Origin of the sequence: Sphingomonas aracearum, assembly GCF_003345355.1 — a bacterium.
GTDB lineage: Bacteria > Pseudomonadota > Alphaproteobacteria > Sphingomonadales > Sphingomonadaceae > Sphingomonas > Sphingomonas aracearum.
Genome location: NZ_QQNB01000002.1, coordinates 666,481 through 723,730, shown reverse-complemented (window position 1 = coordinate 723,730; position 57,250 = coordinate 666,481). Strand labels below are relative to the sequence as shown.

Sequence of the window (57,250 nt, the reverse complement as noted above, 5' to 3'; positions counted from 1 at the left end):
GCGGCACTTGCCGAAAGAACGAGCCATGCAGGAGCCATGCGGCCGCCTAGCCCGCCGTCACGCACGGATCAACGCCGCAGCGCGCGCCACCCTCGCCGAAGCAAGGCCGCGCCGGCCTCCAGCCCGCCGATCGGTTGCCCGCCCGGAGTCCGGTCCAGCCGGTACACCATCCAGCCGCCCAGGAGAGTCATCGCCAGAAAGGGCGTCCACAAGGCCACTGCCGCATCGATCCGGCCTTTCGCCGCCATCGCCGCGGCATAATCGTTCACCTTGAACCAGAAGACGACCACCGGAACCGCCAGGAAGAGGCCGAGCGCCGAGGTGGAGCGCTTGGGCGGCACGCCCAGCCCGAGCGCAAGCAGCGGCAGCACCAACATGGCCGCCACCTCCGCCAGGCGGAAATGGAGCTCTGCGCGGACAGGCGCGCGGACGCTCGCCGGTGCTCCGTCGCGCAGCTTTCCGAACAGTTCGCTGAGCGTCAGTTCCTGATAGCGGCCGGTGCCACGGGAGCGAAAGGCGGCAGTTGTGGGCAGAGGCACCCGCAAGTCGTGACTGTCGAAGGACAACGTACGTGGCGCCCCGCCGCCGGGCGCTTCCGAGACGAGAGTCCCCTGGCGCAATCGCAGAACAAGCGAGTTGCCGTCGGGCGATGCAAACACGACTGCGCTTCGCGCCGCCACCGTGATGCGCGGCTTCCCGGGCCGCTCCGCTCGCAGGAATATGCCGATCAGCCCGTGCCGGTCCGGTGCGATGGCATCCGCGGACATCATCGCACCCTGCGCGACGGCGACGAACTCACGGGCATGCACCGCCGCCCCGAACGCGCCGGCGCGCAGCTCGAATTCCAGGTGCTGGTTGGCGAAACGGGCGTGCGGCTGCACCCATCCGACGATCGCAAGATTGGCAAGCGCCAGACCGGCTGCGAAGACGAACGGCATGCGCAGCAGGCGGAAATAGCTGACGCCCGAGGCGCGAAGTACGTCAAGCTCGGCCTGCAGGGCCAGCCGGCGGATGGTGAGCAGGACGGTCAACAGCAGGCCGATGGTGAGGCCGTACGACAGATAGCCCGGAATGGTGTTTGCCAGCATGGTCCAGACGAGCCTCACCGGACCATGAAGATCGACAACCAGGTTGAGCAGCCGGCGCAGCCGATCGAGCAGCAACAGCATGGCCGCAAGGACGAGGCAGAGCGCCAGCGGCCGCCACATCAACCGGGCCATGTAGCGGTCGATCAGCGGCAGAACCATGACGCCCCCTCTCGGAACCGGGGTGCGTCGTTCACTTCGCGCGAACCCGTGTCACCGCGCCGCTCGTCCGCACGGCCGCATGCCGGCGATGGAGAGCGGAGGAACGGCGCGCTGTACCTGCGTTCCGGGCGCGGAGACGCTATCCTCGGCAGGAAAATGGGCCATGGCTGCCTGATCGAGGAAGGTGCGCCAGCTGGTACTCACTCCAGCACATATGCCGCGTCGATGGCGGCGAGACAATCGGCGTGCCTTCCTGTTCGAGCCGACCGGCACTCCGACACCCCAGCCCGGAGTCGCCGCATGGAGTGAGGGCGGTCAGGCCGCGCTGGCGACGCCCGCAAGTCTTCTACCCTCGCGCGCAGGCACGCGTTTGCGATGAAGTGGAGCAATCCCGTCGCCTGTCTCAAGCCGGCGCTGCGATCGCCTTACCGAACGGGGCGCTTCTCGAGCTTTCGCGCCAGGGTGCGCCGGTGCATGCCGAGGCGTCGGGCGGCTTCGGAAATGTTGAAGTCGGTCGCGATCAGGGTTTCGTTGATCCGTTCCCATTCCAGCGTCTTGATCGTGCTGGGGCGCGAGCCGATCGGCGCGTCCGGATCGCCCTCCGCCTTGTGGAACGCCTCCTCGATGTCATCGGCGTTCGAGGGCTTGGCGAGGTAATGGCAGGCGCCGAGCTTGATCGCCTCCACCGCGGTGTTGATGCTGGCAAAGCCGGTCAGCACCACGATCAGCATGTCCGGGTCATGCGCGTGCAGCTGCGCCACGCAGGGCAGGCCGGAGAACGCGCCGAGCTTCAGGTCGACAACGGCATAGCCGAAGCTGTGCTCTGCCAGAAGGGCGTCGAGTTCGTCCGGGCCATGTGCCACGATCACCTGATACCCGCGCCGCTCGAAAGAGCGCTTCAGGGTGGCGGCGAAGGTCTGGTCGTCCTCCAGGATCAGCAGGCAGCGCGGTTCATCCATGTCGTTCTTGCCCCTCCGTGCCCGCCATGAGCGGCAGCAGCAGCGTCACCGCCGCGCCGCCCTCCGGCCGATTCCGCGCCTCCAGCCTCCCGCCAAGCCGCCGCGCGACGTTGCTGGCGAGGAACAGCCCCAGGCCGCGGCCGGCGCCCTTGCTCGACTGGTACAGCTTGCCGAGCTGGTCGAGGCTTTCCCGGGAGAAGCCCGGGCCATCATCCGTGACGTCGATTCGCAGCATGGCCCCGCTGTGCCGCGTCTCCAGGCCGATCCCGGAGGGCGAAACCTCCGCCGCATTGTCGAGCAGGTTCCAGAGCGCCTGGCGCAGCGCCGGTTCGGCGACGATACGACCCGACACCTTGTTCTGGAAGGCAAGGGGGACCTGCGGCTGGGCGACGCGCCAGGCGTCCGCGACCTCGCGGAAAAAGTCGGTCGCCGGAACGTTGGTCATGGCCTCGCCGCGCGGCTCTCCCGCCGAATAGAGGATGTCGGACACGATCGCCTTGCAGCGCCCGACCTCCGCTTCCATGACGGCGATCTCGCCGGCCAGCTCGGAGTCGGCGGCGAAGCGGGCGTCTCGGCGCCAGTCGGCAAGGATCACCGACAGCGAGCCCAGCGGAGTGCCGAGCTCGTGCGCGGCCCCGCTGGCGAACAGGCCCATGCGCACGATCCCGTCCTCTTCCGCGGCTCGGCGCGTCAGCTCGGCCAGGTGGCGGTCGCGGGCGCGCAGGTTCCGGCTGATGCGGGTGCTGAACAGCACCAGCAGCGTGCCGACCATCACGAAGCTGATCCAGTGGCCGAGGCGAAACAGCGCGTCGGGGTTGCCGACGCTCGGCGGAAGGCGCAACGGCACGGAACAGGTGCTGAGCCATCCATAGCAGAGGCTGGCGGCCAGCATCAGCATGGCGGCCCGGCACGGCGGCAGCAGGATGGCGCCGAGCACCACCTGGAGCAGGTAAAGGGCGATGAACGGGTTGGTCGCGCCCCCGCTGAGGTAGAGCTGCCCGGTCAGGGCCGCCATGTCGATCAGCAGCGCCACCAGTTCGGTGTTGCGTACCCGGTCCTGCGGCAGCGCGAGCATGAAGCCGAGGTTCGCCGCCGCGAGCAGCGCAGCGATGCCCAGCATGGCGGGAAGCGGCAAGGGAACGGAAAGGCCGTAATGCACCGCCAGGATGGCCGCGATCTGACCGGCAACCGCGATCCAGCGCAGCTGGATGAGCTGGCGCATGTTGTCGGCGGCGGCCGCGGCCTCCTCCGACAAGCCGGCCGGGTCAGGCGGCCGCGTGAGAGCGAGAAGGGGCTTGTCCATCACCGCGCCCGCTTTGGTGCGATCAGCTGCCACGCGCCGAACGCCGACAGCGCCGCGAGCGCGAACCAGGTCAGGGCGTACACGAGATGGCTGTTGGGGAAGGCGATCACCGTCAGCCCTCCCACCGGCCACCCGCCGGGATTGGGCGTGGCATCGGCGTCGATGAAGAACGGCGCAACGGGGCCGAGCCGGCGCGCGCGCGCGATCGCGCCGACGTCGCGGGAGTACCAGCGATCGGCCGCCGGTTGGTTGGCGCGCAGCAGCGCGCCGCCCGGCTCGCTGATGCGCAGCAGGCCGGTGACGGTGACCCGGCCCCCGACCTGGCCGGCAGCGCGGCTCTGCGGCGCGCGCCGCTCCTCCGGCACGAAGCCGCGATTGATCAGCACGGTGCCGGTGTCGGTGCGAAGCGGCGTGAGGACCCAATAGCCCGCGCCCCGCTCGGTCAGCGCCTGCACCAGCGCCTCGCGATCATGCCGGAAGGTGCCCGACACGCGCAGGCGCCGATAGGCATCGTCGTGCGCGTTCACCGTCGCCCAGCGCGAGGGGGGCGGCAGGGCCACCGGCGGGGCATGGACCCGCGCGGCGGTGGCGGCGATCAGCTCCAGCTTCCAGGCGCGCCGCTGAACCTGCCACATGCCCAAACCGACGAACGCCAGCGTGGCGAGCGTGCACAGGGCAATGAAGAAGAACCGCTTGCCGCGCCCGGCGCTCACATTCCGTTGCCCATCTCCGCGGCAGCCATCGGCATCATGTTGGAATTGAGGTGATACATGATCCACAGCGACCCGCTGATCACGATCAGCACCAGCACCGCCGTGAACGCATAGGCCATCAGGGTCCAGCCTCCTTCGCTGCGGGTGTTGACGTGCAGGAAGCTCACGGTGTGGACCAGGATCTGCACAAAGGCGAGCACGATGATCAGCGCCGCCGTGGTCTGCACGTCGGACAGCACGCCGCTCATCACCAGCCAGAACGGGATCGCGGTCAGGAGGACCGACAGCGCGAACCCCATCAGGTAACCGCGGCGCGAGCCATGGCCATGGGTGTCGCCGTGCGCGTGCAGAGCCGCGTCGTGCGTGCCTTCGGAAGCGCTCATCGCAGAACTCCGAGCAGATAGACAAAGGTGAAGACGCCGATCCAGACGACGTCCAGGAAATGCCAGAACATGCTCAGGCATTGCAGCCGGCGCTTGTTCTCCACGTGCAGCCCGCGCTGCACAAGCTGCACCAGCATGACGCCGATCCAGATCACGCCGATCGTGACGTGAAGGCCATGGGTGGCGACCAGCGTGAAGAAAGCGGACAGGAACCCGCTGCGCTGCGGCGTGGCGCCTTCCGCGATCAGGTTGCCGAACTCGTACATCTCGACACCGACGAACGCCAGGCCGAGCAGCGCGGTGACGATCAGCCACAGCCGGGTCGCGCCGAGCCGGTCTTCCTCCATCGCGAGCATGGAGAAGCCGTAGGTGATGGAGGACACCAGCAGGATCGCCGTGTTCACCGCCACCAGCGGCAGCTCGAAGATCTCGCGTGGGGTGGGGCCGCCGGCATAGCTGGTGGCCATCACCCCGTAGACGGCGAACAGGCTCGCGAAGATGAGCGCGTCGCTCATCAGGTAGATCCAGAAGCCGAGCAGCGTGCCGCCGCCCGCCGAATGGTCATGCTCGTCCGCTTCGACGAGGTAGAAGGTTGGGTTGTCGGCGGGGTCGCCGTTCAGGGCATGGCTGGCCATCAGGCTGCTCCGGCGAGCAGGGCGTGCTCGCGCTCACACCGCGCCACCTCGTCCGAGGGGATGAAGTAATCGCGGTTGTAGTTGAAGGTATGGCCGATCGCGACGGCGACCAGCGCGACGAAGCTGAGCGCGGCGAGCCACCAGATGTACCACACCATGGCGAAGCCCAGGACGGCGGCGATGCCGGACAGGATCACGCCCGCCCCGGTGTTGCGCGGCATGTGGATGGGGCGGAAGCCGCCATCCGGACGCGCATGGCCCCGGCTCTTCATGTCGTACCAGGCGTCCAGATCGTGAACGACCGGCGTGAACGCGAAATTGTAGGCCGGCGGGGGCGAGGAGGTCGACCATTCCAGCGTGCGGCCGTTCCAGGGATCGCCGGTGGTGTCGCGCAGCTTCTCCCGGTTGATGATGCTAACCGCGATCTGGATGACGAAGGCCAGGATGCCGAACAGGATGATGACGGCCCCGATCGCGGCGATGACGAACCAGATCTGCAGGCTGGGATCGTCGAAGTGCCGCACGCGGCGCGTCGTGCCCATCAGGCCGACGATGTAGATCGGCGTCCAGGCGACCCAGTAGCCGATCACCCAGCCCCAGAAGTGGAGCTTGCCCCAGAACGGGTCCAGCTTGAACCCGAAAGCCTTGGGCCACCAGTAATCGATGCCGGCGAACAGCCCGAACACCACGCCGCCGATGATGACGTTGTGGAAATGGGCAACGAGGAACAGCGAGTTGTGGAGCACGAAGTCGGCCGGCGGGACGGCCAGGAGCACGCCCGTCATGCCGCCCACCACGAAGGTGAGCATGAAGGCCACCACCCAACGCATCGGCAGCTCGAAACGGATTTCGCCCCGGTACATCGTGAACAGCCAGTTGAAGATCTTCGCACCCGTCGGGATCGAGATCACCATGGTGGCGATGCCGAAGAAGCTGTTGACGCTGGCGCCCGATCCCATGGTGAAGAAGTGGTGCAGCCAGACGAGATAGGAGAGGATGGTGATGACCACGGTGGCGTAGACCATCGACGAATAGCCGAACAGCCGCTTGCCGCAGAAGGTGGACGTCACCTCCGAATAGATGCCGAACACGGGCAGGACGAGGACGTACACCTCCGGGTGGCCCCAGATCCACACCAGGTTCCAGTACATCATCGGGTTGCCACCAAGGTCGTTGGTGAAGAAGTCGGTGCCGATATAGCGGTCGAGCATCAGCAGCGCGAACGCGCCGGTGAGGACCGGGAAGATCGCGATCGCCAGCACGTTGCTGCACAGGGCGGTCCAGCAGAACACCGGCATCTTCATCATGGTCATGCCGGGCGCGCGCATCTTGATGATGGTCGTGACCATGTTGATCGCCGACAGCGTGGTGCCCACACCCGCGATCTGCAGCGCCCAGAGATAATAATCCGGGCCGGTATCGGGGCTGTTCTGAAGGTTGGTGACCGGCACGTAGTTCAGCCAGCCGCCGCGCGAGAACTCGCCCACGAACAGCGACACCATGACCAGCCCCGCGCCCGCCGCCGTCAGCCAGAAGCTGAGATTGTTCAGAAACGGAAAGGCCACGTCGCGCGCGCCGATCTGCAGCGGCATGACATAGTTGATGAGGCCGACCACGAGCGGGATCGCGACAAAGAAGATCATGATCGTCCCGTGCGCGGAAAAGACCTGATCGTAATGGTGGGCGGGCAAATACCCCTCGTTGGCGCCGAACGCCATCGCCTGCTGCGCCCGCATCATCAGCGCGTCGGCAAAGCCCCGCAGGAGCATGACGATGCCGAGCATGATGTACATGATGCCGATCTTCTTGTGGTCCACGCTCGTGAACCACTCGCTCCACAGCCAGCCCCACAGCCGGTACCTGGTCACCGCCGCGACGATGCCCGCACCGAGCAGCACGACGACGATGAAGGTTCCGAGCAGGATCGGCTCGTGAACGGGAAAGGACTCGAAGGTGAGACGTCCGAAGATCGTCTTGAGGATTGGTGAGTCGAACATGCTGGCTCCGGGGCCGCTCAGGCGGCGGCCGTGCCGGAGACGCCCGGCACTGGGGGAAGGGTGGTCTGCGACATGTCGCGGTTCTTCGGCGAGGCGGGCTGGGTCGAGCCGGGCGGCTCGGACCCGCGCGGCTTGGTGACGTTGGGGGCGGAGCCCTTTTCGTCATTGTCCTTCATCAGCGCGCCCTCCGGCTTGTTTCCGTGCGGCGGAACCGACTGCCGGCCGGCCGGCATGCCGGCGCCCACACGATTGTCGAACGGCGCGCCGCCGGCATGGCTGTCGTGGCGCATGATCTCGCTCATGCACGGCTTGCCGGGCTCCACGCAGCGCTCGACCACGCGCCGGAACAGGCTGGGCTCGACCGCGCCGAAGTGGATCACGGGCACGCGCTCGCTCGGCTTCTCCAGCGCGATGAACCCGGCGGTGTCGAGGGTGCGCCCGCTCGCCCGCGCGGCGGCGACCCAGCTGTCGAACCCGGCCCTGTCCAGCCCCTGGAGGCGGAAGTGCATGTCGGAAAAGCCCGCACCGCTGTAATTGGCGGAAAAGCCGTCAAAGGTGCCGGGCCGGTTCAGCACCGCGTGCAGCGTGCTCTGCATGCCGGGCATGGTGTAGATCATGCCGGCCAGGGTCGGCGCATAGAAGGTGTTCATCATGTTGGTGGAGGTGAGATCGAACCGCACCGGCTGGTTCACCGGCAGCGCAACTTCGTTCACGGTCGCCACGCCGAGCTCGGGATAGATGAACAGCCATTTCCAGTCGAGCGAGACGACCTGGATGCGCAGCGGCTTCACCTTGGGATCCGCCGGCTGGCTCGCCGAAATCCGGTTCAGCGGCCGGAACGGATCCAGCAGATGGGTGCTCCACCAGGTCAGCGCACCCAGCGAGATGATGATCAGCAACGGCGCGGACCAGATCACCAGCTCCAGCGCGGTGGAATGGTCGAAATCGGGATCGTAGGTCGCTTCCTTGTTGCCGCGGCGATATCGCCACGCGAACACGACGGTCAGCGCCATCACCGGCACGATGATGAGCAGCATCAGCGCCGTGGAGATATAGATGACGTCACGCTGCTGGAGCGCCACGTCGCCGGCCGGGTTCAGAACCGCCCGCTGGCAGCCGGCGAGCAGCAAAGGCAGGCCTGCCAGTGCTGCCCGGCCCAGCCGTTGCGGGCGTGCGAGGAATAGGTGTTCGCGCATGGTGGCCCGATAGCCTCGAGGTCGTGGCGAGGCCCATTGGACATTTTGTCCTATCCCCGTTCTCGCGCGTTCTGGTGCATGGAGACGCCATGTTCTCCTGCCGTCTTTCCGGAGCGATTGCGCCATGACTGCCCCGATCGCCGCGTCCACCTCCACGCCGCTTGAGCGCGATGCGCGCCTGGTGAACGCCCGCGAGCATCGCATCGCGCCCGGCGAGATCGCCATTGGCGTGATCGTCGGGCGAACGTCGGAATTCTTCGACTTCTTCGTCTATGCGATCGCGTCGGTGCTGGTGTTTCCGACGCTGATCTTTCCCTACGTGGATCGCTTGACGGGGACGCTTTACTCGTTCGCGCTGTTCGCGCTGGCCTTTATCGCCCGTCCGCTCGGCACGCTGATCTTCATGGCGGTCGATCGGCAGCATGGGCGCGGCGTGAAGCTGACCATTGCGCTGTTCCTGCTCGGCGGATCGACCATGGCGATGGCTTTCCTGCCGGGATACGCCCAGGTCGGCGGGGTGGCGGCATGGCTGCTGGCCGCGTTCCGCATCGGTCAGGGCCTGGCGCTGGGCGGGGCATGGGACGGCCTGCCGTCGCTCCTGTCGCTCAACGCGCCGGCCGATCGGCGCGGCTGGTATGCCATGATCCCGCAGCTCGGCGCGCCGCTCGGCCTTCTGGTCGCGTGTGGGCTGTTCGCGTTCTTCCTGTCCAGCCTGTCGCCGGAGGACTTCCTCAGCTGGGGCTGGCGCTATCCGTTCTTTGTCGCGTTCGCGATCAACGTCGTTGCGCTGTTCGCGCGCCTTCGGCTCGTGGCGACGCCCGAGTTCCAGCGCTTGTTCGAGAATCGCGAGCTGCAGCCCGCGCCGGTGGGCGAGACGCTCCGCGCCGAAGGCCGCACGGTGGTGCTCGGTGCGCTGGCACCCCTGGCCAGCTTCGCGCTGTTCCACCTCGTGACCGTGTTTCCGCTTTCCTGGGTGACGCTGTTCACCGGCGAAAGCGCGTTGCGGTTCCTGGCAATCGAGATGGTCGGGGCGCTGGTGGGCCTGCTCTCGATCCTCGCCTCCGGCCTGATCGCCGACCGGGTGGGGCGGCGCGCCGTGCTGGGCGTGTCGGCGATCCTGATCGGCGCGTATAGCGGCTTTGCACCCCAGCTGCTCAACGGCGGCGGCTTTGGCGAAATCGTGTACATGCTCGGCGGCTTCGTGCTTCTGGGCCTTGCCTTTGGGCAATCTTCGGGCGCGGTGACCTCCAGCTTTTCGAGCGATCGCCGCTATACCGGCGCCGCGCTTACCGCCAATCTCGCGTGGCTGGTCGGCGCCGGCTTCGCGCCCCTGGTGGCGCTCACGCTGGCCAGCAGCTTCGGGCTCTGGTCGGTGGGCGCCTATCTCCTCTCGGGCGCGGTGGCGACCCTGACGGCGCTGGGCATCAACAAGGAATGGGCGCGCCGCGAGGCAAGCGCCCGCTAGGCGCGGCTGATTTTCGCTCCCAACGGGCTTCGCAGGTGAAAGGACGGCCGTCGCGGCAAGCGGCGGCCGCACAGCACAGGCACCGCTTCCGGCGCAGATCGCGCGTGCGGCAGCGGGACGGTGCGTTTGCACGATCTGCCCCACCGACTTCGTTCTGTCGCGGTTACGCCACCGAACGGAAACAGACCCCGCCTACGCGAGCGCCAACGCGCAGGGGCGTAGAAGCGGGGGCATCATGAAGGCATGTTGGTTGGCCGGCGCGGCGGTGCTGGCGATGGTGCCGGGCGTGTCGGCGGCACAGCAGGCGGAACAGACGGTGACGGACGGATCGGCGGCGCCGGACCAGGGCGACGACATCGTCGTGACCGGTCAGCGCGCCGCACAGGCCCGCGCGATCGACGCCAAGCGCAACGCGATCGGCGTGCTCGACGTCGCCTCCGCCGACGAGATCGGCCGCCTGCCGGACCGCAACGTCGCCGAAGTGATCGAGCGCCTGCCGGGTGTCGGCGTCACCTACGATCAGGGGGAGGGGCGCTATGTGGCGATCCGCGGCGTGCCCTCGACGCTGAACAACTACACGCTGTCCGGGCTGGAGATCGGCAATCCGGACGGCACCACGCGGGCGCTGCCGCTCGACATCGTGTCCGGCCAGCTGCTCAACCGCGTCGAGATCGCCAAGGTCAAGACCGCGGACATGGACGGGCAGGGCATCGGCGGCACCGTGAACCTGGTGCCGCAGACCGCCTTCGACTTCCGCGACCGCTTTGCCCTCTCCGCTTCGGCCAAGGCGGGCTATCAGGAGCTCAACAAGAAGGTGCCGTACCAGGCGGACGGTAGCATCGCCGGTCGCTTCGGCCCGGACGAGCAGTTCGGCGCGGTGCTGGGCGTCAGCTATTCCTATCGGGATTTCGCCAGTGAAGGCTTCTATCCCGACAACTGGCGTCCCGACGCCCGCTTCGCGCGGGGCGGTGTGCCCGACAACATCAAGTACACCGAATATTCGCTCGCCCGCACGCGCATCGGCGCCACCGGCTCGCTGGACTGGCGCCCGAGCGACCGGCAGACGCTGTACGTGCGCGGTTTCTATTCCAAGTTCATCGAGGACGAGGTTCGTCCGCGCTACCGTCTCGATTTCTCCACCCCGGCGCTGGCCGGCACGCCGGCCTTCACCGTCAACCCCGACGGGCTGACCGGCACGCTGACGGGCGCGGGCGCGGAGCGTCGCGAGGACCTGCGGCTGGACTACAAGGCGAAATGGCTCGTCACCGGGCTGGCCGGCGGCCACGCAGATCGACGATTTCAAGCTGGCCTATGAAGGCGGGTACAGCCGCAACCAGACGCTGGACCAGTATCCGCTCTGGCAGTTCCGCTGCAATCCGGGGACGGTGAACTTCGACTTCGGCGACAAGATCTACAACGCCGCGCCGGTGACCGAATGCACCGCCAGCCAGCTTCAGTTCCGCCAGTTCCAGGACTTCCACCAGCTCAACAATGAGGAGATCTGGCAGGGCAAGCTGGACGGCACCTATGACCTGGGCGGCGAGAGCTTCGTGAAGATCGGCGGCAAGTATCGCCACACGGACCGCAGCTTCGACCAGGACCAGCCGACCTGGACCCGGGCCACCCCCAATGCGAACCGCTGGACGCTGGGACAGTTCAATCTCGGCGGCCCGACCGTCTGCGTCTACCCCGACAGCAAGAACACGGATCGCTGCTTCAGCAACGGGCCGACCTTCGACATCCCGGCGCTGCGCGATTTCACGAATGCCAACATCAACGGCGCGCTGATCCCGCTGGATGCGGCAGCGACGCTTACCAACAACACCACGGCGGATTTCAGCCTGACCGAGAAGGTCGCGGCCGGATATGTTATGGCCAACCTGCGCTTCGGCGCGGTGACAGTGACGCCGGGGCTCCGCTATGAGCATACCAGCCTCGACGTGAACGGCTTTCGCCTGCAGAACGGCACGACGATCGTGCCGGCCGGCAGCAGCAGCGACTATGACGACTGGCTGCCTTCGGTGATCGTCCGGGTCGCGCCGTCGAGCGACACGATCTTCCGCCTGGCCTATTCGCGCAGCCTCGGCCGGCCGGACTACAGCGCGCTGTCGCCAGGCGGCTCCTACAACACCGCGGAGGGCACGGCCTCGTTCGGCAATCCCGACCTGAAGCCCTATCGCGCGGACAATCTCGACGCGACGGCCGAATGGTATTTCGCGCCGGGCGGCCTGTTCAGCGTCGGCGCCTTCGCCAAGTTCATCCAGAACCCGATCTTCACGCAGACGACCACCCTGGCCAACCAGGTGATCGGCGGTGTGACGATCCCGACCTTGCGCACCGCCCAGCCGTTCAACGCCGAGAAGGGCGACATCATCGGCATCGAGGCGCAGTACCAGCAGCAGTTCACCTTCCTGCCGGGCGCGCTGTCGGGCCTGGGCGTACAGCTGACGGGCACGCTGACGGACTCGACGCTGCGGCTGCCCACCGGGCGCACCTCCACCTTTCCGCAGCAATCGTCGTTCCTGTACGGGGCGGAGCTGTTCTACCAGCGCGGGATCGTGGAAGCGTCCGTGGCCTTCCACAATACCGGCAAATCGCTGCTGGCGATCGGCGATCCCGACTATAACGACCAGTATAACGACGATCTGCGCCGGCTCGATGCCAAGATCAGCGTCGCCCTGTTCGACAATGTGCGCGTGTTCGCCGAAGGGCAGAACCTGACCGACGAGCCGACCCGCCAGTATCAGGGCGGCAACCCGGACTGGCTGATCCAGAACGAGCGCTATGGCCGCACCTTCTACGGCGGCGTGTCGGTGCAGTTCTGATGCTGTTGCTGGCGATCGCGGCGCAGCTGGCCGCAGCAGAGGTGCGCCGCCTTCCCGCGCCGGAGGCGCACCAGGGCGTCGCGGCGGACGGCACCTCGGTCTACGCCATCGCGAACAGCGCGATCGCGCGGATCGACAAGGCGAGCGGACGGCGGCTGGCGCAATGGCAGGGCGATCCGGCACGCTTCAAGCATCTGAACAGCTGCATCGTGCGGGAGGCGGCGCTGGTCTGTGTCGTGTCCAACTATCCGGACACGCCGATGCGCAGCCGTGTGCTGTGGTTCGACAGGCAAAGCCTGAAGCTGCGCCGCGAACACGATCTCGGCCATGCCGCCGGGTCGCTGACCTGGCTCGACTGGCGCGATGGCAGCTGGTGGGCGGGCTTTGCCAATTACGATGGCAAGGGCGGCGAGGCGGGACGCGATCATCGCTGGACCGCGCTGGTCCGCTACTCGCCGGCGTTCGAGGAACAGGGGCGCTGGCGTTTTCCGGAGGCGGTGCTGGACCGGTTCGCGCCGCGCAGTTCCTCGGGCGGCAGCTGGGGCAGCGATGGCCTGCTGTACGTCACCGGGCATGACCGGCCGGAACTGTACGCGCTGCGCGTGCCTGCAAAAGGCGATACGCTGGAGCTGGTGACGACAATCGCGACGCCCACCGGCGGACAGGCGATCGGCTGGGACGCCGCCGAGCCGCGTCTCCTCTGGTCGATCGACCGGGCGCGATCCGAGCTGGTCGCCAGCCGGGTACCGGAGCTGAAGCCATGATCGATCGGCGCGCCGTTGTGGGCGGGCTGGTCGGCGCGCCCGCCCTGCTGATCCACGGGCGATCGGGAGCATTGTCGCCCGATCGCCTGTTCACCCTCGGCGTGGCGTCCGGCGAGCCGACGCCGGACGGCATGGTGCTGTGGACCCGTCTCGCCCCGCGGCCGCTGCAAGGCGACGGCGGCATGGGCCCGGCGGCCGTGCCGGTGCGGTGGGAGATTTACGCCGACGAGGCGCTGCGCCATCCGGTGCGCGCCGGCACTGCCCGCGCGGAGCCGGCGCTCGGCCATTCGGCGCATGTCGAGGTCCGCGGGCTGGAGCCCGGCCGGCCCTACTGGTACCGTTTTCTGGCCGGCGGCGAGGCAAGCGCGGCCGGGCGCACCCGCACCGCGCCCGCGCCGGGCACCATGCCCGATCGCCTGCGCTTCTGCTTCGGCTCCTGCCAGAAATTCGAGAACGGCTTCTACGCGGCCTGGGCCAACGCGGTCGCCGACGATCCGGACCTGATCTTCTTCCTGGGCGACTATATCTACGAGGCGAAGCCGTCGGTCGGCACGCCGCGGGTGCATCTCAATCCCGAGCCGGTCGACGTCGCCGGCTACCGTGTCCGCTACGCCACCTATCGGCTCGACCCCCAGTTGCAGGCGGCGCACGCCGTTGCGCCCTGGCTGGTGACGTGGGACGACCATGAGGTCGCCAACGACTATGCCGGGCTGCTCGACCAGCGGAACGACGATCCTGCCTTGTTCGAGAAGCGCCGCGCGGCCGCCTATCAGGTCTATTACGAGTTCATGCCCTTGCGCCGCGCCGCCCGCCCGCGTGGCGCGGCGATGCAGCTGTACCGCACGCTCGACTGGGGCGGCCTGGCGCAGTTCCAGATCATCGACGACCGGCAATATCGCTCCGCGCGCGCCTGCTACCCGCCCGCCTTGCTGCGCGAGCATCGCGAGGGGCCGAGCGTCGTGGCGGACTGCCCGGACCTGCACGATCCCCGGCGCACGATCCTGGGCTGGGAGCAGGAGCGATGGCTCGGCGACACGCTGGCGCGCAGCCGCGCGCGGTGGAACGTGCTGGCGCAGCAGACGCAGATGACCGCCTATCCGCGCCGCGATCCCGAGCATCCGGACGATCCGCGGCGCTTCCACACCGTCGATACGTGGGAAGGCTATCCCGCCAGCCGCGACCGCATCGTCGCGCGCTGGCAGGAAGCCAAGGTCTCCAACCCGCTGGTGATCGGCGGCGACATCCACGCCTTTGTCGCCAGCGAAATTCGCGCCGGGGAGACGCCGGTCGCGCCCTGCCTGGTCGGCGGCTCGATCACCACCTGGGCCGGCGACAAGCTGCTGCGCGCCAACACGGCCGAGAACGCCGCCTACAGGTTCGCGAACAGCGACGTGCGTGGCTATGGCCGGGTGGATCTGCGGGCGGGACGAGCGGACGCCGTGTTTCGCGCCGTGCGCGAACCGAACGATCCGCGGAGCGCGGCCTACGACCTCGCGCGCTTCGCGGTGGAAGCGGGCAGCCCCGTGCTGCTGGCCGATCGCGGCTGAACTCCGGAGCGCGACACCAGCGGCGTTTCGAGCAGGGAGGGCCTGGCTGTCGCCAACAGGCAAACGGGAGGCCGGACGCGTGTCCCGACCTCCCGTCGACCGTAGCGAACGCCCGTGTCAGGCCGCGTCGACCAGGACGAGCTCGCTGTCGTCGATGGCGGTCACGCGGATCACGTCCTCGTCGCTGATCGCGGCGCCATCCCGGGCGTTGACGCGCACGCCATCGATCTCGACCGCGCCGGTCGCCGGCACGAGATAGGCGCGGCGGTCCCTGCCGATCGCATATTCGGCCGTTTCGCCGGCCTTCAACGTGGCGCCGACCACGCGCGCGTCGGTGCGGATGGGCAGCGCGTCCCCTGCCTTTTCGCCATTGTCATCGGCGAACCCGGAGGCAAGCGTCACGAACTGCCCGGCACGATCGCCCCTGGGGAAGGGGCGGGCGCCCCAGCTCGGCTGCTCGCCGGTGCGGGTCGGCTGGATCCAGATCTGGAAGATTTTCGTGGTGACGTCCTCCTTGTTGTATTCGGCATGCGCGATGCCGGTGCCCGCGCTCATCACCTGGACGTCGCCGGCCTCGGTGCGGCCGGCATTGCCCAGATTGTCCTGGTGGGTAATGGCGCCCTCGCGGACATAGGTGATGATCTCCATGTCGCGGTGCGGGTGCGGCGGAAAGCCGGAATGCGGCGCGATCGTGTCGTCGTTCCACACGCGAAGGTTGCCCCAGCTGGTGCGGGCGGGATCGTAATAGTTCGCGAACGAGAAATGGTGCTTGGCGTCGAGCCAGCCATGGTTGGCGCCGCCGAGGCTGCTGAACGGGCGAAGTTCGATCATGTCCTGTCTCCCCGGCCGACCAGGGTCTCGTCGGCCGCTGGGCGGGAGATAGGAGGGATCGACTGTGCGGATCAGCCCGATAAAGTAGCAAGGATCGTTCGAGGAAACTGAAATGAGCGAACCGGGGACGCCGACATTCGATCAGCTGCGCATCTTCCTGACGGTGGTGGATGCAGGCAGCTTCGCCGCCGCCGGCCGGCGATTGAACCGGGCCGTTTCGGTGGTCAGCTATGGCATCACCAACCTGGAGGCGCAGCTCGGCGTGGCGCTGTTCGAGCGCGAAGGCACGCGGCGGCCCAAGCTGACCGAAGCCGGCCATGCCGTGCTCGCGGAAGCGCGCGCCGTGGCGGGCGGCATGGACGGGCTCAAGGCCAAGGTGAAGGGGCTGCTCGATGGCTGGGAAGCGGAGGTCAACCTCGCCGTCGACGTGATGTTGCCGGCGCGCCGGCTGGGCGAGGTGCTGCGGGCCTTCGCGGCACGCTATCCCACGGTCACGCTGCGCCTGCATGTCGAGGCGCTGGGCGCGGTGGCGGCGCTTGTGCTGGAGGGCAGGGCGGTGGTCGGCCTTTCCGGCCCGCTGGCGAGCGGCGTCGACGGGCTGAATTCCACGACGGCCGGCAGCGTCGTCATGGTCCCGGTGGCGGCACCGGATCATCCCCTGGCGCGATACGAGCGCATACCGGTGGGCGCGGGTCGGGAGCATGTGCAGCTGGTGCTGACCGACCGCTCACCCCTGACCGAGGGCCGCGACTTCGCCGTCCTGTCGCCGCGGACATGGCGGCTCGCCGATCTCGGCGCCAAGCACCAGCTGCTGCGCGAGGGAATCGGCTGGGGCAACATGCCGCTGCCGCTGATCGAGCCGGATCTTGTCGCGGGAACCCTGAAGCGGCTGGTCATGCCCGACGATCCGGGCGGCATGTACCGGTTCTGCGGCATCTGGCGCCGGGATCGCCCGCCCGGTCCGGCGGCTCTCTGGCTGATCGAGCACATGGTGGAACTTGGCCGACGCGACTTCGATCGGGAGGGAGGCGGCGATGTCTGAGCGACGGGGCGCCAATCGGTGCTGCATCGCGCTTCATGCGGTCGCGGGTTGAACAAGCGCGGCGGTCGGCCAACAAGGGTCGCACCGAAGGGGGAGGAAAACGGGATGCGGCGTAGAATAGTGCTCGGTTCGGTTCTGCTGTGCGCGTGGGCGGGGTCGGCCGAGGCGCAGACGGCGATGACGCCGGACCCGTGCTCGGTGATCGAGCGGAACGCGGCGGGCAAGGACCAGGAGGCAGCCAGGGCGATCCGAACGGCACAGGACTGGCCCAACCTGTGCAGATATGCGGCCGAGAACGCGGCCGTCACGGCCCGGCCCGACGCGGTGTTCATCGGCGACTCGCTGACCGAAGGGTGGCAGAAGGCGGATCCAGGCTTCTTCTCGCTCCGCGTCCTCAATCGCGGGATCAGCGGGCAGACTTCCGCTCAGATCCTCGCCCGCTTCTACCAGGACGTGGTCGCGCTGCGGCCGCGGGTCGTTCACATCCTCGCTGGCTCGAACGACGTTGCCGGCAACACCGGGCCGACCTCGATGGCTGCCTACCAGAACAACATGCGGGCGATGGCCGACATGGCACGGGCAAACGGTATCGCGGTGGTGATCGGGTCGGTGCTGCCGGCCGACCGTTTCGGGTGGGCGACCGCGTATCGCCCTGCCTGGCAATTGCGGGAGATGAACGACTGGCTGCGTCGATTCGCGGCGGAGCACGGCTATCGTTTCGTCGATTATCATGCCGCGATGAGCACGGCGGAGGGGGCGATGCGCGCGGGCCTGTCCGAGGATCGGGTGCATCCCAACGCCGCGGGCTATGCCATAATGGCCCCGCTCGCCCGCGCCGCCGTCTTGAAGGCGCGCTGAATGCGTGGCGGTGCCGACGGGCAGGACGCGGTCGCCGCGCGTCTGTTTCGCCTGTCGATCGGGGTGTTCTTCATCGGCGGCTTCGTCGCCTCCTCGGTTGGGCTGCTGGTGCCGCGCGTGCGGCTGACGCTGGGTCTCGATTATGCCGCGGCGACGCAGATCCAGCTTGCCTCCTATTCCAGCTATCTGGTGTTCGCGCTGCCGATCGCGGCGGTGGTGTCGGTCTGGGGCTATATGCGCGCGCATGCGGCGGGGCTCGCGCTGATGGCTGCGGCGTGCCTGTTGCTGGTCGCCGGCTTCGCGTCGCGTGCCTTCCCGCTGGTGCTTGCGAGCCTGCTGATCCTGTCGGCCGGGCAAACGGTGCTGCAGATCGCCAGCAACACGGTGTCGACGATGGTCGGCGACCCGGCACGGGCGGCGTTCCGGCTGAACCTGTTGCAGGGCTTCAATGCCGTGGGCACCGTGGCGGGGCCGCTCGTCGGCGCGCGGTTCATCGTGGCGGAGGACGGCGGCGGATCGCTGCTGCTGCCGTTCGGCGGCGCGGCCCTGTTGTTGCTGGTGCTGGTCGGCGGCTTCTTCGCCTCACGCGGGCTGCTGAACGGCACGGCGAGCGGCGCGACGCACACGACGCGGCAGGCCTGGGCCGAAGCGCTGCGGGACAGGCGGTTGCTGGCGGGCGCAGGCGCGATCTTCGCCTATGTCGGCGCGGAGGTGACGATCGGGGCCTTGTTGACCGACTTCCTGATGTCCTCCCATGCACTCGCCCTGTCGCCGAGCGCCGCGGCGCGGCTCGTGGCGGTCTATTGGGGGGCTGCGATGATCGGCCGGTTCGCCGGAGCCGCGCTGATGCGGCATGTCGTGCCGCCGATCCTGTTGAGCGTCGCTGCGGGAACGGCGGTGGTGCTGGTCGGCCTTGCGGTCGGCGGCACGGGTTTACCGGCGGCGGCGGCGTTGCTGGGCGTGGGGTTGTTCAACTCGGTCATGTACCCGACGATCTATGTCCTCGCCCTGCCGCGCCGCCCGGAACAGGCGACCGCCGGTGCGACGATCCTGTGCATGGCCGTTGTCGGCGGTGCGATCGTGCCACATGTCACCGGCCTGGTGGCAGATCGCGCCGGGCTGGTGCCGGCCTTGATCCTGCCGGGGCTCTGCTACCTGCCCGTTCTCCTCTTTGCCGTGACCGCTCGCCGCCATACCCCCTGAACGAAACGGATTGCACGTTTCCAGTTTCTTGCTACACAATTGGAAGCGCTCCCAATCGACCGCGTCGAAGCGGCGGGAGCGAACGGAACAGGGAAGGGCGGCCGGTTCGGCCGGCACAGGGGAGGATACATGGCTTTTCGCAGGCAGCGCATGCGCCGTTTCAACGCAACTGTTGCCGTCTTCCTGACGGGCACGGCACTCGCATTTCCCTTCGCCGCCGCCGCGCAGGAAGCCGCCGCGCCCGTGCCGGGCAGCCCGGAAAGTCAGCAGGGCCAGGCCGCCACGCCGAACGCGCCGGGCGACGTGCCGCAGACCCGCGTCGACCAGCGCGAGCCGGGTCCGGGGGAGACGAGCGAGGACATCGTCGTCACCGGCATCCGCCGCGGCATCGCGGACTCGATCAGCCTGAAGCGCGACAACACCTCCATCGTCGAGGCCGTTTCCGCCGAGGACATCGGCAAGCTGCCGGACGTGTCGATCGCGGAGTCGATCGCCCGCCTGCCGGGCCTCGCGGCGCAGCGCGTCAACGGCCGCGCGCAGGTGATCTCCATTCGCGGCCTTTCGCCGGACTTCACCACCACCCTGCTCAACGGCCGCCAGCAGGCAAGTTCGGGCGACAATCGCGCGGTGGAGTTCGACCAATATCCCTCCGAGCTCCTGTCCAGCGTCGTCATCTACAAGACGCCGGACGCGCAGATTTCCGGCATGGGCCTGTCGGGCACCGCGGACCTGCGCACCGTTCGCCCGCTGACCTTCGGCAAGCAGGCGTTCGCGGTGAACGTGCGCGGCGAAAAGACGGAGGGCGGTCGCCTCAACGACGACATCCGCAACTGGGGCTATCGCCTGAGCGCGAGCTATATCGACCAGTTCGCCGACGGAAAGATCGGCATCGCGCTCGGCTATGCGCGCCTCGATTCGCCGTCGGGCAACCGCCACTACAAGGCTTATGGCTATGAGGCGTTCGGCAATCAGGACACCAACGGCGACGGCATCAACGACATCAACGGGGTGACGCCGGACTCCGCCGACGGCGCACTGGCGGTGAACGGCCAGGAGATCTTCGTCACCTCGCGCTCCAACCAGCGCGATGCCTTTGTCGGCATCTTCGAGTTCCAGCCGAGCGATGTCGTGCACACCACGATCGACGCTTATTATTCCAAGTTCAAGCAGAACGAGGTGACCCGCGGCGCGGAGTGGTTCTCGAACCCGTTCAATGGCGCGCCGATCCCCGCCGGGTACGGCTGCCGGCTGCCGGTGTCGGCCGGCGCGACCTCGTGCCCGGACGGCACCGCGTTCACCGGCGTCACCGCGCCGGACATCGGCGGCACCAAGGTCATCACCGCCGGCACTCAGGCCAATGTCGTGCCGATCATCCGCAACGACAACAACAAGCGCGAGGACGAGCTGTTCTCGATCGGCATGAACAACGAGTTCAAGCTGGACGACCGCACGCGCTTCACCGCCGACCTGTCCTATTCGATGAACAAGCGGCACGAGCAGATCCTCGAAACCTATGCCGGCTATGGCCTGGGCACGGGCGGCGTGACGCCGGCCAACGGCACGATCGGCCGCACGTTCGACAACATCGCCTTTGAACAGTCGCAGGACGACTTCCCCACCTATGGCGAAGGCCTGAACTATGCCGACGCCAGCCGCGTTTCGCTCGGTGATCGCGCGCCGTGGGGCGGCTGGGGCCATGACGGCGCGATCCGCTTCCCGGATGTGCAGGAGAAGGTCTATGCGATGGACCTGCGCCTCAACCATGAGGTGGAGGGGTTCTTCAGCGGCTTCGACGTGGGCGTGAACTGGACGCACCGTTCAAAGGAGAAGACCGTCAGCGACAACGATCTGTTCCTCAAGAACGGCCGCCAGCAGGTGCTGGTCGATCCGCAGTTCCTGGAGCAGTCGCCGAACCTGGGCTTTGCCGGCTTCGGTCCGACGCTCGCCTTCAATCCGTCCAAGCTGCTCGGCACCTATTACGACATCGCGCCGATCCGCGACGCCAATTACTACGACAAGAGCTGGTCGATCCTCGAGGACGTGTTCACCTGGCATGCCAAGGCGAACATCGATTGGGGCCATCTGACCGGCAATGTCGGCGTGCAGGTGGTGAACCAGTCGCAGCGGTCCGAAGGCATCGTCATCAACGGGCTCGAGCCCGGCCAGCCGATCGTGCCGCAGCGCATCCGCGACGGCGACGATTATACGGACGTGCTGCCCAGCCTGAACCTGATCTACGATCTCGGCGGTGGGCACCGGCTGCGCTTCGCTGCCTCCAAGACGATGGCCCGGCCGCGCATGGACGACATGCGCGCCAACGTGGCGCCGGGCTTCAACTCGCTGGTCTGCTCGGGCCAGACCTGTGCGCCGGGCACGGTGGTCAACCCGTGGTCGGCGTCCGGCGGCAATCCCAAGCTGAAGCCGTGGCGCGCAAACTCGCTGGATGCCGCCTATGAATGGTACATCAACCCGACGACGTACCTGTCGATCGCCGGCTTCTACAAGGACGTGAAGACCTACATCTACCAGCAGTCCGGCACGTTCGACTTCAGCGGCATTCCGCTGCCGACGACTGCCTCGGCGATTCCCGGGGGCGTGATCATCAGCAACATCGGCCAGATCACGCTGCCCGCCAACGGCAAGGGCGGCAACGTCAAGGGCCTGGAGTTCAGCGGCGCCTTCAACTTCGGCACGCTGACCAGGTTCCTCGACGGGCTGGGCGTGCAGGGCAGCCTTTCGCTGACCGAGTCGAACCTGAACCCCACGTCCAATCCCGATCCCACCCAGGCAGTGCGCATCCCTGGCCTGTCCGGGACCGTCTACAACCTCACCGGCTATTACGAGCGCGGCGGGTTCCAGGCGCGCATCAGCCAGCGCTACCGCTCCGGCTTCAAGGGGGAGGTGACGCAGTTGTTCGCCACCCGCGGCGTGACCGAGATCCTCGCCGACAAGCAGGTCGACGCGCAGATCGGCTACACGCTGCAGGGCGGGGCGCTGGAGGGATTGGGGCTGTTGTTCCAGGTAAACAACCTCACCAATTCGCCCTATCGCACGCGCATCGGCCTCGATGGCGGCGGCACCAAGACGGCGGACGGCGACGCGCTGATCGAGACGTACGAGAAGTACGGGCGGCAGTTCCTGCTTGGCCTCAACTACCGCTTCTGAGTTCCTCCCCTGGAGGGGGGCGGCCGCGTGCCGCTCCCCTCGCTTTGTCGGGCCTTGAGGATTAGGCGGGTGACATGAGGCAGTTGCAACGCATCCTGATCGCAGGCGGCGGATCGGCCGGCTGGATGGCAGCGGCGATGTTCGCGCGGCTGTTCAAGGGCCTGTACGAGATCACCCTGGTGGAATCGGACGAGATCGGCACCGTCGGCGTCGGCGAGGCGACGATCCCGGCGATCAAGAAGTTCAACGAGCTGCTCGGGCTGGACGAGGACGAGTTCGTCCGCCGTACGCAGGGCAGCTTCAAACTCGGCATCCAGTTCAACGACTGGCTGCGGCCGGGGCACAGCTATGTTCATGGCTTCGGCGTGATCGGGCAGGACCTCGAATGGCTGCGTTGCCATCATTATTGGTTGAAGATGCAGGCCGAGGGCCGGGCGGACGTTTTCGATCGCTATTCGATCAACACCTGGGCGGCGCTCGCCAACCGCTTCATGCGGCCGCGTGCCGACATGCCGGACAGCCCGGTCGGGCAGATCGCCTATGCCTATCACTTCGATGCCGGACTCTATGCCGCGCTCCTGGCCGACTATGCCGAGGCGTGGGGCGTACAGCGGCGCGAAGGACGGATCGTCGACATCGCACAGGACGCGGAGACGGGCTATCTCCGCTCGGTGACCCTGGCAGACGGCCAGGTGCTGGAAGCCGACCTGTTCATCGACTGTTCGGGCTTCCGCGGGCTCCTGATCGAGCAGACGCTGGGTGCGGGCTATGAGGAATGGAGCCACTGGTTACCCTGCGATCGCGCGATCGCAGTGCCGAGCGAGCGGTCGGCGGATTTCACGCCCTATACCCGCTCCACGGCGCGGCCCGCGGGGTGGCAATGGCGCATCCCGCTCCAGCACCGCACCGGCAACGGCCATGTCTATGCCAGCCGCTACATGGACGAGGCCGAAGCCGAGGCGATCCTGTTCGAGCACCTCGATGCCCCCGCCGCCGGCGAGCCGCGGCGGCTGCGCTTCGTGCCCGGCAAGCGCCGTGCTGCCTGGGTGAAGAACTGCGTGGCGATCGGCCTTGCCGGCGGCTTCCTGGAGCCGCTGGAATCGACCGGGCTGCACCTGATCCAGTCCGCAATCCTGCGGCTGGTGCGGCTGATGCCCGATGCCGGTTTCGACCCCGCCAATATCGCCGAATTCAACCGGCAGACCGATTTCGAGTTCGAGCGCATCCGCGACTTCATCATCCTGCACTACAAGGCGACCGAGCGCGGCGACACGCCGTTCTGGCGGCACGTGCGCGACATGGAGGTGCCGGAAACGCTTGCACGCAAGATGGCCCTGTTCGCCGCCAACGGCCGTATCTTCCGCGAGGATGACGAGCTGTTCGCAGAGGAAAGCTGGATCCAGGTGCTGATCGGCCAGGGCGTGATCCCGCGCGCGCCCGACCCGCTGGTGGACGTGACCCCGCCTGCGGAGATCGAGCGCTATCTCGCCAACATCGCCGGCGTGATCGAGAAATGCGTGGCGCTGATGCCGAGCCACGAGGCGTTCGTGGCCAGGCACTGCGCGGCGCCGCCGATCGCGGATCTGCTGGCTAGCCGCGATGCGCGCGCTGCAGTGCGGCGATAAGCCCCTGGCGCATCTGCGCCACGTCCTCCGGGCGATCGGCCGACAGGATACCGCGCGCGTCGGGCGGCAGATGCGCGGCCGGGTCGCCATTCTCGAGAAAGACGTAGTGGTCGAACATCGCCTTCCAGGCGCGGCGCTGGTCCGGCGGCAACTGGCGCAGGCTCATCATGCCGTGCATCAGCGCATCCCAGGGCGAGCCGAGGTCGCGCCGCGCCGGATCCCACCAGTAATTGGCAAGCATGTTGATGCGGTCCAGCGCATCGACATGGTGAAACCAGCCATAAGGGATGTAGATCGCGTCGCCGGGTGCGAGCACCGCGGTGCGCGCGCTGGCCAGCGCCTCTGCAAAGCGCGGGAAGCGGTCGAAATCGGGGTCGGTCAGGTGCACCATGCTCACCGGCGTGCCGGCCGGGGTGACATGGAACGGCCCCATGTACAGGTTGCCGACCTGCTCCGGCGCGAACAGCGTGAACCGGCGATGTCCGGCGACCACGCAGGCGATGTTCTCCAGCGGATCGTTGTGGGTCGCCACCTTCGCCGCCGTGCCGATCCACAGGCGCGGGGCGACCTGCGGCGGCAGAAGGTGCATCGCATTGCACGCCGCGAATTCGGGCAGGACGCGACCGACATCCAGTCCCTGCACCGCCAGCGTGTCCATGCCGCCGCGGTCGAGCTCGGCCAGAAAGCTGCGCAGGGTTGCAGGGGTGCGCTGGAAATTGGGCCCGCGCAGCGACGCCTCATAGTGGAGGCGACCCTTTACCTCGGGGGCGGCGCGCACCACGGGCACGGGAACGTCGGTCGCCATTGTGCCGAGATAACGGGTCAGTTGGCCTTCCAGCGCCGCGGACACCGCCGGCCAGTGCCGCACCAGCCCGCGCAGCACCACCGGGTTGGCCGTGTCGCGGATCGCACGAAAGGCCTCGGCGTCCACCTCGTTCTGTTCGGGAAGCGCTTCCATGCCGCTGGGCTCGACCGTCTCCGCGCGGCTGTCAAGCCATGAGCCCCAGCGTCCAGGTCGAGCGGATCGGGCGGGAGGGCACGCCCGTCGTCATCATCGACGATTTCGCGCCCGAGCCGAAGGCCCTGGTGGAGGAGGCGGCCGGCACGCCGCTGGGCCGGCTCGGAGCCTTTTACCCGGGAGTGCGCGCGCCGGTCCGACCTGCCTATCGCGATGCGGTCGGCCCCTTGCTGGCGGCGGCGGCCAAGCGCGTGTTCGGGTTTTCCCAGCGCCTCGCCATCGATCGCACCTTGTTTTCGCTGACGGTCACGCCGCCCGCCGAACTCACGCTCGCGCAGCGCATCCCGCACATCGACGATGTTGCGCCCGGCAAGCTCGCCGTGGTCCACTATCTCGGGCGCACCGACTGGGGCGGCACCCGGTTCTTTCGCCATCGCAGCACCGGCTTCGAAACGGTGACCGCCGCGCGGCATCGGCCGTACCTCGATGCCCTTGCCGCGGACTTCCGCACCCATGGCGAGCCTCCGGCCGGCTACATCACCGGCGCCACACCCTTGTTCGAGCCGATCGGCGAGGTGGCTGCCGTCTTCAACCGCGCCGTTCTTTACCCCAGCGGCCTGCTGCATTGCGCCGCCATCGACAACGCGCTGGTCCTGCCCCTGGATGTCGAAGCCGGCAGGCTGACGATCGCAAGCTTCCTCACCGCCTCATGACCCAAGGTGCTTGCGGCCGGTGCCCGCACCCGCCACAGCCCGTGGCAGCGGAAAGGGATTCACACGAATGACGGCGCGCAAGCCCACGATCGACGATGTTGCGCGCCTGTCGGGAGTCGCCCGGGCGACCGTTTCGCGTGTCCTCAACGACGGCCCCAACGTGAGTGCCCGGATGCGAGCCCGCGTGGCGGAGGCGGTGGAAACCCTGGGCTACCGGGTGAACCTTCAGGCCCGATTCCTTGCCGGTGGCGCGAACCGCACCGTGTTGCTGATCTGCGCCTCCGATACGGAGAACGAGCCCAATTCCTATTACCAGTCGGCGCTGGAGATCGGCGCGTTGCGGGTCAGCGCGCGGCTGGGCTTCGAGCTGGTGACGCACACGATCGGGCTCGACGGCGAGGAGGTGCTGCGTCGCGTGCTCCACTTGGTGGACGAAAGCCGATGCTGCGGCGTTATCCTGACGCCGCCCTTCTGCGACTGGCCGGAACTCACCTTGGCGCTGGGGGAGCGCAATGCGATCACGGTGCGCATCTCCCCCGGCCATCCGGAAGGCGAGGGGACGCCGGCGGTCGGCATGGACGATGAGGCGGCAGGGTATGAGCTGACCCGTCACCTGCTCCGCTGCGGGCATCGCCAGTTCGGCTTCATCAAGGGGCTGGAACAGCATCTTTCCGCCGAAAAGCGCTACAGTGGCGCCTGTCGCGCGCTGGCCGAAGCCGGGCTGGGCCATGCGGCGATGCGGGCCGTGCGCGGGAACTTCACCTTTCGCGCCGGCGTGGAGCTCCTGCCGCAACTGATCGCCGGCAACGCCACGCCCACTGCGATCATCTGTGCCAATGACGATACGGCGGTGGGCGCCCTGTTCGCGGCGCACCGGGCGGGCCATCAGGTGCCGCGCGACCTGTCGATCGCCAGCTTCGACGACACGCCCGTTTCCGCCCTGGTCTGGCCCCCGCTGACCACCGTGCACCAGCCGATCCAGGAAATGGCCGCGCGCGCGATGGAAATCATCGCCGGCGCGCTGGGGGGCGGAGAGAACGGCCTTGAACGAAGGCCCGAATACCTGCCCTTCTCCATCGTGGAGCGAAGCTCGGTAGCGGCGCCGCCAGGCTGAGGTTGACTTGGCGGCTCGTCGGCTGCACAAAATTGGAAGCGCTTCCAAAATGGCGCATCAATCAGGAGGGGATCGATGAAGCAGGTCAAGCGCGCGCTGTTGGTGTGGCTGGCATTGTCGGGGAGCACCGGCGCCCTGGCACAGGCGCAACGATCGGGAGGGGCGCCGCAGGCTGCCCCGGTTGCCGCCGCGAACGCCAACGCCGAAGCACGTGCGGCAAGCCTTGCCGGCCGGATGACCCGCGAGGAGCAACTGCGCTATGTCCACGGCTATTTTCCGCCGATGAGCAAGGACCGCCCGGCGGACATGATCCCGTCGGCCGGTTACGTGCCGGGCGTGCCCCGGCTCGGCATCCCCACCTTGCGCGAGAGCGATGCGAGCCTCGGCGTCGCCAACCAGGTCGAGCAGCGCAAGGGCGACACCGCAACCGCGCTGCCGGCCAGCCTTGCCCTCGCCGCGAGCTTCGATCCCGACTTGGCCTATCGCACCGGCGCCATGATCGGCAGCGAGGCGCGCGCCAAGACGTTCAACGTCCTGCTGGCTGGGGGCGTGAACCTGACGCGCGATCCCTGGGGCGGTCGCACGTTCGAATATCTCGGCGAGGATCCGCTGCTGTCCGGCATCATGGCCGGGGAGTCGATCCGCGGCGTGCAATCCAACCACATCGTCTCCACGGTGAAGCATTTCGCGCTCAATCCGCAGGAAACGCTGCGCACGACGATGAATGCGCAGATCGGCGAGGCGGACCTGCGCGAAAGCGATCTGCTCGCCTTCGAGATCGCCATCGAACGCGGGCGGCCCGGCTCCGTCATGTGTTCCTACAACAAGGTCAATGGCGACTGGGCGTGCGAGAACGACTTCCTGCTCAACCGCGTGCTGAAGGAGGATTGGGGCTACCAGGGCTGGGTGATGAGCGACTGGGGCGCCGTTCACTCGACGGCCAAGGCCGCCAATGCCGGGCTGGACCAGCAATCGGGCCGCGAGCTCGACACGGCGATGTTCTTCGGCAAGCCGCTGGCGGACGCGATCGCCGCCGGACAGGTGAGCCCGGCGCGGCTTGCCGACATGAACCGGCGGATCCTGTGGGGCGTCACCTCCACCGGCCTGATCGACCATCCGCTGCCGGCCGCCATGCAGCCGATCGACTATGCCGCCCATGCCCGGGTGGCGCAGGAAGCGGCGGAGAAGGGCAGCGTTCTTCTGAAGAATGACGGCGGCGTCCTGCCGCTGGCGCGAACCGCGAAGCGCATCGTGCTGATCGGGGCGCATGCGGATGTCGGCGTGCTGTCGGGCGGCGGATCGAGCCAGGTCCGCTCGGTCGGCGGCGCGCCGGTCGAGATCCCGTTATCGGAGGGCGCCGCCTCCTCCTTCGCGCGGGTCACGTGGCATGCGTCCTCGCCGATGGCGGCGATCCGCGCGGCGGCGCCCCAGGCGACCGTCACCTATGTCGATGGCCGCGACCCCGCGGCAGCGGCAGCGGCGGCGAAAGGGGCCGACCTCGCCATCGTCTTCGCCTGGCAATGGCGCACGGAGGCGCAGGACATCGAGACGCTGTCGCTACCCGAGGGGCAGGACGCCACCATCGACGCGGTTGCGGGTGCGAACAAGCGTACCGTGGTGGTTCTGGAAACGGGCGGCCCGGTGCTGATGCCGTGGCTGTCCAAGGTGCCTGCGGTGCTGCAGGCCTGGTATCCCGGGCAGAAGGGAGGCGAGGCGATCGCCGGCATCCTGTTCGGCAGCGTCAATCCTTCCGGTCGCCTGCCGATGACCTTCCCGGCCGACGCCACGCAGGCGCCGCGCGCAACCATTCCGGGGCTGGCCGCGATGAAGGCATCCGATGCCGCCAGGAAGTCCGGCAGCACGTACGGCATGGTTGCGCGCGATCTGTCGCCCGATGTGCCTTATGCCGAAGGTGCGGCGGTCGGTTATCGCTGGTTCCTGCGTGACGGCGTGAAGCCGCTTTTTCCGTTCGGCTACGGCCTTTCCTATGCCAGCTTCCGCTATTCGGAACTGCGGGTGGAAGGCGGCGAGCAGTTGCGCGTGAGCTTCGACGTGACAAATACCGGCAAGGTGGCAGGCGCCGACACGCCGCAGGTCTATGCGACCGCAGGCCGCCGCGAACAGCCCACGGAGCGGCTTGTGGGGTTCGAGCGGGTCACGCTCGGGCCCGGCGAGACGCGGCGCGTGAGCGTTGCCGTCGATCCCCGGCTGGTCGCCGACTATGATGTCGCCGGCAGGCGCTGGCAGGTCGCCGCGGGGCGCTATCCGGTGACGGTCGGCCACCATGCGGGCGACAAGGCGCTGAGCGGCACGGCCACGCTGTCGGCCGTGTCGGTGAAGCCATGATCGGCCGCCTCTCGCTGCCGCTGGCGGCGCTGCTGCTGTTGTCCGCCGCGGCCCCGCCGCCGGCCGGCCCCCGCGCGCGCAGCTGGCAGACGACTGCGGACGGCGGGCAGCGCCTGCAACCGGCGCCTGTCCGCCCTGCGCCGCCAACTGCCGTGCCGACCGTCACCGTCGATGCCGACCGCGGCTACCAGACGATGGTCGGCTTCGGCGCGGCGATCACCGATGCCTCCGCGATCCTGATCCAGCAATTGCCGCCACCACGCCGCACCGCGCTGATCCGCGAGCTGTTCGGGCGCGGGGTGGGCGGGCTGGGCCTCGGCTTCACCCGCCTGACCATCGGCGCCTCCGACTTCTCGCCGGAGCATTACAGTTTCGACGACATGCCCGCCGGGCAGCGCGACCCGCAGCTTGCCCGCTTCTCCATCGCGCCGAACCGCGCGGCCGTCCTGCCCACCGTAAAGGCAGCATTGCGGGTCAACCCGCAACTTCTCGTCATGGCCAGTCCGTGGAGTCCGCCGGGCTGGATGAAGACCGGGGACTCGCTGATCGGCGGCACCCTGCGTCCCGACAGCTACGAGGTCTATGCCCGGTACTTCGTGCGCTACCTCCAGGCCTATGCCGCGCAAGGCGTGCCGATCCGCTACCTGACGATCCAGAACGAGCCGGATTTCTCGCCGCCCACCTATCCGGGCATGAAATGGCCGGCGGTGGACCGCGCCCGCTTTGTCGGCAGCTATCTCGGCCCCGCGCTGGAGCGGGCTGTACCAGCGACGCGCCTTCTGGAATGGGACCACAATTGGGATCAGCCGGAGCAGCCCGAAACCGTTCTCGGCGACGGCAAGGCCGCCCGGTACGTCGATGGCGTGGCTTGGCATTGCTATGCCGGTGACGTCTCCGCCCAGTCCCGCGTCCATGCCAGGTTCCCGAAGGATGTCTTCTTCACCGAATGTTCCGGCGGCGGTTGGCGGCCCGGCTGGCAGGCCGGTTTCGGCGATGCGATCCGCAGCCTGATGATCGGTTCGACCCGCAACTGGGCGCGCGGGGTGCTGCTCTGGAACCTTGCGCTCGATCCGCAAGGTGGGCCGCACAAGGGCGGCTGTGGCAATTGTCGCGGCGTGGTCACGATCGACCCGGCGACCGGCCAGGTCACGCGCGAGCTGGAATATTATGCGCTGGGCCACCTCAGCCGCTTCGTGCTGCCGGGCGCGGTCCGGGTGGAGAGCATGTCGTCTCCATCGCTGCCCGCTGTTGCTTTCCGCAATCCGGATGGGGGCAAGGTGCTGCTCGTGTACAACAATGCATCATCGCCGGCCGCGGTCACGGTAGGGGAGGGCGCGCGCCGCTTCGCCTTCGACCTGCCCGCGGCGAGCGCGCGCACGGTGACCTGGCGATAAACTGTCCCGGGCCGCCCCGCCCGTGATCCTCGCACAAGCCGACGAGGCGCTTGCCGCCTAGCCTGCCGCCTGGGGCTCCGTGGGCCGGTCCTCGCGCGGGCGCGCCTCCACCAGTTCGATGAGCATGTCGCCGGGCGCCAGCCTGCTTCCTTGCGCGTCCAGGATGCTGATCGCGCGGTCGCCGCGATAGATGCGCACCACTTGCCCGCCGGTCACCTCGCGCGGCGACTTGCCGACCTCCTCGGGCCGGACCGCGCGTTCCCGAAGCTCGATGCGGCCGTTATGGGTGACGAGATCGGCGACATAATCCGCGATGTGCGGCCCCGCCGTGCATTGCGCCAGTAGCTGGCCGCCGAAGCTGATCGGATTGACGATGATGCTGGCCCCGGCATCGCGGGCGAGCAGCTCGTTCTCGATCGCGGCGATGGAGACGGCGACGCCGGCATGAGGGGCGAGCCTGCGGCAGGTCAGCACGATGAGCACGGCCGTGTCGTCCCGGCCCGGGCAGACGATCACCGTGTGCGCGGCCGCGACCTTGGCGATTTCCAGCACCTTGTTGTGCGTGGCGTCTCCTTCGACCGTGACCACGCCCAGTTCCTCGGCAAGGCGGAGGCGCCGGGTGTCGGTGTCGACCACCACGATCCGCTCGGCCGGATGGCCGCGCTCCAGCAACTCGCCGACCGCCGCGGAGCCCGAGCGGCCATAGCCGCAGACGATCACGTGATCCCTGAGTTCGCGTCGTACCAGACCCATGCGCCACCGCTCCCATCCCTGCCGGAGCATGAAGCTGTACGCGCTTCCCAGGAAGATGAGGAACACGAAGATGCGGATCGGCGTGACCACAAAGGTATCGAACATCCGCGCCGAGGTGCTGACCGGCACGATGTCGCCATAGCCGACCGTGGTGACGGTGATGACGGTGAAATAGACGATGTCGAGAAAGGTCACCGAGCCGTCGCTGTTGTCGCGCAGGCCGGCGCGGTCGAGCCAGTGCCCGCCGAGCGCGATGCCGACGAGCAGCAGCACGGCGGCGGCGCGGATCGCCAGCGTCGCCACCGGGCCGAGCCGCCCGGCGCGAAAGAAGCGCGGGCGGACCTCGCGCAGGCCGGCGCGCGCGGCCATGCGGCCGGGCGGAAGGACGCGGCGGCGAGGATCGTGCGGCAGGCTCACGGCGCGGCGGTCCTCATGCGCGGTCCGCAAGCAGGTCGCGGGCCGCCTGTCGGGCACGCAGCCAGCTTTCCTGCTCGCCGATCGCATCGGCCAGCGCACGGTGCGCCGGCCGGGCGGCCTTGCCCGCGCTCGCCCGGGCGACAATGGTGTCCACCTCCGCGGCGAGCCGGGCAGGGGGAAGCGTGGGGGCGAGCATCTCCGTCACCGTGTCCGTCAGCGCGACGTCGGTATCGCGCAGGCGCAGCGCGTGGCGGGGCAGGCCTGCCGCCCGCAAGAGAGCGCTGAGCCACTTGCCGTCCCAGGAGGGCGCGCTGGCGAACAGGTCATGTCCGGCCAGCGTGTCCACCATGCGCCGCGCGACCTGCCCGTGCGGCGTTCCCTCGCTTGCCAGCGTCGCCCGGCTGATGCGGTGGATCGCCTCGGACGCCTCGTCCCAGTCGGTCCAGCCCTCCGCCGGCGCGATCAGGTGGCTTTCGGCGCGGCCATCCTCGAACACCCAGGCGACCTCGACCGGATAGCTGTCGTCGGACAGCGACGAGGCCTCGAAATCCAGGAACACCTTCATGCCGCCAGGAATGGCTCATTTGTCGCTCCCCGCCAAGCCGGTCGGCAGGAGCCGCTAGGCTGCCTCCGCCCTGCCGCGGGAAAGGGCCGCGGTGACGGCGGGCAGAAAGCCCTCGGCGACGAGCTCGATCGCGCGCGCATTCGGGTGCAGCCGGTCGCGCAGCACCAGTTCGGGATGGCCGAGCACCCCCTGCGGGAAGAAGGGAGCGAGGGCAGCGCCGTGTTTCGCCGCCAGCGCGGCGTACATCCCGTCATATCCCGCGGCGAGCGCGGACAGGAAGCGCGGCACCTCGAACGTCGCGAGCAGCACGGGAATGCCGCAGGCCCCAAGCTGCGCCAGGATCGCATCGAGGTTGGCGCGGGTGCGTTCCGGCGGAATGCCGCGCAGGAGATCGTTGGCGCCAAGCTCGACGATGGCGAGGTCCGGCTTGCGGGTGAGGCTCGCCAGGAGGCGCGGCAGCCGGCGCAGGCCGCCTTCGGTGGTGTCGCCGGAAACCCCGGCGTTCCGGACGGTCGCTCCCGGATCTTGGTGGCGCAGGAGGTGTTGCAGGCGGGCAGCAAAGGAGGCGGACGCGGGCAGGCCGTAGCCGGCCGTCAGGCTGTCGCCGATCGCGAGCACGTACGGCGAGGACGAGATGGGCATGATCCCGATATAGGTGGACCCGGCCGGGCTTTCACCGGGCCGCCCGCACAGCGGCAGGAATCGCAAAACATACCGGGTTGGTGGGCGATCATAGAAAAGCTTGCGCTTCCACAATCGCTTATGCGCGGCACAGAAGCGACGCGGGGTCTATCGCGGGGCAAAGGGTGGAGTCGCCGGAGAGCGATCCGCCCATTGCAGGACAAGGGAATCCGCATGCCTTCACTTCGTACCGCCGCTCTGCTTTCCGCGTCCGTGCTGGGCCTTGCCGCCACGCCCGCTTGGGCGCAGCAGGTGCCGCCCGCGCCGGCCGAGCAGGCACAGGCCGCGCCGGTCGCCGATGCCGCCACCCCGGAGCAGGAAGGCGACGAGATCGTCGTCACCGGCACGCGCGCGGAAGGGCGCACCCGTCTCGACAGCGTGTCGCCGGTGGACGTGCTGAGCGGCGCCAGCCTCCAGCGCCAGGGCACGACGGAGCTGGCCGCGGCGCTTTCCACCATTGCGCCCTCCATCGACTTCCCGCGCCCGTCCGCCAACGACGCCACCGACGCGATCCGCCCGGCCACGCTGCGCGGCCTGTCGCCGGACCAGACGCTGGTGCTGATCAACGGCATCCGTGGCCATACCTCCGCCAACCTCAACACCAACGGCACCGTTGGCCGCGGCTCGGCGGCGGTGGACCTCAACACCGTGCCCACCGCGGCGCTCGACCGGATCGAGGTGCTGCGCGACGGCGCCTCTGCCCAATATGGGTCGGACGCGATCGCCGGCGTCATCAACCTGCGCCTGCGCGAGGCGCGGTCCGGCGGCGGCGCGTCGGTGACCTACGGCTTCTACAACACGGATGTGGACACCGCGCGCGGCAGCCGCAGCGTGAGCGGCGAGCCGACCGTCACCGCGTCCGCCTGGCAGGGCATCGGCTTCGGCCGCGACGGCTTCCTGACCGTCTCCGGCGAGTATCTGAAGCGTCAGCCGACCAATCGCGCCGATTTCGACCCGCGCGTCTCGCCCTCCCGGGTGACGGGGCGCTATGGCGACCCCGAGGTCCGGCAATATACCGGCTTCGTCAACGCCGGCACGTCGCTGACCGACAATCTCAGCCTGTATGCATTCGGCGGCTATCAGGACCGCGACACCCGCGGCGCCGCCTTTCCGCGCGTTCGCGCCGGCAATGCCAGCGCCGACACGATCCGCCAGCTGGAACTGGCAGGCGCTGCGAACGGCTTCCTGCCGATCATCAACACCAAGACCAAGGACATCAACTCGGCGGTGGGCCTGCGCGGCACCTTTTCCGATTTCAATGTCGACCTATCGTTCAGCTACGGCCGCAACACCGTCGATTTCCGGACGCTGAACTCGGCCAACTACGCCTTCGGCTCGGCCACGCCTCGCAACTTCTACGATGGCGCGGTCGCTTATGACCAAAGTGTCGCCGGGCTGGACGTTTCCCGCAGGTTCGACGTGTTCCAGTCGCTGAACGTCGCCTTCGGCATCGAAGGGCGCCGCGAAGGCTACAAGATCACCGCCGGCGAGCCCGCATCCTACGATTACCCGGCGGGCGCGACCGATGCCGTTGCCGGCTCCGCGCCCGGTGCGCAGGGCTTTGGCGGCTTTGCCCCGCGCAACGCCGTTGAGCGCAGCCGGCGCAGCGGCAGCATCTACCTCGACGTCGAGGCGCAGCTGACCGACAAGCTGCTGGTCGGCATCGCCGGGCGCGGCGAGCATTATTCGGACTTCGGCAGCACCGCCAACGGCAAGCTGTCCGCACGCTACGATTTCACCCCGTGGCTCGCGCTGCGCGGCACCGCGTCCACCGGCTTCCGCGCGCCGTCGCTGCAGCAGCAGTATTTCACGCAGGTCGCCTCCGTGGTGACCAACGGCCTGCCGGTGCTCACCGGAACCTATCCGTCGGTCAGCCCGGTCGGCACGGCGCTGGGCGGGCTGCCGCTGGAGCCGGAAAAGTCCACCAACCTGTCGGTCGGCACCGTCATCCGCGCCGGCGGGTTCGACCTGACGGTGGACGCCTACCGCATCCACATCCGTGACCAGATCGGCCTGTCGGAAAACATCAGCGGCGGCTTCAGCCCGCAGGTCGGGGCGCTGCTGGCCCCGTTCAACGTCTCGGCGGCACGCTTCTTCATCAACGGGCTGGCTTCCACCACCAAGGGCATCGACGCGGTGGCGCATTATCGCCTGCGGACGGAAAGCGCCGGCGCCTTCGACTTCACGGTGGCGGCCAACATCAACGACGCGAAGGTCACCCGGGTGCCGACCTCCACCGCGACGCTCAACCCGGCACCGACCCTGTTCGCGCGCAGCCGTATCCTGACGCTGGAGGACGGCACGCCGCAGGAAAAGGTGACCGGCACGATCGACTGGTCGCTCGACCGGCTCGGCGCGCTGGCCCGCGTCACCTATTACGGGGACGTCAACCAGGCGGGCACGGTGGCAAGCGCCGACGTGCATACCGGCAAGCGCGCCATCACCGACCTCGAGCTGCGCTATGCGGCCCCCAAGGGCGCGCAGATCGGCCTGGGCGTGAGCAACGTGTTCGACGTCTATCCGGAACGCCAGAGCGCGGCGAACAACAGCACGGGCGTGCTCGGCTTTCCCTATTACTCGCCGTTCGGCTTCAACGGGCGGTTCCTTTACGTCCGCGCGGGCCTGAACTGGTGAGGGCTGCGCAACGGTGCTGACCGTTCCGGACCGGCCCGGCGCGGGCCTCAAGAGGGCCGCGCCGGGCCGGTCCGGGCGTTGCCTTTGACCGGCGCGCCCGGCACAAGGAACGCGCATGCGTATCGCCCGCACGGACATCGCGGATTTCGCCTATTTCCTCGCCCTGGCGAGGCATCGCAGCTTTCGGCGCGCCGGGCTGGAACTGGGGGTGAGCGCCTCGGCGATGAGCCACTCGCTCAAGGGGCTGGAGGCGCGGATCGGCGTGCGTCTGGTCAACCGGACGAGCCGCAGCGTCACGCTGACGGCCGCCGGCGAGGAATTGCACGCCGCGCTCGCCGACCCGTTCGACGCGATCGGCACCGCCATCGAGGGGCTCAACCGCTATCGCGATGCGCCCGCCGGACGGATCAGCCTCAACGTGATGGAGCATGCAAGCTCGCTGCTGCTCGCGCCCGTGCTGCCGGTGTTCATGGAGCGATACCCCGACATCGCCATCGAGGTGACCGTCACCAACAATCTGGTCGACGTGGTGGCAAAGGGCGCGGACGCCGGCATCCGCTGGGGCGGCACCGTGCCGGAGGACATGGTGGCGCAGCGGCTGTCGGGCGATATCCGCTGGGTGGTGGTGGGCGCGCCGGCCTATCTCGATCGCCACGGCGCGCCGCGGCACCCACGGGATCTTGCCGGTCACCGGTGCCTGCGCGCGCGCCTCGGCAACGACAGCATCTATCGCTGGGAGTTCGAGCAGCACGGCACGGAGATCGTCGTGGACGCGCCCGGCGCCATCACGGTCGAGAACAGCCAGTTCACCCTCGATCTTGCGCTCGCCGGCGCGGGTCTCGCCTATCTGCCCGAACCCAGCGTCACGCCGTTCCTAGCGCAGGGGCGGCTCCACGAGGTGCTGTCCGACTGGGCGCCGATGGGCGAGGGCTTTCACATATACTATCCGGGCCGCCGCCAGTTGCCGGCCGGATTGCGCCTGCTCATCGATCTGGCGCGCGAACTGCAACCGCTGGCGCCGGCCCCGCGCCATCGTTGAACGCTCTTCATCCCGCCATCGCGCCGGTGGCGGGTAATCGGAGCCCCGGGAGAAGCCTAGATCGGCCCGGTCGATCATGAGCAATCCAGGGGAGCCGATACGTGGCACAATCACTGGCGGTCCGGCCGCCGACGGCTTCGGGCCGGCCCCGCCCGGGCTGGAGCGCCGTTTTCGCGCTGACCTTGTGCGTTTCCACGCTGATCGCGTCCGAGTTCATGCCGGTGAGCATCCTGACGCCGATCGCGGCCGACCTGCACCTGAGTGAAGGCGCCGCCGGCCAGGCCATCGCGATCTCCGGCCTGTTCGCGGTGCTGACCAGCCTGTCGCTCGCGCCGCTGACCCGGGGCATGGACCGGCGCCGCCTCCTGCTCGGGCTCACCCTCGCCATGCTGGCGTCGGGCCTCTTGGTCGCGTTCGCGCCGAACGAGTTGACGTTCATGGCCGGCCGCGCGCTGATCGGCGTCGTGGTGGGCGGCTTCTGGTCGATGTCCGCCGCCACCGTGATGCGGCTGGTGCCGGAGGCGGAGGTGCCGCGCGCGCTGGCGCTGCTCAACGGCGGCAACGCGGTGGCGACCACGATCGCGGCGCCGCTCGGCAGCTTTCTCGGCCAGTTCGTCGGCTGGCGCGGCGCTTTCTTCGTGGTGGTGCCGCTCGCCGCCGTGACGTTCGCCTGGCAGTGGCTGGTCCTGCCGGCCATGCCCGCGGAGCGGGAGGCGGGCGGCGGCGCGCTGGGGCTGCTGCGCCGCCCCGGCGCGCGCATCGGCGTGGCGGCGGCAGGGTTGCTGTTCGCCGGGCAGTTCGCGCTGTTCACCTATGTGCGCCCGTTCCTGGAGGGCGTGACGGGACTGTCCGTGCCCGCCTTGTCGGTCGTTCTGCTGCTGATGGGGTTGGGTGGCCTGCTTGGCAGCTGGGCGGCCGGGCGGCTCGTGGCGCGAAGCATGGCGGGCACGTTGATGCTGGCGCCCCTGGGGCTTGCCGCCATCGCGCTGGCGCTGACCGCCGCCGGCTCGCAGGCCGTAGCTAGCGCCGTTCTGCTGGCGCTGTGGGGCGCGATCGGCACGGGGGCGCCGGTCGCGTGGTGGACGTGGGTCGCGCGCCGCTTTCCGGGGGACGCGGAGGCCGGGGGCGGGCTGCTGGTGGCCGTGATCCAGCTCGCGATCACGCTGGGCGCGGCCGGGGGTGGATTGCTGTTCGATGCCGGCGGCTACCGCGCCACCTTTGTCGCCAGTGCCGCGTTGCTCCTGTTCGCCGCGCTGCTCGCCGGACTGGATGCGCGGCTGGCCGGCAAGCCCACCGAGGGGGCCGCTCGATGATCCCGTTCCTTCCGGCACTTGCCCTGCTCGCCCTTCCCGAACCCGCACTGCAAAGGAGCACCGCCATGGAAATCAACCGCAAGCATGACCAGAAGACCGTCGACGGCCCCGCCGACTATTTCACCGGCACGGTCACCATCACCGGCCAGTTCCAGCGTCCCGACCCGTCGCGCGTTGGCGGCGCCATCGTGCATTTCGCGCCGGGCGCGCGCACGGCATGGCACAGCCACCCGGCCGGACAGACGCTGATCGTCACCGAAGGCGTGGGCTGGACCCAGGTGGAGCACGGACCGAAGCTGGAATTCCAAGCGGGCGACATATTGTGGTGCCCGGCGGACCGCCGCCACTGGCACGGCGCGACGCCGCATGCGGCCATGGCCCACATCGCGATCCAGGAGTCCGTCGATGGCTCGCCCGTGACCTGGATGGAGAAGGTGAGCGACGAGGAATATCTCGCCGGCGAGCCCGAGGGCTGAGCGGCATCCTCACTGCGTCGGGAGGGGAGTACCCTCCGGTGATGCAGGCTGGCGATCGCGCCGGGACAGCAGATCAGGATGCCGTCCACGCTGCGCGCCGCCGGGGCGCCGCGGAAGGCGGCCTCGATGCCGGAAGACGGCAGTTCGCTCATGCCCGGCCTCTCCCAAGAAAAGGCGGTCCGGCCCGAGGGCCAGACCGCAGGATACGCCCAGGGAGCTAACCAGGACGCGTCTCGAAAGGCACCTGTGAAAAGGTCAGAAGGCGCTGCCGGAGCTGTTCGCCGCGCCGGGCAGCGCCGCATCCGCGCTGTTGTTGCCGATCGTGGCTTCGTCCACCGCCGAAAGGTTCTCGTCCGCGGGGACCTCTTCGTTCCGCGACAGCTCGCTGGTGCTGGCGGTGTTGCCCTGTTCCGAACCGGAGCATGCGCCCAGCGCGATGGCGGCGGCGGCCAGCGAAACGAGCACGATCTTCCTCATGCGCACACTCCCTTCGGTGCCGGCGCCGACCCCCGGCGCGGCGCCCCAACGGGAGAATGCACGAAACCCTATCAGGTAAGTGGGAGAAAAACTTGACCCGTTCGAAGCCCGGGTTGAAGCGGGGGCGCGCCGGCTGATAGGTGGCAGCTCCCCGGGGAGAACAGACGTTGATCCGACATGTGGCCATCATCGGCGCGGGCTTTTCCGGCACGTTGCAGGCGATCAACCTGTTGCGGCACGACGGGCCGCGCGCCACCCTGATCGAACGGGGCGCGGTGGCGGGCAGGGGGATCGCCTATGGCGCGGCCGATCCCAGCCACCTCCTCAACGTGCGGGCGGGCAACATGAGCGCGTTTCCGGACGAGCCGGACCACTTCGTGCGCTGGCTGGGGGCGCGCGGCATGGCGGACGCGGCGGGCGGGTTCGTGCCCCGGCTGGTCTTCGGCGAATATCTGCAATCGCTGCTCGATGCGGCGCGGGCGACGGCGGGCGAGCGGCTCGCCATCGTGGCCGGCGAGGCGGTGGATGTGGAGACGGGCGAGGACGTCCGCATCCGCCTTGCCGACGGGCGCGTGCTGGCGGCGGACGCCGCGGTGCTTGCCGCCGGGAACCTGCCGCCGCATGCGCCTCCCGGCCTCGATCCTGCGCAGCTGTCGCCGGACCGCTACCGCAGCAATCCCTGGGCGACCGACCTTGCCGATGGCCTCGGCGCCGGGGATACGGTGCTTCTGATCGGCACCGGCCTCACCATGGTGGACGTGGCGCTGACGCTGGACGCGCGCGGTTTCCGCGGACGCATGGTGGCGCTTTCGCGGCGCGGCCTGCTGCCCCGTCGGCACAAGGCGGCGCGCGCGCCCGATCAGCCGCTCGACACCCGGCCGGTTGCGACCCCTTCGGCGCTGGTGCGCATCGTGCGGGAGCGGGCAGGGGAGATCTGCTGGCGACAGGCGGTGGACGAACTCCGCCCGTTCACCCAAGGCATATGGGCCAATGCGTCCCGGCCGGAGCGGCAGCGTTTCCTGCGCCACCTGCGGCCCTGGTGGGACGTGCACCGCCACCGCATCGCCCCCGCCGTGGCGGAACGGCTGGCGGCGCTGCGCGCGGAAGGCAGGCTCGTCACGGTGGCGGGCAAGACGATGGCCTTTGCCGAAGTGGAGCAGGGCATCGCCGTGCAATGGCGCCCGCGTGGCACGGACCGTCCCGAACGGCTGGTCGTGCAGCGCATCGTCAACTGCACCGGGCCGCAGGGCGACCTGACCCGCACGGAGGAGCCGCTGCTGCAAGCGTTGCTGGCGCGGGGCGCGATCCGGCCCGATGCGGAGCATCTCGGCCTCGACGTCGATCCCGGCTGCGCGGTGGTGGGCGCCGGCGGAGCGGCCGGCGAGCGGCTCTTCGCGCTGGGGCCGATGACCCGCGGCGCCTTTTGGGAGATCGTGGCCGTGCCGGACATCCGGCGCCAGAGCTGGGATCTCGCCCGCCGACTGTCCAACGCGCACTGGGTGGCCGGCGAGGGTCTGTAGCAGCGGGATCGCCCTGCCGGCCCGGCAGGCGCAGGCACCAACGAAAGGAATGACACATGGCCGACAGAATCCTGATCTTCTACGGCTCCTACCGATCGGACCGGCAGGGCATCCGGCTGGCGCAGTGGCTGGTGCGCGCCTTCGCCGCGCGCGGGGCGGCGGCCGAACTGGTCGATGCCAAGGCGCTGGACATGCCGATGCTGGACCGGATGTACAAGGAATATGCACCCGGAGAGGCCCCGCCGGCGCTTGCCGACCTGGCCGAGCGGATCAAGGCGGCGGACGCCTTCGTGTTCGTGGCCGGCGAATATAACTGGGGCGTCCAGCCCGGCCTCAAGAACCTGACCGACCACTTCCTGGAGGAGTGGTTCTGGCGACCGGCGGCGATCGCCAGCTATTCGGCCGGCCGTTTCGCCGGAGCGCGGGCCGGGCTCGCCTGGCACGGCATCCTGTCCGAGATGGGCATGGTGGTGGTGTCGAGCTCGCTGGCCGTGGGCGGGATCGGCCATGCGTTCGACGCGGCGGGCGAGCCGAGCGGCGATGGCGGCGGGGCACTCGTGCGCGCATTTCCGCGCTTTGCGGACGATCTTGCCTGGTGGACCGACGCGGCGCGCACGCAACGCACGCGACAGGCGCCGCCTTATTGAGCGGCCCGCGGACGGGTCATGCCTCGTGACCTATTTGCAACAATCGGGCAAAAGTTGGACCTGAACCGCCCGGGCGCCCTTTACTCGCCCCGGCGGCGGTCGCAATCAGCGCGCCGACATTTCGGCGCGGGGATCCCGACAGGGGGGATCCGGGGGCGCCGTGCTGGACGAGTCAGGGCCCGGACGCCTCGCGGCGTGCGGTTTCGTCAAGCAGAGAAGGTCGCAGAAGAATGATAAGCCTGAACCGCGCCCGCCGCAGCATCCTGCTGCGTGGTGCCGCACTTCCCATCCTCGCTTTCGCAGGAACCCTTCCGGCCAACGCCCAGGTCGCGACCCCGGGCAACGGCGCGCAGGTGACGCCCACCGTCCCGCCCGCCGACTCGAACGTGCAGAGCCCGCCGGCCGCGACCCCGGACACGCCCCAGGAGGCCGGCACCGAGACCGCCGACAGCGGCGCGCAGAGCGGCGGCGGCGACATCGTCGTCACCGGCTCCATCTTCCGCCGCACCGACACCGAGACGCCCTCGCCGGTGACCGTGCTGAGCGCCGAGAACCTGGCGCGCGCCGGCATCAACAACGCCTCGGACGCGGTGCGCTCGATCTCCGCCGACAGCTCCGGCTCGATCCCGACCGCCTTCTCCAACGGCTTCGGCGCGGGCTCCTCGGCCGTGTCGCTGCGCGGCCTGTCCGTGAACTCCACGCTGACGCTGATCGACGGCGTGCGCACGGCCTATTACCCGCTCGCCGATGACGGCCAGCGCTCGTTCGTCGACCTCAACACGATCCCCAACGCCACCATCGACCGCGTGGAAGTGCTGAAGGACGGCGCGTCCTCCAGCTACGGCGCGGACGCGATCGCCGGCGTGGTGAACATCATCACCAAGAAGGAAATCACCGGCATCGAGGGCACGCTGGAAGGCGGCACCACGGAGCGCGGCGACGGCGGCTCGCAACGCGCGACGCTGACGGTCGGCCATGGCAAGCTCAACGAGCAGGGCTGGAACGTCTATGTCAGCGGCGAGTACCAGCATGACGACGCGATCTACAATCGGAACCGCGGCTTTCCGTACAACACCAACGACCTGTCGAGCATCGGCGGCGACAACAACAATCCCGGCTCCGTGGTGCCCGGCACCACCACCAGCGCGATCGTCGCGCCCAGCGGCCAGACGATCGTCGGCAACCCGCTGTCGGGCACCGGCCTCACCAGCGGCCCGTGGCGCATCCTGAACCCGAACGGCTGCCAGACGGGCCAGATCACCGTCACCGGCGCACAGGGCGTCGGCTGCGAGCAGAACACCGTGCGCGATTACGGCCAGCTCCAGCCGGAGCAGACCCGCTTCGGCGGCGTCGTCCACGTCACCGGCAATCTGGGCGAGGACACGCAGGCCTATGCCTCGATCTCCTATTTCCAGAACCAGGTGATCGCCACCGGCACGCCCAACGGCGTGCGCTCGGCCAATCCGGTGAACACGCTGTCGATCGTGCTGCCGGCTCTGCTCAGCAACGGGCAGCTGAACCCGAACAACCCGTTCGCGGGCACCGGCCAGGCGGCGGCGATCCGCTACCTGTTCGGCGACATCGCGTCGCGTTCGGAATACAAGAACCGCGTGCTGCGCAGCACGGCGGGCATTTCGGGCAAGTTCGGCGACGGCTTCACCTACTCGGTGGACGCAACCGCCGCCAAGTCGTGGCTGACGATCCAGCAGGACGGGTACATCAACCTGCCGGCGCTGATCGGCGCGATCAACACCGGCAGCTACAACTTCGTCGATCCCAGCCAGAACACCGATGCGGTGCGCAGCGCCCTGTCGCCGCGCGTCACCACGCAGGCGACCAGCGATCTGGACATGATCCAGGCGGTGGTGACCAAGGACCTGTTCCAGCTGCCGGGCGGCGCGCTGCAGGTGGGCGTGGGCGGATCGTACCGCTATGAAGCGGTCAACGATCCCAACCAGAACGCCAACGCGCAGACGCTGAACCTCAACCAGTTCAGCGCGGTCGGCCACCGCTACGTGACCTCGGGCTATTTCGAGATCAACGCGCCGGTGCTCAACTCGCTGGAGATCAACGGTTCGGGTCGCTACGACCATTATTCGGACGGGTTCAGCCGCTTCTCGCCCAAGATCGGCGCGAAGTTCACGCCGATCAAGGAAGTGGCCTTCCGCGGCACCTTCTCCAAGGGCTTCCGCGCGCCGAGCTTTGCGGAGCTCGGTGGCTCGGTGACGGGCTTCACCAGCGGCCGTCCGCCCTGCTCGATCCAGGTCCAGCATGGCGCGACCGACAATGGCGACGGCACCTGCTCGGGCGGCAGCTCGTACAACCAGACCTATGGCTTCGGTAACACGACGCGGGGCGATCCGAACATCAAGCCGGAGAAGTCCACCAGCTTCACCGGCGGCATCGTCGCCCAGCCGACGCGCTGGCTGAGCTTCACGGCGGATTACTACAACATCCGCAAGACGGACGTGATCTCCTCGGCCCCGCTGCTCGGCCAGGCGCTGGACGCCCATTATGCGGGCGAGCCGCTGCCGACCGGGTACACGGTGACGCTGGACGCGATCGATCCGGCCTTCCCGGATGCGCCGCAACGCGTGCTGTTCATCAACGGGCCGTTCGCCAACGCCGCGGCGCTGCGTACGCAGGGCCTGGACTTCTCGGCGCAGGTGCAGGTGAAGCCGACGGACGGGGTGAAGTTCACCAGCCGTGCGGAAGCGACCTACATCATCAGCTACAAGTTCAAGCCGAGCGCCGACAGCCCGTATCAGGAGTTCGTGGGCACGCAGGCGCCCTACGTCACCTCCTCGGGTGCGGGCACGCCGGAATGGCGCGGCAACTGGCAGAACACGATCGAGGCCGGCCCCTACTCGCTGACCGCGACTGCCTATTACACCAAGGGGTTCAAGGCGGTGGCCGAGGACCAGTTCGGCGGCACCGACTGCCTGACCAGCAGCACGTATCAGGGCTCCGATCCCAACTTCAACTGCAAGGTCAACGACTTCATCGACGTCGACCTGGTCGGCAGCGTGGACGTGACCGACCGGATGCGGTTCTACTTCAACGTGGTCAACCTGCTGGACGCGCATGCGCCGCTCAACGCGGGCAACTATGCGGGCGTGAACTACAACCCGACCTATCACCAGATCGGGGCCGTGGGCCGCACCTTCCGCTTCGGCGCGAACTTCAAGTTCTAAGCGACTTGCGAGCCTAGCCGCGCTCACCGGCTACCCCTCGCTTGCACCTGGCGGCGTCTCTCCCTGTCGGAGAGGCGCCGTTTCTTTGTCAGAACTCTACGCCGGCCTGCGCCTTCACGCCTTGTTCGCGGAAGGGGTGTTTCAGCTCGCGCATCTCGGTGGCGAGATCGGCCGCCTCGATCAGCGCGTCCGGCGCATTGCGGCCGGTGACCACCACGTGCGTCATCGGCGGGCGCGCGGCGAACGCTTGCAGCACTTCTTCCACCGGCAGGTAGCCGTAGCGCAGCACGATGTTGAGCTCGTCCGCGACCACCATGGCATAGGAAGGATCGGCGACCATCCGGCGCACCTCCTCCCAGGCGGTTCGCGCAACCTGCGTGTCGCGCGTGCGGTCCTGCGTATCCCAGGTGAAGCCTTCGCCCATGGTCCTGAACTCGACGCCGGGCAGGTTCGCAAGGATCGCCGCCTCGCCCGTGCTCATCGCGCCCTTCACGAACTGCACCACGCCCACTTTCATGCCGTGCCCGGCCGCGCGCACCACCATGCCGAGCGCGGCGGTGGTCTTGCCCTTGCCCTTGCCGGTGTGGACGATCAGCAAGCCTTTCTCGACGTTCCGCTCGGCCACGATGCGGTCCTGCACCGCCTTCTTGCGCGCCATCTGCGCGGCATGTTCCTCGTCCGTCCGCACCGTCATCCTCCCGGTCCCTTGAGCCTGAGCGGCAGCCCCGCGACGACGAGGTCCACCGCGTCGCACACCGCCGCCATCCGCTGGTTGAGCAATCCCGCCGCGTCGCGAAACGCGCGGGCGAGCGCATTGTCCGGCACGATGCCGAAGCCGACTTCGTTGGCGACGAGCAGCACGCGCGCGGGCGACGCCTGCACCGCCGCCGCCAGCGCCTCGCCCGCGGCCTCCAGATCGGCGTCGGCGAGCAGCAGGTTGGACAGCCACAGGGTGAGGCAATCGACCAGCAGCACGCGGCCCGCCGCCCCCTCTCGCGCGATCGCCTGCGGCAGGTCGATCGGTGCCTCCGTCGTGCGCCAGCGCCGGTCGCGGTCGGCGCGGTGGCGGGCGATCCGGTCGCGCATCTCGTCGTCATAGGCCTGGGCGGTGGCGACGAACACGAGCTCGCCGCCGCCCTGTTCGGCCAACGCTTGCGCATGGCGGCTCTTGCCCGAGCGCGCGCCGCCCAGCACCAGGATCGTGCGTGCTTCCACTCCAGCGCCCTTCCGACTTGCCGTGTCCGGTCGGAATGGCGATGGCGGCGGCGATGAGGCAAGCGGAATCGCACCATTTCCTCCGCCATGGCGGGCGGCTCGATGCCGCGCGCGCCGCCTGGCCGGACGCGCCGGGCCCGTGGATCGACCTGTCCACCGGCATCAACCCGAAGCCTTGGCAGCCGGCCGCGCCCATCCCACACGATCTCGGGCCGCTCCCGGACGCCGGCGCGCTGCTGGCGCTGGAGGCCGCAGCGGCGGCGCATTTCGGCGTGGCGGCGGAGCGGGTGGCGGCGGTGCCGGGAAGCGAGATCGCCCTGCGCCTGCTGCCCGCGATCGGCCTGCCGGAGCCGATCGGGTCGGTCGGCCCGGGCTATCGCACCCACCGCGACGTGGCCCGCGGCAGCGGCGAGCCGCGCACGCTCCTGCTGGCCAACCCGAACAATCCGGACGGACGCCTCCATCGGCCGGACGCGCTGCTGGCGCTGGTGGAGCAGCAGCGCGGACGCGAGGGCTGGCTGGTGGTCGATGAAGCCTTCGCAGATGTGCACGAGGGAGCGGGCATCGCCGCGCCTCTGACGCCCGACGATCCCGTCATCGTGCTCCGCTCCTTTGGCAAGTTCTTCGGCCTGGCCGGCTTGCGCCTCGGCTTCGTCATCGCGCCTCCTGCCGTGCTGGCACGCTTTCGGGCATATCTGGGCGACTGGCCGGTGAGCGCACAGGCGATCGCCTGGGGGACGGCCGCTTATGCCGATGGCTCGTGGATCGCCGACACCCGCGCGTCGTTGAGGGAGCAGGCGGGGCGGCTGGATGCGTTGCTGCGCCGCCATGGGCTGGAGGCGCAAGGCGCGTGTCCGCTGTTCCGGCTGGTCGACCATCGGGATGCGGGCGCCGTGTTCGAGCGGCTGTCCCGCCGCGGCATCCTGACGCGCCCGTTCGAGGATCGGCCGAGCTGGCTGCGCTTCGGCCTGCCGGCAGACGGAGCCGCCTTCGATCGGTTGGACAAGGCGTTGGCGGGTGGGTGAGCCGGTCGCGCTGGCCGCGCTGGCGATGGATGCAGCGATCGGCTGGCCGGGGGCGCTGTACGTGCGGATCGGCCATCCGGTGGGCGGCGCGGCGTGGCTGATAGGCGTGGCGGAACGGCGCTGGAACCGACCGGATGCGGCGGAGGGCCGGCGGCGGGGCGCGGGCGTGCTGCTGATGGCGCTGCTGGTCGCCGGAACGGTCGCCATCTGTGTCGGGGTGCAGGCGCTCGCGGTGCTGCTTCTCGGGCGGTGGGCGTGGATCGCGGTGGTGGTGCTCGCCTGGCCGGCGCTGGCGCAGCGCAGCCTGTTCGACCATGTCCGCGCCGTCGCCGTGGCCTTGCAGGGCGGCGACCTGCCGGCCGCGCGTGCCGCGGTGGGGCGGATCGTCGGGCGGGACACGGATGCGCTGGACGAGGGCGGCGTGTCGCGCGCCGCGATCGAGAGCCTGGCGGAGAGCTTCTGCGACGGCGTCGTCGCGCCGTTGTTCTGGCTGCTCGTCGCCGGCCTGCCGGGCGTTTGGGCGTACAAGGCGATCAACACTGCCAACAGCCTGATCGGCCATCGCGAGCCCCGCTGGCGCGCGTTCGGCTGGGCCGCGGCACGGATCGACGACGCGGCGAACTGGGTGCCGGCGCGGCTGTCGGGCGTGCTGCTGTGCGTGGCGGGCGGGGGTGGCTGGCGCGTGTTGCGGCGTGACCACGCCCGCCATGCCTCGCCCAATGCCGGCTGGCCGGAGGCGGCGATGGCCGGCGCTTTGGGCGTCGCGCTGGCCGGGCCGGTCGCCTATGACGGCGCGGTGCAGGAGAAGTCGTGGATCGGGGAGGGCGGGCGTGCGGCCATGCCGACGGACCTGCGGCGGGCGCTGGCGATCTATCTGCGGGCCTGTGTGCTGCTCTGGCTGGCGGCGGGGGCGTTTGCATGGCTGCGGTGATGATCCAGGGCACCGGCTCCGACGTGGGCAAGTCGGTGCTGGTTGCCGGCCTGTGCCGCGCCTTTGCCAATCGCGGCCTGGCGGTGCGCCCGTTCAAGCCGCAGAACATGAGCAACAACGCCGCCGTCACCGCCGAGGGCGGCGAGATCGGCCGGGCGCAGGCGACCCAGGCGCTCGCCTGCCGCGTGGCGCCGAGCGTCGACATGAACCCGGTCCTGCTGAAGCCGCAGGGCGACCGCACGTCGCAGCTGATCGTGCGCGGGCAGGTGCGCGGCCGGCTGGAGGCGGCGCGCTGGCGCGAGGGCCGGGAGGGGCTGCTCGGCGAGGTGGTGGAGAGTTACCGGCGCCTCGCGGCGGAGGCGGACCTCGTCATGGTCGAGGGCGCGGGCTCGCCGGCGGAGGTGAACCTGCGCGCGGGCGACATCGCCAACATGGGTTTCGCACGCGCGGCGAACGTGCCGGTGGTGCTGGCCGGCGACATCGACCGCGGCGGGGTGATCGCCGCGCTCGTCGGCACGCACGCCGTGATCGCGGCCGAGGATGCGGCGATGATCCGCGGCTTTCTGGTCAACAAGTTCCGCGGCGATCCCGCGCTGTTCGCCGACGGGATGACGTTCGTGGAGGCGCGCACCGGGTGGCAGGGGCTCGGCATCGTACCCTGGCTTGCCGCCGCGCGCCGCCTGCCGAGCGAGGACGCCGTGGTGTTGCAGGCACCCGCGAGGGCCGGAGCGGGCAGGGTGGTGATCGCGTGTCCGGTCACGCCGCACATTGCCAATTTCGACGACCTCGATCCCTTGCGGCTGGAGCCCGGCGTCGAGCTGGTGATGGTGCCGCCCGGACGCCCGATCCCCGACGCGGCGCTGATCGTGCTGGCGGGCTCCAAGGCGACGTGCGCCGATCTCGACGCGATGCGGCGGGAGGGATGGGACATCGACATCGCCGCGCATGTGCGGCGGGGCCGGCCGGTGCTGGGCCTGTGCGGGGGCTATCAGATGCTCGGGCGCCGCGTTGCCGACCCGCTGGGGCTGGAAGGGCCGGCGCGCACCGTGGCGGGGCTGGGGCTGCTCGACGTGGAGTCGGTGCTGGGCGGCACCAAGACGTTGCGGCAGGTGACCGGCTGGGCGCTGGGCGCGCCGTTCACGGGCTACGAGATCCATCTCGGCGAGACGGTCGGACCCGATGCGGCACGGCCGGTCGGGCGGCTGGCGGATGGCCGGGCCGAGGGCGCGATGCGGGCGGACGGGCTGGTGGCGGGCAGCTATGTGCACGGGCTGCTGGGCGATGCGGCGCAGCGCGCGGCGTGGCTGGCGCGGATCGGCGTGGCAGCGCAGGGGCCGAATCATGCCGCGGACGTGGATGCGGCCCTGGACGAGATCGCCGGCGAGCTGGAACGCTGCCTCGATCTGGACGCGCTGCTGCGGATCGCTCAGGCGGCCTGAAGCGCAAAGGCGAGCAGCAGGCCGGTTTCCACCAGTTCGATGCCGGCACCGTGCACGTCGCCGGTCATCCCGCCCAGCTTGCGGCGAAACCACAGCGTCAGCGCGGGCACCAGCCCGAACGCGCACAGGAGCGGGGGCAGCAGCACGCTGGCGCCCGCCAGCACGGCGCTCCAGCCGATCAGGTCGCGCCGCCGCGCCGCGCCTGCGATGCTCGCCCCCAGCCCCTCCGGGCGGAGCGGCGGCAGCCAGCGCGCCCAGGCGAGCGGGCCGAGGCGGGCGGCCGCGGGGATCGCCAGCAGCGCCGGCCAGTGCATCGGCAGGAGGAGGTGGAGCAGCACCAGCTTGGCGGCGAGCTGAAGCACCAGCGCGACGACGCCGAAGCTGCCGACATGCGGGTCGCGCATCACCGCCAGCAGGCGCGTGCGGTCGCCATGCGCGGCGCCCAGGCCATCGGCGAGGTCGGCCAGCCCGTCGAGGTGCAGCGCGCCCGTCGCCCACACCCATGTCGCGGACGCCGCCAGCGCACCCAGCCATGGGTCCACGCGCCCGAGGCCCCAGCCCATGATCGCGACGAGCGCGCCGATGGCGAGCCCTGCCAGCGGATAAAGCCGCACCGCGGCGGCGAAATCCCCTGCACCGCCGGAAACGCGCGGCACCGGCAGGCGGGTGAGAAAGGCCAGCGCGATCAGCAGCCGCTTCATGCGGCGGAAACGCCCGCCTCGGCAAAGGTCGCCATGCGATTGTGCGCGGCCAGCGCGGCGCGGATCACCTGCACGGCAAGCGCCGCCCCGCTGCCCTCGCCCAGCCGCAGCTCCAGCCGCAGCAGCGGCGCCAGCCCGAGCCGGTCGAGCAGCCGAACATGGCCGCTCTCCGCCGAACAATGGCCGGCCAGGCAATGCGCGGCGATCGCGGGCGCGAAGCGGGCCAGCGGCGCGAGGGCGGAGGTGCAGATGAAGCCGTCCAGCACCACCGGCACCCGCGCGTGACGGGCGGCGATCACCGCGCCGGCGATGGCGGCGATCTCCCGGCCACCCAGGCGGCGCAGGATCTCGAACGCGGTGTCGAGATGATGGCGGTGCAGCGCGAGGGCCGCCGTCACGGCCTGCGCCTTGCGCGCCAGCCCGGCATCGTCCACGCCCGTGCCGCGCCCGGCCCAGTCGGCGCCGTCGCCGCCGAAGCTCGCTGCGGCAAGCGCCGCCGCCGCCGTCGAGTTGCCGATGCCCATCTCGCCGAGCACCAGCAGATCGGCGTCCCCGATTGCGGCGGCGCCCGCGTTCATGGCGGCGAGGCACTCCGCCTCCGTCATCGCCGGAGCGAGCGTGAAGTCGGCCGTGGGCGTGTCGAGGTCCAGCGGCACGACCGCCAGCGTCAGGCCGGCCGCTTGCGCCAGCGCGTTGATCGCCGCGCCGCCGGCCGCGAAGTTCGCCACCATCTGCGCGGTGACGCCGGCGGGAAAGGCGCTGACGCCCTGCGCGACCACGCCGTGATTGCCGGCGAACACCACCGCGCACCCGCGCTCGATCCTGGGACGCGCCGTGCCCTGCCAGCCGGCGAGAAAGACCGCGATCTCCTCCAGCCGGCCGAGCGAGCCGGGCGGCTTGGTGAGTTGCGCCTGGCGAGCGGCGGCGGCGGCGCGCGCGGCTTCGTCCGGCGGAGGCAGCGTCGCCAGCGCGCCGGCGACGTCTCCGGGCGAGGAGAAGCGGATCATTCGACCACGAAGTCCGCGGGCGGCGTGCGGGTGAGGAAGTGTCCCTTCACGCCCTCCGGCCAATCGCGATAGGGCACCTGTCCCCATTCGCTTCCGGCATAGGCCCGTGCGAAGTCGAGGATCGCACGCGCGCTCGCTTCTTCGGGAGCGAAGCGGCCGAGGACGTAGCCGACCCTGCCGGGCGCGCGCAGATGCACGGTGCAATGGTCGGTGCAGGCGAACAGGCAGGGCATCTCGTCCACGGCGATGCCGGCAAAGGCCGGGTCGGACGCCTGCACCTGCCGCAGCGCTTCGGCCAGCCGTGCGCCGCCGCGCCGGCCCTCGCCATCGTCGCGCGCCTCGGCCGAGAAGCGGCAGGTGTTGCAGGCGATCACCGCCGCGCCCGAAGCGGCCGGACGCAGCGCCATTTCAGGCGGCGGTTGGCGCGGAGGTGCGGCGCGGCGCGGGCACGCCGAGCCGCACGAGCGCCTGATAAGCGAGCATCAGCCCGGCGAGGATCAGCGCCTCGCGGCCGAACTGTCGCAGCGCCCAATAAGGCGACAGCGCGGTATGCACGCCGCCCAGCACCAGCGACCAGGCGACCAGGGCCGCCTTGTACGCGACAAAGCCGGTGCCGAACGCGGTCGCCAGCGAGACGAGCGGCGAGGGGTTGGCACGCGCGCCCCAGCGCGCCGCCGCCACCGCCGCCAGCGCCGCCGTCAGCATCGCCGCGCCCCAGGTGAAGGTGAGCGGATCGCGCGGGTAATCGAGCACGCAGAAGCCGATCAGCTGGCTGGCGAGCCACGCGAGCGCGATCAGCGCAAAGCCGTCACGCGTGCGCATCCGCGTGGCGGCCAGCGCCGCCAGCGCGGCGAACGGCGTGGCGCAGGCGAGCACCAAGGTCGTTCCCGCGCTGGCAAGGGTGAGCAGGACAACCCAGAGCGCCGAGGCGCGGCGGCTGGACGGAAGGGCGTTCCGGGTCATGCCTTTTCTCCTCAGAAGCGGCCGCGGAAGCCGGCATAGATGCTGCGGCCGAGCGTGCCATAACGGTAAACCGTCTGATACTCCTCATCGAACACGTTTTCCGCGCGAACGAAGAAGCGGACCTCCGGCGAGATCGGCAGCTCCGCGCGCAGATCGACCAGAGTGTACGGATCGAGCCGGGTGGTGTTGGCCGCATCGTCGAAGCTCTCGCCGGCCCAGCGCACCGCCGCGCCAAGCGACGGCCCGCCGTTCGGCAGGGCATAGTTCACCCCGGCATTCCAGCTGTGGCGCGGGCGGCGGGCAAGCTGCAGGCCATAGGTGGCCGCGCCGGCGGAGCGGTCCTCCGAGGCGACCCAGCTGTAATTGCCGTCCACCGACAGCCCCTCGGCCAGCGACACGCGGCCGGACGCCTCGATGCCGTTGGCGAAGGCGCGGGCGACATTGCTGTAATAGCCGAAGCGGCGCGCGCTGGTGCTGCCCGGCACGAAGCAGAGCGGGGTGGTCGAGGTGGTGGAGCAGCCGACATAGGTGATGAGGTTGGTGGAGCGCCGCTCGAAATAAGTGGCGCCCAGGGCCACGCGACCGTTCAGGAAGCGCTGCTCCGCGCCGGCTTCCCATCCGGTCGCCTCTTCCGGGTTCAGCGCGCCGTTCCCGTATTCGGAATAGAGCTGGTACAGGGTGGGCGCCTTGAAGCCTTCCGAATAGCTGGCGCGGATCACGGTGCCCCAGGGTGCCGTGTAGACGCCGCCGCCGGAGAACAAGGTCTTGCTGCCATAGCGGTTATGGTCGTCGTTGCGCACGCCGCCGGTCAGCGTCAGGCCCTCGATCACCGTGGCGTTCAGCTGGCCGTAGAAGCTGGTGATCTCCGCCCGGCCGCGCGACGCCGCAGGGATGGGCACGGACAGGCTGGACGGCGGCGAGACGCTGCGAAAGCGGCTGACCTCGTTCTCGGCACCGAACGTGGCGTCCACGCCGGGGAGGATGGCGACGCTGCCCTGATATTCCAGGCGGTGGTTCTTGCCGGCGGCATCGAACGTCTTCTGGCGCGCCAGCGTGGGATTGTAGTTGTCGCGATCGGTGTCGGTATAGCCATAGCCGAAACGGTTGCGGAAACGGCCGCCGAACAGGTCCACGTTGAGGCCGGCATAGCCGACGAACTCGCGGTTCTTCGAGAACTCGGCGCTGTCGCCGGAGAAGCCGTCGATCTCCACCCGGCCATCCGAATAGTAACCGCGAACGTCGGCGGACACGCCTTCGGTCAGCGTCAGCAGCGCGCGGCCGGTGACGGACTGGTTGCGATAGCCGTCGCGTTCACGCCCGCCGAACTCCGGCGCGATGGCGGAGATGCCGTCGGTGGTGAAGGTCTGCGCCGCCACCCGCCAGGCGAGCGGGCCGGTGCGGCCGCCCAGCGCCGCGCGACCGCTGACGGTGTCGCGGCTGCCGGCCTCCACGTCCATGCTGGCTTCCAGCGTGTCGGTGGGCAGCGGCGTGACGATGTTGACCACGCCGCCGATCGCCTGGCTGCCCCACAAGGTGGATTGCGGCCCGCGCAGCACCTCGATGCGGCTGGCATCGCCGGTCAGCAAGTTGGCGAAATTGTAGCCGCCGCCGGTGGAGGACGGATCGTTCAGCTTCACGCCGTCGATCACGACCACCGTCTGGTCGCTTTCCGCACCGCGGATGCGCAAGCTGGTGGCGGTGCCGTAGCCGCCGTTGCGCGACAGGCTGACGCCCGGCGTGCGGATCAGGAGATCGGCGACCGACAGGTCGCCGGCGCGGTCGATCGCGTCCTTGTCGAGCACGGTGATCGACGCCGCGACGCGGTCGATCGAGACGGGGCCGCGATTGGCGGTGACCACGATCGTGCCGGGCTCCGCGGCGTTGGTGCCGCCGTTTTCGGTGGCAACGGGCGCGGCGGCGGCATTCGGCGCGGGCGCCTGCTGCGCCAAGGCGGGCACGGGAGCGAGCACGGCGGCGCCCGCGAACAGAACAAACTTCCTCATCGAACAAATCCCCAACGACAAACACGCCCCGGCACGCTTGTCGCGCCGAGGCCAGGCTCTTGTCGTCTCGCGGGTTTTCACCCCGTCCGTCCGGCGCACCCTGGCCGGTCGAAGGACGACTGCGTCGGGCAGGTCTCCTGGCTTGCGGGTCAATGCCGTAATCGTGCCGCCTTCTCAGGACCGAAATCCCAATGGCATGTGGCACGGTGGCTCGCCGCTCACAGTTGCAGGGGCAGCCGGGGTCTTGAACCCCGTTCCCTTTTGATCCCCTTGCGGGGAACCCGTCGCGGGCCGGCCCTTACGTGGCGGCGTTCGCGCCGTCAACGATGCGGGCAAGCGGCACGCGCAAGGGCGGATCGTCGGCGATGAACGCGCGCACGCCATAGACGCGGGCGAGCAGCTCGGCGGACAGCACGTCGCCGGGCGCGCCGTCGGCGACCAGCGCGCCGTCGTGCAGCACCAGCAGCCGGTCGCAGAAGCGCGCCGCGAGCGTCAGGTCGTGGAGCACGGCGAGCACCAGCCGGCCCGCATCCGCTTCTGCGCGGAGCAGCTCCATGCCGTGCAGCGCGTGCGCGGGATCGAGGCTGGACAGCGGCTCGTCGGCGATCAGCGCGGGAGCCTCCACCGCCAGCGCGCGCGCCAGCAGCACGCGCGCGCGCTCGCCGCCGGACAGCTCGGTGGCGGTGCGATGGCGCAGCGCGGTGACTTCGGTACGCGCCATGGCGTGTTCGATGGCGGTGCGGTCCGCCTCGTCCAGCCGCGAGAAGGGCGCGAGATGGGGCAGGCGGCCGAGCGCGACCAGCCGCTCCACCGTCAGCGGCCAGTGCAGGGTCTGGCCTTGCGGCAGATAGGCGACGCGCCGCGCGATCTCGGCGCGGGTCAGGCGGGCGATCGGCGTTTCGTCGAGCCGCACCTCGCCGGCATGCGGCACCAGCCCGAGCAGCGCGCGCACCAGCGTCGACTTGCCCGCGCCGTTGGGGCCGAGCACGCCAACCAGCCCGCGCCCGGCGGCGAACGAGACGCCGCGGACGACCTCGCGCCGGCCAAGCGCGACCGACAGCTCGCGCGCCTCCACCTTCACCACAGGCGCCGCTCCCGCAGGAGGTGGACGAGGAACACCGGCACGCCGAGAAAGGCGGTGACGACCCCCAGCTTCAGCTCGTTGGTGGACGGGATCACCCGCACTGCAACGTCGGCCAGCGTGAGCAGCGCCGCCCCCGCCAGCGCGCTGGGCCAGAGCAGCGCGGAAGGGCTGCGATCGGTGAACGGGCGCAGCAGGTGCGGCACGATCAGCCCGACGAACCCGATCGCGCCGGACACCGCCACCGCCCCGCCGACGCCGATCGCGATGCCGAGCAGCAGGCGCAACCGCGTGCGCCGCAGGTTCACGCCCAAGGCCGCCGCGCCGTCCTCGCCCAAGGTCAGCGCATCCAGCGCGCGGCCCTGGCCGGCGAGCAGCAGCAGGCCGGCCGCGATGCAGGGCAGCGCCAGAGCCACGTGACGGAACGAGCGATCCTCCAGGCTGCCGAGAAGCCAGGTCATGATCTCCATCGCGGCAAAGGGATTGGGGGCCATGTTGAGCGCCAGGCTGATCCCCGCGCCGGCCAGCGTGGACACGGCGATGCCGGCAAGGATCAACGTCAGCGGGCTTTCGCCGCGCCCCGCCAGCGCGAACAGCAGCAGGAGCGTGACCACCGCGCCGGCAATGGCGAGCGCCGGTAGCAGGAGGAACGAGGCGTCGGCCAGCCCGAAATACAGCGCCAGCACCGCGCCCAGCGCCGCGCCGTTCGACACGCCGAGCACCGCGGGCTCGGCCAGCGGGTTGCGCAGGTATCCTTGCAGCGCCGCGCCGCCGACGCCCAGCATCGCGCCGACCGCCAGCCCCAGGACCGCGCGTGGCAGGCGCAGCTCGACCAGGATCGCGCGCTCGATCGGGTCGCCATGCCCGGCCAGCGCCGCCCAGGCGCGAGGAAGCGAGATCACGGTGCTGCCGATCCCCACGCCCAGCAGCGCGGCGAGGAGGGCCAGGAGCAGCAGCGAGGGCCAGAGCCAACGGGCGGTCACGGGGGAGCAATCTCGCTTGGCGATGGCAGGGTGTGCGGCCCCTAGCGGAAAGGACGCGCAAAAGGCAAAGCGCCGATATGCGCCGGCTGTTCGTGCTTCCCTTTCTGTGCCTGCTGCTCGGCGCGGCGCCGGCTGCGGTGCGGCCGCAGCGCATCGTGTCGCTGAACCTGTGCGCCGACGGCTATCTGCTGGCGCTGGCGGATCGTGGGCAGATCGCCGCGCTGACGCAGCTCGCGACCGATCCCGACATGTCCTGGGGCGCACGGCAGGCGCGCGGGCTGCGCACGATCCGGGGATCGGCGGAGGACGTGCTGGCGCTGCGCCCGGACCTGATCCTTGCCTCGCCGGGCAAGCGGCGCGAGACGATGGCGCAATTGCGCGGTCGCTCGATCGCCACGCTGGACCTGGCGCCGGCGGAGAGCTTCGCGGCGATCACCGCACAGGTGCGCGAGGTGGCGGTGGCGGTGGGCCATCCGGAACGCGGCGAGGCGCTGATCGCGCGGATGGCCGCCGCGCTTGCCCGCGTGCCGCGCGGCGTCGGGAGGGGGCGGGTCGCCGCCTATTACCAGCGGCGCGGCTATCTGACGGGCACGGGCACGCTGATCGACGAGCTGATGGGGCGGGTGGGCCTGGTCAATCTCGCCACCCGGCTCGGCAAGCCGTCGCTCGCGCGGATGAGCCTGGAGGAAATGGCGCGGGCGCGGCCCGACTTCCTGATCGTGGAGACCGGCGCGGAGCGGGTGGTGGATCAGGGAACGGAGATGCTGCAGCACCCGATCCTGGCCGGCATCCCCCGGCTACGGCTTGCCCAGGCGTGGACGGTATGCGGCGGGCCGGGCTACGTCGCCGCCGCGCGCGCGCTGGCGGCGCAGCTGCGGGCGGCGGCGCCGGTGGCTCGTCAGGCGGGTTCGGCCGCGAGCTCCGCCAGATAGGGGTGCGCCAGGGCCCGCGCGGCGTTGCGGGCGCCGTTCACCCGCCGGCTGCCGGCGACGGTGCGGTAGAGCGCCAGGGCGTCCGCCAGTGGGCGTAAGCGGAAATCGATGGGGACGCGCAAACGCCGGGCGCGCGTGTACGCGGCCCGTGAACACGAGGGAAAGGGATCGACCGGCGCGTCCTAGCCACGGTTTTGCACCCGGGGCTCGACGACTTTTGAGACACTCGCTGAACTACGAAGCGTCGAGACTTCTTGTGTCTGCCGGGTATCGGCGACGCCCCCGGTACTCTGCCGCACCGGCTCTGGCATGGAGATCGAGTTGAACCGCTGTCACCGGTTCCGCTCGCCCTCCGGACGTCTTCAAACCTTCCCCGACCCTGATGAACGGACATCCGACTTTAGTCCCGGATGGCTCCGCGCCGGTCGATCGCCGGGCATGGTGCTTGTGACGGCACCACCACCGGCTGCTTTCGTCCAACCCCGCCGCAGGCCCTTACCGCGGTTCTGAACTGCTGCGGCGTATAGCCAGATGGGTTCGTGTTGTCAAGCTTTCTGTTCCCCGGCGGAGGCCGGGGTCCAGTTGGGGGCGGGTGGTTGGGGGTTTGCGCGCTATCACTCCGGCCTTCCCAGCTGGGCCCCGGCCTTCGCCGGGGAACAGGGAGGATTGGTTCTCGCGAAGACGCGAAGACGCGAAGAGAAGGGTAGAAGAGGGTTCACGCGGAGGCGCGGAGGCGCGGAGGAGGTTTCGTGTCGGGTGAGCGGGTGGCCGCCTCATCGCATTTCTGACGCGCTTTGCGCGTCGATCTTGCTCTCTCTCTCTCTCTCTCTCTCTCTCTCTCTCTCTCTCTCTCTCCGCGCCTCCGCGTGAACAAACCTTCTGCGCGTCTTCGCGTGAGAACTCCTTGCTGCTCAACCAGCCTCAGTGGAAGTCGTGGCTCTTGATCGGGATCACGTCCTCCGGGTCGCAGC

50 protein-coding genes and 1 riboswitch (2 of these 51 running past the window's edge) are annotated in these 57,250 nt (G+C 69.4%); of the genes, 25 read left to right on the top strand and 25 right to left on the bottom strand.

The features are described from left to right. The 9 genes from DVW87_RS10725 to cyoA all read right to left on the bottom strand — a co-directional run. Window positions 1-38: the start of a DUF2141 domain-containing protein gene (locus tag DVW87_RS10725; RefSeq protein WP_114687751.1), read on the bottom strand. 475 nt of this gene lie to the left of the window's left edge; the window shows 38 of its 513 coding nt (coding positions 1-38); it begins with the start codon at window positions 36-38; its stop codon lies beyond the left edge, outside the window. 30 nt (window positions 39-68) lie between these two features. Next, window positions 69-1,247: an LptF/LptG family permease gene (locus DVW87_RS10720; RefSeq protein WP_239017858.1), complete on the bottom strand. Its 1,179-nt coding sequence runs from the start codon at window positions 1,245-1,247 to the stop codon at window positions 69-71. Window positions 1,248-1,672: 425 nt separating this feature from the next. After that, window positions 1,673-2,206 (bottom strand): response regulator transcription factor, encoded by a 534-nt coding sequence (locus DVW87_RS10715; RefSeq protein ID WP_114687750.1) that lies wholly within the window; start codon window positions 2,204-2,206, stop codon window positions 1,673-1,675. Further along, on the bottom strand, window positions 2,199-3,509 hold the full coding sequence (locus DVW87_RS10710) for an ATP-binding protein (RefSeq protein ID WP_114687749.1): 1,311 nt from the start codon (window positions 3,507-3,509) through the stop codon (window positions 2,199-2,201). Before DVW87_RS10710 ends, DVW87_RS10715 begins: the two co-directional genes overlap by 8 nt. Next, the gene (locus DVW87_RS10705) at window positions 3,509-4,222 is read right to left on the bottom strand and encodes an SURF1 family protein (RefSeq protein WP_420822331.1); all 714 of its coding nucleotides are present in this window, start codon (window positions 4,220-4,222) and stop codon (window positions 3,509-3,511) included. Before DVW87_RS10705 ends, DVW87_RS10710 begins: the two co-directional genes overlap by 1 nt. Further along, window positions 4,219-4,605 (bottom strand): cytochrome o ubiquinol oxidase subunit IV, encoded by a 387-nt coding sequence (gene cyoD / locus DVW87_RS10700; protein WP_114687747.1) that lies wholly within the window; start codon window positions 4,603-4,605, stop codon window positions 4,219-4,221. Before cyoD ends, DVW87_RS10705 begins: the two co-directional genes overlap by 4 nt. Beyond that, complete coding sequence (gene cyoC / locus DVW87_RS10695) at window positions 4,602-5,240, bottom strand: cytochrome o ubiquinol oxidase subunit III (protein WP_114687746.1); 639 nt, start codon at window positions 5,238-5,240, stop codon at window positions 4,602-4,604. Before cyoC ends, cyoD begins: the two co-directional genes overlap by 4 nt. Continuing rightward, a complete protein-coding gene (cyoB, locus tag DVW87_RS10690; RefSeq protein WP_114687745.1) occupies window positions 5,240-7,237 on the bottom strand; it encodes a cytochrome o ubiquinol oxidase subunit I in 1,998 nt (665 codons plus the stop codon). The genes cyoC and cyoB overlap by 1 nt, the downstream gene beginning before the upstream one ends. 17 nt (window positions 7,238-7,254) lie before the next feature. Next, window positions 7,255-8,433: a ubiquinol oxidase subunit II gene (gene cyoA / locus DVW87_RS10685; protein ID WP_114687744.1), complete on the bottom strand. Its 1,179-nt coding sequence runs from the start codon at window positions 8,431-8,433 to the stop codon at window positions 7,255-7,257. A gap of 124 nt (window positions 8,434-8,557) precedes the next feature. Here cyoA and DVW87_RS10680 point away from each other — a divergent pair, with 124 nt between their 5' ends. The 5 genes from DVW87_RS10680 to DVW87_RS10660 all read left to right on the top strand — a co-directional run bounded on the left by DVW87_RS10680 (window position 8,558) and on the right by DVW87_RS10660 (window position 15,034). Then, entirely contained in the window at window positions 8,558-9,898 is a 1,341-nt protein-coding gene (locus tag DVW87_RS10680; protein WP_114687743.1) for an MFS transporter, read from the top strand. A 235-nt stretch (window positions 9,899-10,133) separates the two neighbouring features. Further along, window positions 10,134-11,213, top strand: a complete 1,080-nt coding sequence (locus DVW87_RS10675; RefSeq protein WP_114687742.1) for a TonB-dependent receptor plug domain-containing protein — start codon at window positions 10,134-10,136, stop codon at window positions 11,211-11,213. Beyond that, window positions 11,188-12,723, top strand: coding sequence for a TonB-dependent receptor (locus DVW87_RS10670; RefSeq protein ID WP_114687741.1), 1,536 nt, complete (start codon window positions 11,188-11,190; stop codon window positions 12,721-12,723). The genes DVW87_RS10675 and DVW87_RS10670 overlap by 26 nt, the downstream gene beginning before the upstream one ends. Next, the gene (locus DVW87_RS10665) at window positions 12,723-13,487 is read left to right on the top strand and encodes a hypothetical protein (RefSeq protein WP_114687740.1); all 765 of its coding nucleotides are present in this window, start codon (window positions 12,723-12,725) and stop codon (window positions 13,485-13,487) included. The genes DVW87_RS10670 and DVW87_RS10665 overlap by 1 nt, the downstream gene beginning before the upstream one ends. Continuing rightward, window positions 13,484-15,034 (top strand): alkaline phosphatase D family protein, encoded by a 1,551-nt coding sequence (locus DVW87_RS10660; RefSeq protein WP_114687739.1) that lies wholly within the window; start codon window positions 13,484-13,486, stop codon window positions 15,032-15,034. The genes DVW87_RS10665 and DVW87_RS10660 overlap by 4 nt, the downstream gene beginning before the upstream one ends. 117 nt (window positions 15,035-15,151) lie before the next feature. On the opposite strand, the gene DVW87_RS10655 is transcribed toward DVW87_RS10660, so the two are convergent. Further along, entirely contained in the window at window positions 15,152-15,865 is a 714-nt protein-coding gene (locus tag DVW87_RS10655) for a pirin family protein (RefSeq protein WP_114687738.1), read from the bottom strand. A gap of 112 nt (window positions 15,866-15,977) precedes the next feature. Between DVW87_RS10655 and DVW87_RS10650 the strand changes: the two genes are divergently transcribed. The 5 genes from DVW87_RS10650 to DVW87_RS10630 all read left to right on the top strand — a co-directional run bounded on the left by DVW87_RS10650 (window position 15,978) and on the right by DVW87_RS10630 (window position 23,758). Next, complete coding sequence (locus DVW87_RS10650) at window positions 15,978-16,907, top strand: LysR family transcriptional regulator (protein ID WP_114687737.1); 930 nt, start codon at window positions 15,978-15,980, stop codon at window positions 16,905-16,907. A 105-nt stretch (window positions 16,908-17,012) separates the two neighbouring features. Beyond that, a complete protein-coding gene (locus DVW87_RS10645) occupies window positions 17,013-17,765 on the top strand; it encodes a GDSL-type esterase/lipase family protein (protein ID WP_114687736.1) in 753 nt (250 codons plus the stop codon). Next, on the top strand, window positions 17,766-18,968 hold the full coding sequence (locus tag DVW87_RS10640; RefSeq protein ID WP_114687735.1) for an MFS transporter: 1,203 nt from the start codon (window positions 17,766-17,768) through the stop codon (window positions 18,966-18,968). It abuts the gene before it with no gap. Window positions 18,969-19,097: 129 nt separating this feature from the next. Continuing rightward, a complete protein-coding gene (locus DVW87_RS10635; RefSeq protein ID WP_220149817.1) occupies window positions 19,098-22,133 on the top strand; it encodes a TonB-dependent receptor in 3,036 nt (1,011 codons plus the stop codon). A gap of 74 nt (window positions 22,134-22,207) precedes the next feature. After that, window positions 22,208-23,758, top strand: coding sequence for a tryptophan halogenase family protein (locus tag DVW87_RS10630; RefSeq protein ID WP_114687733.1), 1,551 nt, complete (start codon window positions 22,208-22,210; stop codon window positions 23,756-23,758). Here the strand turns inward: DVW87_RS10630 and DVW87_RS10625 are convergent. Then, on the bottom strand, window positions 23,724-24,716 hold the full coding sequence (locus DVW87_RS10625; RefSeq protein ID WP_114687732.1) for a cupin-like domain-containing protein: 993 nt from the start codon (window positions 24,714-24,716) through the stop codon (window positions 23,724-23,726). The two genes, DVW87_RS10630 and DVW87_RS10625, sit on opposite strands and share 35 nt — an antisense overlap. A gap of 38 nt (window positions 24,717-24,754) precedes the next feature. On the opposite strand from DVW87_RS10625, the gene DVW87_RS10620 reads away from it, so the two are divergent. The 4 genes from DVW87_RS10620 (at window position 24,755) to DVW87_RS10605 (ending at window position 30,283) form a co-directional block, all read left to right on the top strand. Then, the gene (locus DVW87_RS10620) at window positions 24,755-25,429 is read left to right on the top strand and encodes a DUF6445 family protein (RefSeq protein WP_114687731.1); all 675 of its coding nucleotides are present in this window, start codon (window positions 24,755-24,757) and stop codon (window positions 25,427-25,429) included. A 67-nt stretch (window positions 25,430-25,496) separates the two neighbouring features. Next, complete coding sequence (locus DVW87_RS10615; protein ID WP_114687730.1) at window positions 25,497-26,543, top strand: LacI family DNA-binding transcriptional regulator; 1,047 nt, start codon at window positions 25,497-25,499, stop codon at window positions 26,541-26,543. Window positions 26,544-26,618: 75 nt separating this feature from the next. Then, on the top strand, window positions 26,619-28,889 hold the full coding sequence (locus tag DVW87_RS10610) for a beta-glucosidase (RefSeq protein ID WP_114687729.1): 2,271 nt from the start codon (window positions 26,619-26,621) through the stop codon (window positions 28,887-28,889). Next, on the top strand, window positions 28,886-30,283 hold the full coding sequence (locus DVW87_RS10605; protein WP_114687728.1) for a glycoside hydrolase family 30 protein: 1,398 nt from the start codon (window positions 28,886-28,888) through the stop codon (window positions 30,281-30,283). Before DVW87_RS10610 ends, DVW87_RS10605 begins: the two co-directional genes overlap by 4 nt. Before the next feature lie 57 nt (window positions 30,284-30,340). Here DVW87_RS10605 and DVW87_RS10600 read toward each other — a convergent pair whose 3' ends face one another. From DVW87_RS10600 to DVW87_RS10590, 3 genes are all read right to left on the bottom strand, one after another. After that, complete coding sequence (locus DVW87_RS10600; RefSeq protein WP_114688196.1) at window positions 30,341-31,405, bottom strand: potassium channel family protein; 1,065 nt, start codon at window positions 31,403-31,405, stop codon at window positions 30,341-30,343. Between the two features lie 61 nt (window positions 31,406-31,466). Next, entirely contained in the window at window positions 31,467-32,018 is a 552-nt protein-coding gene (locus DVW87_RS10595; RefSeq protein WP_114687727.1) for a 3'-5' exonuclease, read from the bottom strand. Between the two features lie 54 nt (window positions 32,019-32,072). Then, entirely contained in the window at window positions 32,073-32,660 is a 588-nt protein-coding gene (locus DVW87_RS10590; protein ID WP_114688195.1) for an arylesterase, read from the bottom strand. 213 nt (window positions 32,661-32,873) lie between these two features. Here DVW87_RS10590 and DVW87_RS10585 point away from each other — a divergent pair, with 213 nt between their 5' ends. From DVW87_RS10585 to DVW87_RS10570, 4 genes are all read left to right on the top strand, one after another. Next, window positions 32,874-35,333, top strand: coding sequence for a TonB-dependent receptor plug domain-containing protein (locus tag DVW87_RS10585; protein ID WP_114687726.1), 2,460 nt, complete (start codon window positions 32,874-32,876; stop codon window positions 35,331-35,333). A gap of 115 nt (window positions 35,334-35,448) precedes the next feature. Further along, complete coding sequence (locus DVW87_RS10580; protein ID WP_114687725.1) at window positions 35,449-36,372, top strand: LysR family transcriptional regulator; 924 nt, start codon at window positions 35,449-35,451, stop codon at window positions 36,370-36,372. A gap of 101 nt (window positions 36,373-36,473) precedes the next feature. Next, window positions 36,474-37,685 (top strand): MFS transporter, encoded by a 1,212-nt coding sequence (locus tag DVW87_RS10575; RefSeq protein ID WP_239017857.1) that lies wholly within the window; start codon window positions 36,474-36,476, stop codon window positions 37,683-37,685. After that, window positions 37,682-38,161, top strand: a complete 480-nt coding sequence (locus tag DVW87_RS10570; RefSeq protein WP_239017856.1) for a (R)-mandelonitrile lyase — start codon at window positions 37,682-37,684, stop codon at window positions 38,159-38,161. Before DVW87_RS10575 ends, DVW87_RS10570 begins: the two co-directional genes overlap by 4 nt. Window positions 38,162-38,416: 255 nt before the next feature. On the opposite strand, the gene DVW87_RS10560 is transcribed toward DVW87_RS10570, so the two are convergent. Then, the gene (locus DVW87_RS10560; protein WP_114687723.1) at window positions 38,417-38,638 is read right to left on the bottom strand and encodes a hypothetical protein; all 222 of its coding nucleotides are present in this window, start codon (window positions 38,636-38,638) and stop codon (window positions 38,417-38,419) included. A gap of 167 nt (window positions 38,639-38,805) precedes the next feature. Between DVW87_RS10560 and DVW87_RS10555 the strand changes: the two genes are divergently transcribed. The 3 genes from DVW87_RS10555 (at window position 38,806) to DVW87_RS10545 (ending at window position 43,999) form a co-directional block, all read left to right on the top strand. Beyond that, window positions 38,806-40,158, top strand: a complete 1,353-nt coding sequence (locus DVW87_RS10555) for an FAD/NAD(P)-binding protein (RefSeq protein WP_114687722.1) — start codon at window positions 38,806-38,808, stop codon at window positions 40,156-40,158. Between the two features lie 56 nt (window positions 40,159-40,214). Next, a complete protein-coding gene (locus DVW87_RS10550) occupies window positions 40,215-40,805 on the top strand; it encodes an NADPH-dependent FMN reductase (protein WP_114687721.1) in 591 nt (196 codons plus the stop codon). 230 nt (window positions 40,806-41,035) lie between these two features. Then, the gene (locus DVW87_RS10545) at window positions 41,036-43,999 is read left to right on the top strand and encodes a TonB-dependent receptor plug domain-containing protein (RefSeq protein ID WP_114687720.1); all 2,964 of its coding nucleotides are present in this window, start codon (window positions 41,036-41,038) and stop codon (window positions 43,997-43,999) included. Between the two features lie 88 nt (window positions 44,000-44,087). Here the strand turns inward: DVW87_RS10545 and cobO are convergent, their stop codons facing one another. After that, a complete protein-coding gene (cobO, locus tag DVW87_RS10540; RefSeq protein WP_114687719.1) occupies window positions 44,088-44,693 on the bottom strand; it encodes a cob(I)yrinic acid a,c-diamide adenosyltransferase in 606 nt (201 codons plus the stop codon). Continuing rightward, window positions 44,690-45,214, bottom strand: coding sequence for a bifunctional adenosylcobinamide kinase/adenosylcobinamide-phosphate guanylyltransferase (gene cobU / locus DVW87_RS10535; RefSeq protein ID WP_239017855.1), 525 nt, complete (start codon window positions 45,212-45,214; stop codon window positions 44,690-44,692). Before cobU ends, cobO begins: the two co-directional genes overlap by 4 nt. Before the next feature lie 53 nt (window positions 45,215-45,267). Here cobU and DVW87_RS10530 point away from each other — a divergent pair, with 53 nt between their 5' ends. From DVW87_RS10530 to DVW87_RS10520, 3 genes are read left to right on the top strand one after another with little or no spacing between them, the layout of a single operon-like run. After that, a complete protein-coding gene (locus tag DVW87_RS10530) occupies window positions 45,268-46,239 on the top strand; it encodes a threonine-phosphate decarboxylase (RefSeq protein ID WP_239017854.1) in 972 nt (323 codons plus the stop codon). Continuing rightward, entirely contained in the window at window positions 46,232-47,170 is a 939-nt protein-coding gene (cbiB, locus tag DVW87_RS10525) for an adenosylcobinamide-phosphate synthase CbiB (protein WP_114687717.1), read from the top strand. The genes DVW87_RS10530 and cbiB overlap by 8 nt, the downstream gene beginning before the upstream one ends. Further along, window positions 47,158-48,609, top strand: coding sequence for a cobyric acid synthase (locus tag DVW87_RS10520; protein ID WP_114687716.1), 1,452 nt, complete (start codon window positions 47,158-47,160; stop codon window positions 48,607-48,609). The genes cbiB and DVW87_RS10520 overlap by 13 nt, the downstream gene beginning before the upstream one ends. Here DVW87_RS10520 and cobS read toward each other — a convergent pair. The 7 genes from cobS to DVW87_RS10485 all read right to left on the bottom strand — a co-directional run bounded on the left by cobS (window position 48,597) and on the right by DVW87_RS10485 (window position 55,347). After that, window positions 48,597-49,310 (bottom strand): adenosylcobinamide-GDP ribazoletransferase, encoded by a 714-nt coding sequence (cobS, locus tag DVW87_RS10515; RefSeq protein ID WP_114687715.1) that lies wholly within the window; start codon window positions 49,308-49,310, stop codon window positions 48,597-48,599. The two genes, DVW87_RS10520 and cobS, sit on opposite strands and share 13 nt — an antisense overlap. Continuing rightward, window positions 49,307-50,317 (bottom strand): nicotinate-nucleotide--dimethylbenzimidazole phosphoribosyltransferase, encoded by a 1,011-nt coding sequence (cobT, locus tag DVW87_RS10510; RefSeq protein WP_114687714.1) that lies wholly within the window; start codon window positions 50,315-50,317, stop codon window positions 49,307-49,309. The genes cobS and cobT overlap by 4 nt, the downstream gene beginning before the upstream one ends. Further along, a complete protein-coding gene (locus tag DVW87_RS10505) occupies window positions 50,314-50,724 on the bottom strand; it encodes a DUF1636 domain-containing protein (protein ID WP_114687713.1) in 411 nt (136 codons plus the stop codon). Before DVW87_RS10505 ends, cobT begins: the two co-directional genes overlap by 4 nt. Before the next feature lies 1 nt (window position 50,725). Beyond that, on the bottom strand, window positions 50,726-51,280 hold the full coding sequence (locus DVW87_RS10500) for a hypothetical protein (protein WP_114687712.1): 555 nt from the start codon (window positions 51,278-51,280) through the stop codon (window positions 50,726-50,728). An 11-nt stretch (window positions 51,281-51,291) separates the two neighbouring features. After that, entirely contained in the window at window positions 51,292-53,283 is a 1,992-nt protein-coding gene (locus tag DVW87_RS10495) for a TonB-dependent receptor plug domain-containing protein (RefSeq protein WP_114687711.1), read from the bottom strand. Window positions 53,284-53,393: 110 nt separating this feature from the next. Continuing rightward, window positions 53,394-53,583, bottom strand: a riboswitch (cobalamin riboswitch). Next, window positions 53,582-54,367, bottom strand: coding sequence for an ABC transporter ATP-binding protein (locus tag DVW87_RS10490; protein ID WP_114687710.1), 786 nt, complete (start codon window positions 54,365-54,367; stop codon window positions 53,582-53,584). (Overlaps the previous riboswitch by 2 nt.) After that, window positions 54,361-55,347, bottom strand: a complete 987-nt coding sequence (locus tag DVW87_RS10485) for a FecCD family ABC transporter permease (RefSeq protein WP_114687709.1) — start codon at window positions 55,345-55,347, stop codon at window positions 54,361-54,363. Before DVW87_RS10485 ends, DVW87_RS10490 begins: the two co-directional genes overlap by 7 nt. Window positions 55,348-55,424: 77 nt before the next feature. On the opposite strand from DVW87_RS10485, the gene DVW87_RS10480 reads away from it, so the two are divergent. After that, the gene (locus DVW87_RS10480) at window positions 55,425-56,279 is read left to right on the top strand and encodes an ABC transporter substrate-binding protein (protein WP_114687708.1); all 855 of its coding nucleotides are present in this window, start codon (window positions 55,425-55,427) and stop codon (window positions 56,277-56,279) included. Between the two features lie 921 nt (window positions 56,280-57,200). On the opposite strand, the gene DVW87_RS10475 is transcribed toward DVW87_RS10480, so the two are convergent. Next, window positions 57,201-57,250 carry the 3' end of an error-prone DNA polymerase gene (locus DVW87_RS10475; protein WP_114687707.1) on the bottom strand. The gene runs 3,394 nt beyond the window's last position, so 50 of the gene's 3,444 nt are visible here — the last part of the coding sequence; the start codon falls outside the window, past its right edge; the stop codon is at window positions 57,201-57,203.

Coding starts and splice junctions, on each gene's coding strand:
- DVW87_RS10680 (WP_114687743.1), top strand. CDS start 8,558: ATGACTGCCCCGATCGCCGCGTCCACCTCCACGCCGCTTGAGCGCGAT.
- DVW87_RS10660 (WP_114687739.1), top strand. CDS start 13,484: ATGATCGATCGGCGCGCCGTTGTGGGCGGGCTGGTCGGCGCGCCCGCC.
- cyoD (WP_114687747.1), bottom strand. CDS start 4,605: ATGAGCGCTTCCGAAGGCACGCACGACGCGGCTCTGCACGCGCACGGC.
- DVW87_RS10615 (WP_114687730.1), top strand. CDS start 25,497: ATGACGGCGCGCAAGCCCACGATCGACGATGTTGCGCGCCTGTCGGGA.
- DVW87_RS10545 (WP_114687720.1), top strand. CDS start 41,036: ATGATAAGCCTGAACCGCGCCCGCCGCAGCATCCTGCTGCGTGGTGCC.
- DVW87_RS10625 (WP_114687732.1), bottom strand. CDS start 24,716: ATGGAAGCGCTTCCCGAACAGAACGAGGTGGACGCCGAGGCCTTTCGT.
- cobS (WP_114687715.1), bottom strand. CDS start 49,310: ATGAAGCGGCTGCTGATCGCGCTGGCCTTTCTCACCCGCCTGCCGGTG.
- DVW87_RS10570 (WP_239017856.1), top strand. CDS start 37,682: ATGATCCCGTTCCTTCCGGCACTTGCCCTGCTCGCCCTTCCCGAACCC.
- DVW87_RS10635 (WP_220149817.1), top strand. CDS start 19,098: ATGGCTTTTCGCAGGCAGCGCATGCGCCGTTTCAACGCAACTGTTGCC.
- DVW87_RS10610 (WP_114687729.1), top strand. CDS start 26,619: ATGAAGCAGGTCAAGCGCGCGCTGTTGGTGTGGCTGGCATTGTCGGGG.
- DVW87_RS10710 (WP_114687749.1), bottom strand. CDS start 3,509: ATGGACAAGCCCCTTCTCGCTCTCACGCGGCCGCCTGACCCGGCCGGC.
- DVW87_RS10645 (WP_114687736.1), top strand. CDS start 17,013: ATGCGGCGTAGAATAGTGCTCGGTTCGGTTCTGCTGTGCGCGTGGGCG.
- DVW87_RS10715 (WP_114687750.1), bottom strand. CDS start 2,206: ATGGATGAACCGCGCTGCCTGCTGATCCTGGAGGACGACCAGACCTTC.
- DVW87_RS10665 (WP_114687740.1), top strand. CDS start 12,723: ATGCTGTTGCTGGCGATCGCGGCGCAGCTGGCCGCAGCAGAGGTGCGC.
- DVW87_RS10550 (WP_114687721.1), top strand. CDS start 40,215: ATGGCCGACAGAATCCTGATCTTCTACGGCTCCTACCGATCGGACCGG.
- DVW87_RS10595 (WP_114687727.1), bottom strand. CDS start 32,018: ATGAAGGTGTTCCTGGATTTCGAGGCCTCGTCGCTGTCCGACGACAGC.
- DVW87_RS10590 (WP_114688195.1), bottom strand. CDS start 32,660: ATGCCCATCTCGTCCTCGCCGTACGTGCTCGCGATCGGCGACAGCCTG.
- DVW87_RS10495 (WP_114687711.1), bottom strand. CDS start 53,283: ATGAGGAAGTTTGTTCTGTTCGCGGGCGCCGCCGTGCTCGCTCCCGTG.
- DVW87_RS10560 (WP_114687723.1), bottom strand. CDS start 38,638: ATGAGGAAGATCGTGCTCGTTTCGCTGGCCGCCGCCGCCATCGCGCTG.
- DVW87_RS10580 (WP_114687725.1), top strand. CDS start 35,449: ATGCGTATCGCCCGCACGGACATCGCGGATTTCGCCTATTTCCTCGCC.
- cobT (WP_114687714.1), bottom strand. CDS start 50,317: ATGATCCGCTTCTCCTCGCCCGGAGACGTCGCCGGCGCGCTGGCGACG.
- DVW87_RS10520 (WP_114687716.1), top strand. CDS start 47,158: ATGGCTGCGGTGATGATCCAGGGCACCGGCTCCGACGTGGGCAAGTCG.
- DVW87_RS10530 (WP_239017854.1), top strand. CDS start 45,268: ATGAGGCAAGCGGAATCGCACCATTTCCTCCGCCATGGCGGGCGGCTC.
- cyoB (WP_114687745.1), bottom strand. CDS start 7,237: ATGTTCGACTCACCAATCCTCAAGACGATCTTCGGACGTCTCACCTTC.
- DVW87_RS10630 (WP_114687733.1), top strand. CDS start 22,208: ATGAGGCAGTTGCAACGCATCCTGATCGCAGGCGGCGGATCGGCCGGC.
- DVW87_RS10655 (WP_114687738.1), bottom strand. CDS start 15,865: ATGATCGAACTTCGCCCGTTCAGCAGCCTCGGCGGCGCCAACCATGGC.
- cyoA (WP_114687744.1), bottom strand. CDS start 8,433: ATGCGCGAACACCTATTCCTCGCACGCCCGCAACGGCTGGGCCGGGCA.
- DVW87_RS10620 (WP_114687731.1), top strand. CDS start 24,755: ATGAGCCCCAGCGTCCAGGTCGAGCGGATCGGGCGGGAGGGCACGCCC.
- cobO (WP_114687719.1), bottom strand. CDS start 44,693: ATGACGGTGCGGACGGACGAGGAACATGCCGCGCAGATGGCGCGCAAG.
- DVW87_RS10605 (WP_114687728.1), top strand. CDS start 28,886: ATGATCGGCCGCCTCTCGCTGCCGCTGGCGGCGCTGCTGCTGTTGTCC.
- cyoC (WP_114687746.1), bottom strand. CDS start 5,240: ATGGCCAGCCATGCCCTGAACGGCGACCCCGCCGACAACCCAACCTTC.
- DVW87_RS10675 (WP_114687742.1), top strand. CDS start 10,134: ATGAAGGCATGTTGGTTGGCCGGCGCGGCGGTGCTGGCGATGGTGCCG.
- DVW87_RS10720 (WP_239017858.1), bottom strand. CDS start 1,247: ATGGTTCTGCCGCTGATCGACCGCTACATGGCCCGGTTGATGTGGCGG.
- DVW87_RS10650 (WP_114687737.1), top strand. CDS start 15,978: ATGAGCGAACCGGGGACGCCGACATTCGATCAGCTGCGCATCTTCCTG.
- DVW87_RS10600 (WP_114688196.1), bottom strand. CDS start 31,405: ATGGCCGCGCGCGCCGGCCTGCGCGAGGTCCGCCCGCGCTTCTTTCGC.
- DVW87_RS10505 (WP_114687713.1), bottom strand. CDS start 50,724: ATGGCGCTGCGTCCGGCCGCTTCGGGCGCGGCGGTGATCGCCTGCAAC.
- DVW87_RS10585 (WP_114687726.1), top strand. CDS start 32,874: ATGCCTTCACTTCGTACCGCCGCTCTGCTTTCCGCGTCCGTGCTGGGC.
- DVW87_RS10480 (WP_114687708.1), top strand. CDS start 55,425: ATGCGCCGGCTGTTCGTGCTTCCCTTTCTGTGCCTGCTGCTCGGCGCG.
- DVW87_RS10500 (WP_114687712.1), bottom strand. CDS start 51,280: ATGACCCGGAACGCCCTTCCGTCCAGCCGCCGCGCCTCGGCGCTCTGG.
- DVW87_RS10640 (WP_114687735.1), top strand. CDS start 17,766: ATGCGTGGCGGTGCCGACGGGCAGGACGCGGTCGCCGCGCGTCTGTTT.